The sequence below is a fragment of the Ochrobactrum sp. EDr1-4 genome (assembly GCF_049199085.1).
In the GTDB taxonomy this organism is placed as follows: Bacteria; Pseudomonadota; Alphaproteobacteria; order Rhizobiales; family Rhizobiaceae; genus Brucella.
Window position 1 is genome coordinate 115343 of the sequence record NZ_JBLZOF010000007.1, and the last position, 57671, is coordinate 173013.

A 57671-nucleotide genomic window follows, 5' to 3' on the forward strand; every position below is an offset into this window, starting at 1 on the left:
GATGCCGACGCAGATGCCGATGCTGACGCTGATGCCGATGCGGATGCCGACGCAGACTCTGATGCTGACGCGGATGCTGATGCCGACGCGGATGCCGATGCCGATGCTGATGCCGATGCTGATGCCGACGCAGATGCCGACGCAGACGCTGATGCCGATGCTGACGCTGATGCCGATGCTGATGCCGACGCAGATGCTGATGCCGACGCAGACGCGGATGCTGATGCTGATGCCGACGCGGATGCCGATGCCGACGCGGATGCTGACGCTGATGCCGACGCGGATGCAGATGCAGATGCCGACGCTGATGCTGACGCTGACGCGGATGCTGATACCGACGCTGATGCTGATGCCGACGCAGATGCCGACGCTGATGCCGACGCAGACGCGGATGCCGATGCTGATACGGATGCACCAGACGCTCCTGAAGTAACAATAGGTGAAGATGGACGCACGCTCACGATCACTGGTGAGCCGAATACAACTGCTACTATCTACAATTCTGCAGGCGTAGTGATTGGAACTGTTGGGCTTGATGGTACAGGTGAAGCGACCTATCAGCTTGAACAGACCAATGGTCAGGAAGTTACCGTAACTCTTACCGACGCTTCCAATAATGAGTCACTTGAGACCGAAGTGTCAGTTCCTGACACGCTGGCACCTGACGCGCCATTGGTTGAGGTTGCAGTTGGCGAAGACGGTGTCACGCTGACAATTACCGGTGAGCCTGGTGCAACGGCAACGATCACCGCAGCGGATGGTTCGCCACTTGGCACGGTTGTTCTGGATGGTGACGGAGCAGGTTCGATCCTTCTTGATCCGCTCAATGCACAGGATGTGACCGTCACGCAGACAGATGTTGCAGGCAATGTCTCGGATGCGGCTGTCGTTCCGGTTCCAGACTCACTCGCACCACCCGCTCCGACCGTAACTGTGGGCGAAGACGGTGTTACGCTGACAATAACGGGTGAGCCAAATGCAACGGCTACCATCTACAATGCTCAGGGCGGTGTTATTGCAACGGTTCCGCTGGGAGCAGGTGGTTCTGCAACATATGAACTTGCGCAGAGCAACGGTCAGAATGTGCTGGTTACCCAGACAGATGAAGCGGGCAATCAGTCGGAAGAAAGTTCTGCGACAGTTCCAGATACTCTGCCGCCAGCTGCACCGACAGAATTGAGTGTCAGCCCTGACGGCAATACGATCAGCGGTAAGGGTGAGCCTGAAGCCAAGGTTGTTATTCGTGATGCGGATAACAATATTGTTGGCGAGGGTAATGTCGGCAGCAACGGCAGTTTCCAGATCACCCTCAACCCACCCCAACGCGACGGTGGACAGCTCTCTGCAACACTTGAGGATGCTGCTGAAAACGTCTCTGATTCTGCCACTGCAACTGCGCCATTGATTGATCCAGCCAGCACGGCCCCAATCGTGGACAATGTGACCGCAGAAGTGAACATTGTGCCGACCGAAACCAACGTTACTCATCCGAATGCAGCGTATGTTCTGCTGGTTGGGCTGCTTGGTGCGGATATAACGGTGTTGAGTGTCCCTGCCAGCAACTTCGTGGTTGCACAAGGCCATCAACAGAATCTGGAGTTCAGCTATTCGCAGCTGTTGGGTGTGGATGTGGCTTCCAATACAACAATTGTTGTTCAGAAGCTCATGCCAGATGGAACGTGGTCATCCGTGGATGGCACAGGTGATGCGACACTGCTTAACTTGACGCTTCTGGGTAACAGTGCCCAAGCGAGTGCGCTTCTGGGCGAAGGTACGTATCGCGCCTTTGCCGCTTCACAAAGTCTGTTGAGTGTCGGGCTGATTGGCAATCTGCAGGTTTCGGGAACAGATCTGAACTATCTTCAGCCATCAGGTATTCAGGTTGGAGATATCGAGGGTAACGTCCTTGCCAATGACGGAACCGCTATCAGTTCTGGCCATCTCGTCACAAGCGTTACTGTCGAGGGAATACCTCACGCTGTTGCGCCGGGTGCTCAAGGAACAACAATCGAAGGTCAATATGGTAATCTGGTAATCCATCAGGATGGTTCATACACCTATACACCGAATGGAAGTCTGGAGAGCATTGGTAAGGTCGATCAGTTCACCTACACCAAATTTGATCCCCTGACAGGTACGAACACGTCAGCTGAACTGAACATCAGAATTGATAGTGATGGTCAGGGTCTGGTCTGGGATAACAATAACTTCGCAGAGGATGCGACATACGACTTCGTCGCGACCAACGACACTGATACGGCCGGAATAATCTGGGCCAATGTGGTGAACAACGCCTTCTTTAATCAGACCCAAGGTTTGGGCGCTGCTTTGGGCATACCACAATCGTCCAACAGCAACACGTTCACTATTGGCAGTGATATGGATGCCTTTGGTACGGTGAGCGTATCGGTAACTGTGGCGGCAGCTGCCAACGGTACAGTGGTTATCCAGCAATTCGTTGGTGGCTCCTGGCAGAATGTAGGTATACCAGAAACATTCTCGATGACCGTTGGCTTGCTGGGTGTTGTGAAGACAATCGATATCGGTAGTCTCAATCTGGGAGCCGGACAATACCGCGTTCACACGACACTGACAGGTGTGTTGGGCACGGTGAATACGATCACGGATGTCAACGTCTTGTATCCTGATCAGCATATTATCCAGAACAATCCCGGCACGACTGGCAATCTGTTCGACAATGATGGTTCTCTGCCAGTCACTGCGAAATTGCAGGTTCAGGGTTCTGCGGGCTTTGTAAATGTTCTTGCAACGGGAACGGTTGTTGATGGAACCTATGGTGACCTGACGATCTACAGCAATGGTTCCTACAAGTATCAGCCGCACTCAAATATAAGCTATGCTGATCGCGAAGCATCGGAAAGCTTTACTTATAAGATCGTTCTGCCAAATGGTCACGAATCGACTGCACAACTGACTGTCGATCTTGAAGAAATGGGTCAAATATCACTTGCGCGTTTCGCAGAAGATCCCGTGCATGACGATAGTGTCGCCGCAGCTGATCATGAAAATGCGGCCACTACGGCTGAACACAACGACGACACCAATACTCATACGGATAGTCAAACGGACGATAATCTGTTGGCTGCTCATACTGTAACCGATGAAGGAAGCAGTGACGCAGACGGAGCAGATCATAGCGACAGTGATGTCGTTCCGATTGGAGATCTTAGTGAAGTCGCAGAAGCAGGTTCCGCAAGTGAACATGCTGCTGAAAACGGTCTGACGGAAGGCGTGTTCCTTGATGAGGGTAGCGGTGATGTACCACTGCCATTCGGTGAAGACCAAACCTCGGATCAAGACAGTTTTGTTTCGGCTAACGCGATGAATAGCAGCAGTGCTGATGTGGGTGAGAATGCGGATGCATTTGATGATCCACTCAGTCATCTGGTCCCAGATCCGCTCACGCAGGAGGACGATCTTCACACGACACACGCGGTTTGATCCGCCGAGATTTCCTTTCGCCGCCGAGGCCACGGCGGCGAAGGTCAGATCATGAAATACCGGCCTGTGCCGGTCATAACGGATACTCGATGCGAAAATTCCAGGTTTTAAGACGTTTCGCGACAATATCGATGATTTCATGCATTTTGGCTGCGTGCCAAATGTCTGCAAACAATCTCGCTTTGACAAATGACAACTTGTCTCAGTCAAAGAAGACCGAAGCCCCGCGGCCCCTGTCAACTGCTGGTTACGCCCCCGTACCAGCGGTTGATAGGAGTGCTGTGACGAGTGCCACGTCTCCCAAGTCGGCGGCCAAGTTGCCGGATAGTGGTTCCCTTACGATGGAAACCGCTGTCCGGCGGGCGCTGGGTTGGCATCCTGCCGTTGACGAAGCGTCTGGCAGGATTTTGGCCTCGGATGAACGCATACGCGCAGCTCAGGCGGGTTATTATCCGAAGCTGCAAGCGGGTGTAAATTCAGGCTATCAAAGCAACAACACAAATGGATGGCGACCGCAGTTTAATGTTGGCGCGTCGCAAATGCTTTATGATTTTGGCAAAGTATCGAGTGCGGTCGATACGGAACGTGCGGGTAAGGCTATCAACCATGCGCGTTTGCTTCTCACGGTCGATAATCTCGCACGCGATACCGCCAATGCAATTGTTGAGGTGCAGCGCTATCGTGCGCTGTCGTCCTATGCACAGGCGCAGGTTGACGGCGTCAAAAAAATCGCAGGTCTTGTGAATGAACGCACGGATAAAGGCGCGAGCACCATGTCTGACAAGGTGCAGGCAGATGCGCGTGTTGAATCGGCACTCGCAACCCAACTCCAATATCAATCGGAGCTGAGCCGCTGGCAGGTTGCACTTTCCGCGCTCATTGGTGGTGGCTCGCCAAACCCCACTTCATCTGTTCCGTCATGGCTTGGAAATTCTTGTAGCATAGCTGCACCCGATTGGGAGCAGGTGCCAGCGATGCTTGAGGCGCAAGCTGCACGCGAAGAAGCCAAAGCGCAGCTCGCGGCAAGCCGCGCCGATGGCTTGCCCACAGTCTCACTTGAAGCGACAACCGGCTATGATCTGAATGCTTCACGCGACGATACACGCAGCAACGACCGGCAACCTGAATATTCAGTCGGCGTGAATGTATCTTCCAGCCTCTATAATGGTGGCCAAACAGGCGCACGTAAACGCGCCGCCGCTTACGCTTTGCAATCGGCTGAGGCAGCAATCAGCACGGCGCGCTTCGACGTTCAGCGTAATCTTATGGAGTCGCGCAGCCAGATTGGTACGTTGAACCGCCTCATGAGTTCGCTAGAAACGCGCGCCAATATGATGGTTAAAACCCGTGATCTTTATCGCGAACAATATGTCGAGCTTGGCACACGAACCCTGCTTGATTTGCTGAATGCCGAACAGGAACTGCATGAAGCACGGTTCCAAACAGCCAATACGGTTCATGACATCCGTCGTCTGGATATCAACTGTCTCTACAGTTCCGGTAAGACGCGGCAAAGCTTCGGTCTTAATGCATCCATGTTGCGGGAAGGCGGAGGTACACTATGAGGCATGACGAAAACCCTCCCGGCTTTGATGGTGTTGATCTGAATGAACCCGCTGAACGGATGAAGAAGCCTGCGGGAAATTTGAGATTCGATGCGGATGAGTGGCTTGAAGCGCTTGGACGCGTCGCGCAGCATTATCGCATTCCTATATCTCTGCAGGGCGCAAAGATTGCAGCGGCCGCAAGCATCAGCACGGACGAAAATTCAAAGATAAGCTCTATTGCGCGGCATGTTGGCCTCGGAATAAGGTTTGTTGATCCGGCGACGATCACACTCTCGACGTGGCATTTGCCTTTTGTTCTGAAGCTGAATGACGGGCAGCTCGCTGTCGTAAACACCCTGTCGAAAGATCGGGAAGTCAGCGCCTGGATGATTGGCGAGCAAGGTCTGGAGCAGCCTTTCAAACTGGATGTGCTTCTGGCCGAAACCGAAAAAATCATTCTCGCCCGCCCGTCGAAAACCGTTCCTGATGCGCGCGTCGATGCCTATATCAAGCCGTTTGAAGAGAACTGGCTGCGACGCATCCTGTTTCGCGACATGGGCTCTTACGGCCATGTCCTCGTCGCGTCACTGATCGCCAACACGCTTGGCCTTGCAGGCATTGTATTTTCCATGCAGGTTTATGACCGCGTGGTACCTGCACAATCTTTCAATACGCTTTACGTTCTGTTTAGCGGTGTTTTGCTGGCCATTCTGTTTGATTTTCTTATGCGACGTGCGCGCATGGGCATCATCGATGTGTTGGGCAAACAGTCTGATTTGCAAATGTCGGATGTGGTTTTTGGTCATGCGCTTCGGGTTAAAAACCGTGCCAGACCAACATCGACCGGCTCGTTCATCGCCCAGCTTCGCGATACGGAGCAAGTGCGTGAACTGCTGACATCGACGACTGTCGCAGCCCTTGCCGATCTGCCGTTCTTCTTCATGTTTCTCGTCATTTACTGGTTTTTGGCCGGATGGATGGTTGCCATTCCGCTGGGAGCTTTGGTTGCGCTGATTATACCCGGACTTTTGTTGCAACGTCGGTTGAGGATTTATGCCAATCAGGCCATGCGCGAAGCATCGCTGCGCAATGCCATGCTGGTGGAAACCGTGCAGGGGATCGAAGACATAAAAGGTCTTCAGGCCGAGGACCACTTTCAGCAGCAGTGGAACCATTTTAATGCCGTAACAGGCGAAGCGCAGATCAGATTGCGTGCGCTTACAAACAGTCTCAGCGTCTGGACACAAAACGTGCAGGCTGGTGTGTATGCTTTGACGGTCTTTGCAGGTGCGCCGCTGATTATTGCAGGCGACATGACCACGGGTGCGTTGGTTGGCGCATCAATTCTCGGGTCGCGCATGCTGGCACCGATGGGGCAACTTTCGCAAATTCTGGGTCGCCTGCAGCACGCACGTATTGCCAAAAAAGGTCTTGATCAGCTGATGCAGATGCCGGTTGATCATCCTGACACGGAAACGCGAATTCATTGCCCAAAAATCAACGGTTCTTTCAAGCTGAAAAGCGCGCTGTTTCGGTACGGTGATGAGAGCTCTCCGCCAGTGTTGCTCGTTAAAGACCTGAAAGTTGAGCAGGGCGAATGTATCGCTGTTCTCGGTCGCAATGGTGCGGGTAAATCCACGCTTCTGATGGCCATGTCCGGATTGCTGGACGCATCTGACGGCGAGGTTTTGCTCGATGATTTATCTCTGCCCCAAATTGATCCCGCAGATGTTAGGCGCGATGTTGGTCTGCTGACCCAGAATTCGCGACTGTTTTTCGGTTCGCTGCGCGAAAACATCACCATGGGCGCACCGGACGCATCGGATGCTGAAATCCAGCGTGTACTGATTATGGTCGGTGCCGACAGTTTTGTGCGTAAGCTGCCGAAAGGTCTTGAACATCTGGTGCAGGAAGGGGGCGGCGGTCTTTCCGGCGGCCAGAAACAAGCAATTCTTCTGGCGCGTCTTCTTATCCGTGATCCGTCGGTAATTCTGCTCGATGAACCTACATCGACAATGGATGAGGCGACAGAACGCCATTTCATCCAGCAGTTTGCCAAGTGGAGTGCGGGACGCACGGTGATTATCGCAACCCACCGAATGCGTGTACTTGAATTGGTGCAGCGCCTCATTGTGATTGAGAACGGTCAGGTTGCTCTGGACGATAGCAAAGAGCGGGGCCTGCAAACCCTGCGTGGCATGAGCAAAGTGGAACCGACAAAGACGATATAACCCGGAGAGAATATATGGCGGCCGTGGGCGGAGACTTTGGAGCCTGGGTTAATGGAAGCGACCAGGGGCAGCGGCTTAAACGGTCGAAGCGCTTTGTGCGACTGGTCTTTGTCTTTTTCGCAGTTCTTATCGGCTGGTCTTATCTGGCTTTGCTGGACGAGGTTTCAACAGGAACCGGCAAGGTCGTGCCAACCTCTCAGGAGCAGGTTATTCAGTCGCTTGAGGGTGGTGTTGTCGCCAAGCTTATGGTGCGTCAGGACGATGTTGTCGAACCGGGACAGATACTTGCCCAGCTTGATCCCACAGTGACAGAATCGAGTGTTCAGGAAAGTTCTGCAAAATATCGTGCTGCACTTGCAAGTTCTGCACGCCTTAACGCTGAAGTTAGCCAGACTGAACTGCTGTTTTCAACCGAACTGGATGCGTTTCCAGCGCTTGTCGCATCAGAGACAAGGCTGTTTGAAGCGCGCAAGCAAAGCTTGAAAGAGGCGCTGCAATGGATCGCTGAATCAAAACAGCTGGTGCAGGATGAGCTGAATATCAGTCAGTCCTTGAGTAAAATGGGTGCAGCAAGCAATGTTGAAGTGATCCGCCTGAAGCGACAGTTAGTTGAGTTGCAGCTCAAAGAAACAGAGATCAAATCTGATTATATTGTGCAAGCGCGCGAGGAGCTGGCAAAAGCAAATGCCGAAGTGGATTCGCTGTCATCTGTGATCCGTGGTCGTTCCGATTCCCTTGCACGTATGACGCTGCGCTCGCCGGTGCGCGGTATCGTCAAGAATATTGAGGTGGCAACAATAGGCGGCGTCGTGCCGCCCAATGGCAAGCTGATGGTGATCGTGCCACTTGATGAGCAGTTGCTGATCGAAACGCGGGTTTTGCCGCGTGATATTGCCTATATTCACCCCGATCAGCGCGCGACTGTGAAAATCACAGCCTATGATTATGCGATTTATGGAGCGCTTGAAGGTAAGGTCGTGAGCATTTCTGCGGATACTATTCAGGACGAAATCAAGCCTGAGGAGTATTACTATCGTGTGTTCATCAAGACGGAAACAGATGCGCTTATGAACAAGAATGATCAGCGCTTCCCAATCGTTCCGGGCATGATTGCCACGGTAGATATTCACACTGGCGCCAAAACAGTCTTCGAGTATCTGATCAAGCCGTTTAACAGAGCCAGCGAAGCGTTGCGGGAGCGATAAGGCTCAGATGTCAGGAAACTCTTATCGTTAGAAATTGGTATTGATAGATCAAATAGAGATGTAATAAAAACTCATTAATCGGAAATAGCATGTCGCAAAAAATGAAAGCATTATTTGATCAAATTGAAGAACAGGTCAGAGATGGAGTAAAGGCGTCGATAAGACGAGAGAATCTTGATTATGTTGTACTTTTTATCTCTTTTACAGATGCTAAACAACGCGCTGAAACACATACGTTTCGCGCGACCAATTTTCGTGATTGCTGGAAAGCGGCCATCGAGAAGACAGTTCAATTGGTTGGTAAAAGCGATGCAGTAAGATGGCTCCGTGTTGATTGGATGGAAAACGTGGAGACGCTTAGTTGGAAAGCGCTCCAAAAGGACCTAAACAACACGAAGCGCAATTACTATCGCTACGGCTTATCACTGGATAAGCAATTTCGACACGCATTTTTAGAAACGGAACTGAATGCGAATGCCATGCTTTACGGGGGCGGGCAAATTCAACATGCAGTGATTAACACCAATAATTTTCTTCGATACGCAAAGATCCGCCACAGCTTGTCCAATGTCAGTATGAATGCCGATGACATCGTCTACAAGTTTTCGACACAAGCGGTATTCATCGACTGCGAGGAAAACACCGTTCACTTGATCTCAGGCGCAGGAAGAACGACTGGGCGTCGAACGATCGAGCGAATGTCAAAAGATGATATTTATGGACTTATTGATAGGGGAAGCAAGTTTCTTTCAACACAGGTCGACCAATCAGGCCGTTTCATTTACGGGTGGCACCCTTGTTTTGATCGCCCCATAAAGGCCTACAATAGCCTTAGGCATGCCAGCACTTTATATGCGATGATTGAAGCATGGTCTGTTACGCGAGATCCATTGCTTGGAGATGCGATCGAAAGAGCTATCGCTTATCTCACAGAAGAATTGATTAAGGTGGTGATTCATCAAAAGCATGATCTTGCATTTTTGGTTGATGAGAACGCTGAAATAAAGCTTGGAGGAAACGCGGTCTGTTTATTGGCGCTGGTTAAGTACAGTGAAGTGTTAATGACTGATCGATACCATGATATTCTCAATAAGCTTGCATGCGGAATATTATATATGCAGGATGAGGATGCTGGAAAATTTACTCATGTTCTGAATTATCCAGAACTAACAGTAAAATCAGATTTTCGCATAATATACTATGATGGAGAAGCAGCGTTTGGCTTGATGAAGCTTTATTCTCTCACAGGAGATGAACGTTGGATAAATGCCGTTGAAAAAAGTTTTAATTATTTTATCGCAGCCGAGCATTGGAAGGCCCACGATCATTGGCTCTCTTATGCGGTTAACGAAATTACGCGTTACAGGCCAAAGAGCGAATACTTTGTTTTCGGGCTAAACAACTTTAAAGACTATTTAGATTTTGTTGAAAATAGGATCACAACATTTCCAACTCTGTTAGAATTGATGATGGCCGCACAGGAAATGATATTGCGATTACAAACGTCCACGAAACACTCACATTTATTGGAAAGTTTGGACTTAGATAGGTTTTATCGCGCGTTGGAAGCCCGCGCCCATCATCTGCTAAATGGTCACTTCTGGCCGGAACTCGCTATGTTTTACGCAAATCCCTGGAAGATTAAGGGAAGCTTTTTTATTCGCCATCATGCGTTTCGCATCCGCATAGATGATGTTGAGCATTACTTATCTGGCTTGGTAGCGTTCCTGCATTACAGAAACTCAGCAGCGCCAATCAACCCACCAAAAGGTATTCAGAATGGGCGATATGCACATGATTACGAAATCACCTGAAACGGTATGGATATCATGGGGTGGTGATGTAAACATTGGACGGCGGTTCCATTATGCTTATCAAGAAAATACAGAAAATTTTTCTCTTGGTAGCATTTCTGCCCTCCAAAGGTCAGATTTGAATATCGCTAATTTAGAGTGTGTAATCGCAACGCATGGACAAGAAGGGCTGAACAAGGGAGAAAGGGCTTCATATTACTATCGCGCACGCCCCGAAATGCTCTCTGCCTTAAGAAAGGCGAACATACAACTGGTCGCGACGGCAAATAATCATAGCGGTGATTATGGCTCTGTCGCGTTAATGGAGCAAGCACAGTGGTTGAAAGCATCTGGGATTGATCATGCTGGGTCAGGTTCCACTCTCAAAGAGGCTTTTACACCTGTTATTCGCAGGGTGAAGGGCGTCACCATCGCATTTTTTGCGATTGATTCAACTCAAAGAAGTTTTGCTGCAACAGAGTTCGCGGCAGGGCATGCTTTTCTTGACATCACTAAACCAGATGTTTGGTATTCTTGTCTTAAACCGCTGATTGCCAAGGCGCGGCAGGTTGCGGACGTTGTTTTGGTAGCAATCCACTGGGGCGCAAATAATGAGCATTCTCCATCCCATAGTGAGATCTCTGTCGGACACGCAGTAGTTGACGCTGGTGCGGATGCCATACTTGGATCTTCCGCGCATGTCTTACAGGGCATCGAGATATACAAAAATCGGCCAATCATACATGATGCTGGTGATTTATTGTTTGATGCAATTAGGAGAAGTGACAAAGATACGGGGATCTTCACACTCGAAGTTAGTCGCTTAGGCGTAAAAAAAATATACTTCACTCCCCTGGAGATAGGATTTTGCACGACAACGAATTTGGATGAAATATCATCGTGTAATGCCACTCGGCGTTATGCGAAAAAGTGCGAAGAGTTTGGCACCAGCTTGCACGTTATGGATAATGGCGCCGGTGTGCTTGATTTGCATCCACCCATTCGACCTATCTTACAACAGGGGGGAAGTAGGGATTTCGTTTCAGAGAAACCTTACCAGCAGCCACTTCATTCACCACAATCCGCTTATGTTGTCGACGCAGTTCCAGAGGATATAAAGCTTTCCACACCAATAAAACTCGGCCCTTTGGAATTGGTAGGGGTTCGGATTAGTCCGGAAATATTAGTCAGCCGTGGTTTAATCTGGGTTGAATCCTACTGGGTTTTGTCTGAGGCTACCACACACGACTGGCGATTGGATTTCATAGCCGAAAATAGTGATGGCCTGGGTGTCGGGCGATGGGGCGTGTCTTGCGATCATGACCCATGTGACTGGATGTGGCCGACAAGTCGCTGGTCCAAAGGCACGATCTATCGTGACCTCTACGCCTTACGCCCACCTGTCGTCAAAAAATGGCAGGACGATGTCTTAAGTCTTTTTGTGGGTCTTAGAACTAAAGACGGGGTCATTGATCGAATAAAGCTTCCAATTGAAGTACCGTTTGCTCTGTCACCAACTGAAGCTTTTGCCGTACTCAGGGCAAACGTTCCCACCTATAAATTGGCGACAGACAAAAAGTTATCGCAATTGCCAAAAGTATTATGGGATGCGAACCAAATTGAACAAATCACGGGTGGCAAATGGATTACGGCTCCGCCGCCTCATTGGTACGTCGGTTCAATCTCACATAAGTCGAATATGATATTCAATGAGGATATGCCTGAACCTCGAATGTTTGTGGCTACAGATACTAAGATTGTTGCCCGTCACGAATTGTATTCGGAACTTTCCGGAAAGTTTTGGGATTCGCATCAACGGCTGGTGAAAATTCAGCATCGTCTCGCAGGTTCGATCATAGCGCGCCCATTGCCGGCTCTTTCCCCGTCATTGCCTGCGCTTCAAGTCGATGATCCCCTTCATGCGTTGATGCAGTTGGGTATAGCAGGTCGTCAGCGACTGCGGGGAAAAGTCGTTGCCGTTACGGGGAGTGCAGGGAAGTCAACTTTTAGTGCCATGCTGGCGCACGCTATGTCGTTTGATCAAAGTGTGAGTTCCAACGCGGGAACAAATTATAATTCCCGGGTCGGACTGCTTCATCTTTTAGCGAATACTTATGAGCATACCGATCTCGTGGTCATGGAAGCCGCAGTAAGCGCCATTAATGCCCCTAATTTTCAGAATATCAAACTAGCAAGGCCAGATATCGCAGTAATCACAAACATCGCGCCATCTCATCTGCCACCCGGAAAAGACCTGAATTATATCGCTCGAAGAAAAGCTAATATTTTTATGGGTGTCCAGCCTAAGGGTTGGGCCGTAATCTATCGGGAAACGCATTGTTTTGAATTGTTAAAAAGTAAAGCGGTTGAGCGTTGTCTTAATATAGTGACCTATGGTGAATCACTTGACGCTGACTTTCAGATCTTAAAATTTGACCCGGAATTGAATGCCATAACTGCGCGAACAATGGACGGTCGTATTGTCGAATATGCAATGGCAGCTCGAGGCCGGCATATGGCAATCAACAGCTTAGCCTGTCTGGCTGTTCGGAGTATTCTAGGACTAGAAATTGATGATTTTATTGAGAAATTGAGGACGTTTAATTCGCTTTCGGGACGAGGCGAGAATATTAGCATCCATTTTAACGGCAAATTGATAAATATTATCGATGAATCTTACAACTCCAACCCCCTCTCAATGGAATATGCTCTTTCGATATTCAATACACTTCCAAAACATTCACGCAAGATCCTCATACTTGGAGATATGCTGGAACTTGGCGATAATTCAATTAAATATCATGAAGATTTAGCTTTGCGTGTGGCTGCTTTAAAACCAGACTGCGTTCTTGCATGTGGAGCCTTAATGAAGTTTTTTTGGAATGCACTAGAGGGTATTTTGGAAACAAGTCCCTTCGGCAAATGGTACCAAAACGTTGAAATACTCCAAGCCGAATTGGCGCAGTGGCTTTCAGATGGCGATAATGTGCTTATTAAGGGATCAAATTCAGTCGGGCTGGGGAAACTGGTAAAATCGCTACAGAATAACGATATTATTTTTTCTACGTCGACATAATCCATAATGATTTTGTCATGCTTCCCATAAAAGATAACTGCTGCCGTTAGATATTGAACCTAAATGATTAGTGGCAGCCACAAGAATGAAGATAGGCCTGACCAATTCAATGAAGGCTAGCATGCAGGTTACAGCGTAAGCGTTCGCTGCGTTGCGCATGTTTCTTAGCTTGACGTATTAAAGCTCCATGGGAGCAGATCATCAAGGCAGCTTTGGGGATGTCCGGCTGCGATTGCAGTGAGTGTTGCTTTGAGATATGCAAAGGGTTCGACATCGTTGATTTTGCAAGTTTCGATCAGCGAAGCGATGCGGCCCCAAGCGATGCCGCCTTCGTCGAGACCTGCAAAGAGCGCATTCCTGCGATTGAGAGCGATAGGCCGGATGAGGTTTTAACCGTGTTGGGTCGATCTCTACGCGACCATCCGTTAAGAAGGTTTGCAGACCTTCCCATTGGTTATGGATATAGGTGAGCTTTTCTCCCAGACGGGATATGGCGGATACCTTGCAACGCTGTGTCTGAGGCCATTTTTGATCCCTGTCATAACCAACCAAGGATAGGGCGGGTTCTCGTGGCGCGTGGCAGAGACGCCAGCGACATTCCGCTATTTTCAACCTTTGGGCCAGATCAGCTTAACAGGTTTGAAGTCTGGACCGAAGAATACAAAGGCCTCCCTTCAAATATCAGCAATCGCATCCGCCCATTGCGTTTAACAACTGCGCGCTATGGGCCAGCTGGGCGATCCCCGCATAATTTGGGCGTGAGCCAATTTAGTAAAACTCTTATTTGAAAATGTGACATTTATCCTCAACCGTATCGTTGATTAGATTTTCCAGGTTTTTTGGTGCTTATCATCATGTTCTCCCTGCGTCTCGTCTGGCAATTCATGGTAGGGCGTGATGCGAGGTTGGGTTCCGTTCTATTAATGACGCACTCCGGGTCTCAACGCTGATTTCAGAGTGCTGGACTTCGAAATTGAAAACTCCCTTGGAACCAATTTTAGCGATGATCGTTGTTAAAATGAAGTTACAAAAACATAGTTTACGGAGATAGTTAAAATGAGCAGTACCTCAGATAAGGTATCCGGAAAGGCTAACGAACTCGCTGGTAAAGCTAAGCAATCAATCGGCAAAGCCATTGATAACAAAGAGATGCAAGCCAAAGGTCTGGCTCAGGAAACCAAGGGCGATGCACAGCAGGCCAAGGGTAAGGCCAAAGATGCCGTAAAGAGCGTTATCGATAAAGCCTGATAGATTGCGCATTTTATGAAAAGCTCATTGCTTTAAGCAGTGAGCTTTCTGCGTATCGTGGTAAACACGGTATCTGGTTTGCCTTGTCGATAGGGGCTGTTATATTTATTAAAGCCTAACAATATTTTCCTTAGACAACACTCTTTTCAGATGCTTTGCCATTTTAAATGCCAGCTCTACTTATCAATTTTCACAATAGGAACACGAATGAGCAAGAGGTATGATGCAGCGCGGTCTTGGACGTGGTAACCACTCTTTAGCTGTAGCGCAGGAACAATCGCGGCTTCCTGCACTAGCAGCTGTCGCCGCAGTCGTTGCTATTCTCTATTTTGCTCAAGACGTTTTCCTGCCACTAGCCATTGCTGTGCTCTTAACCTTCATGCTGGCGCCGATTGTCGCTTATCTCAGACGTATCGGTTTGCCGCGTTTGTTTGCCATTATCACCAGCGTTACGGGCGGGTTTCTGATTATTGGATTGTTTGGCGCAATCTTGGCATTTCAAGTCAATGAAGTTGGTCAGAACATCGCGACTTATCAATACAATATCATCGAGAAAATTCGTACGCTTAAAGAAACTGGGACCGATAATGGTCTGCTTAATCGGCTGAACAGCTTTGCGGAACGTATTGGTGCGGAAATCAGTCAGGACGAGGGACAAACTGTCGATAAGGCCGTCTCAGGACAGCCCCAGCGAAAGCCGATTCTCGTAGAAATATTTTCACAGCGAAATCCGATTCAAACGCTTGAAACAATCGTGGGGCCGCTTATCGGGCCGCTTGCGACTATGGGGCTCGTTATTGTGGTGGTGGTCTTCATGCTTCTCGAGAGAGAAGAATTACGAGATCGGTTTATCCGTCTGGTGGGTCATGGGGATCTTCATCGAACCACCTCAGCTTTGCAGGAGGCGGGTACGCGTGTGGGGCGCTATCTGCTCACACAGCTGGTCGTAAATATCAGTTATGGCGTGCCGTTGGGCATTGGGCTTTGGATTTTAGGTGTACCGAACGCACTTTTATGGGGCATGCTGGCAATAGTTTTACGATTTGCGCCATATATTGGTCCGGTTATCGCAGCGATAATGCCACTCTTTCTGGCATTTGCGATAGCACCCGGATGGGATCTTGTTTTATGGACCATCGCACTTTTCGTTTTGCTTGAACTCATCAGTAACAATGTAATTGAGCCGTGGCTCTATGGATCGCGGACCGGCCTGTCACCTTTAGCAATTATCGTTTCTGCAATTTTCTGGACATGGTTATGGGGTCCGATTGGATTGATACTCTCAACCCCACTGACCGTATGTTTGGTCGTTCTGGGGCGCTATGTTCCGCAGTTTCGCTTTCTTGAAATTCTTTTTGGATCGGAGCCGGTACTCAATCCCGAAGAGAGGCTTTATCAACGACTTCTGGCTGGTGATCCTAATGAGGCCACCGACAACGCGCTTGAATTATTATCAGACCAATTTTTAGTAGAATATTACGGCAATGTAGCCATTCCAGCGCTGCTAATTGCAGAACAGGATCGCATTCGCGGCGTTCTCAGTGACACACAGCTACAACAGATTTCACAGAGTTCCAGAATGCTGGTCGCAAATCTCAAACAAATAGCCGATGAAGAAGAGGATAATGAAGAAACTGTCTCTGTTGATGCAATATCAGACACTGAAGATGGCGAAATGTTGCAAATCCCCTCAGGTGAAAACAAATCTATAATTTGTGTAGGCGGTCGTGGTCCTTTGGATGATATTACGGCTGCGATGCTGGCGCAGGTTTTGTCGGTTCAGGCAGCGCAAACCAAGGTGATTGATCAGGAGCAAACTCAACCCAGTCAATTGCGCAAGGAAGACATTGCAGGTGCCACTGCGATTGTTCTTTGCGTGCTGGACTTATCCTCCGCACATCGCGCCAAGTTTACTCTACGGCGTTTGAGACGTCTCAATCCAGCGGCCCGTATCGGACTGGCATTATGGCAGATAACCACGAACGAGACGCCATTTGATCGCAAGAAATTGCAACAAGAAAGCCAGGCTGATTTTCTGGCACTCAACCTCGTGGAAGCTGCAATCGAGTGTCTTTCCGATACCAAGCCAGAAGTATTTGAAAATCTACGACCCATAATCTTAAGAAAGCTGCCCGGTAAACGAAACGGGTAAGCTCTATTCATCAAGTTTAAAACTATCAAAATTAAAAATAACGATTATTGAGAGCACATCCCTTTCGATCAGATCTGTGCATTAATCATTGAATTCAACTTTATAATGAGCGATGAAATATCGATAGGTTTGCGGATAACTTCGATATGCCGGAAGCGTTCAGGAATGGATGACTGATCACTATATCCAGTCATGAAAATGAATGGAATTCCGCGTTCAGAAAGATACTCTGCGACAGTCTCTAACGTAATGGAGCCAAGATTGAAATCCAGGATCGCTATGTGCAATTTGAAAGTCGAAAGGGCAGCCATAGCCTCTTCGGCATCACTGACCAGTCTTATGTCCTGCGCACCCATTTCGCGCAGTGTGTCTTCCACGTCCATAGCGATAAGACTCTGATCTTCAACTACGAGAATGGAAGTGCCCTTCAGTTGAGGTTTTTCTGATATATATAATGGAGCCTCCCTGATCATCATGAGTTCTTCTGAACCAACATATGCTGCGGGAATTTGAAATGTTGCGTAGAGCCCATCGGACTTGTGTTCGATATGAACTTTTCCCGGTAAGTCATATTCAAATGAGCTTCTGATCAGCTTGGTTCCAAAGCCGGTGTTTGTCGGCTGTACAACGACAGGACCTTGGCTCTCCTGCCAGACAATCCTGCATTCTCCATTCGCTTCGAGATGCCAGCTAATATCCAACCGGCCATTGCTCGTGGAGAGTGCGCCATATTTTGCTGCATTGGTCATCATCTCATGTACAACAAGTGACAGTACACTGTAGGCGCGCTGATCCAGACTGAGAGCTTCACCTTTAAGGGAAACTTTGTCCGAACCTGCACTGTCGCGATAAAGATTAGCCTCGCTTTCAATCAGCGTCTTAATCAGCCCACTTTTCGTAATGTCGAGAGAGTGATCATGTGCGACTGCGAGTGCCCGAAGGCGTCCTTCCAGTGTGTGTGCATAGCCTTCGACATTCTGTGCCCCCATGCCTGTTTGTTTGGCGATAGATTTGACCAGAGAAAGAATGTTTTTAACCCGGTGATTTAGCTCGGCATTGAGAATACGGGGGCGCTGTTCTGTTCTCTGGCCCTTTTAAGAAGATGTAGGGTAGAGTGTTGATCCAGCGTATCGCCATGCTGAAACCACGTGTCATTCATCCATATCACAGCACCGTGACTGGAAACAAGTTTCGCAAATTCGGGCAATTGTCCAATGAGGTCTTCACGCATCGAACTATTCACGCCAAGTCGAGAAACGATGGTATCCAACTTGGCTCGCACATCGGCAGCAGCTTGCAGTGTTGCGTGGCGTTCGCAGGCGGCAATGTGAAGTGAAAAATACTGGCCGAACAATTCGGCACCAGTACGCAGCGGCAGAGGTGTCACTTTGGGTGCGTCATGATGGCATGCAATCAATCCCCAGAGTTCTCTATCCACGATTACGGATATAGAAAGCGAAGCTGCGACACCCATATTGTTCAGGTACTGACAATGAATTGGCGAAACACTTCGCAACTGCGCAAACGACATATCAACTGGTTCTTCACCCAGGCTCAGTGCAGGGGTCAACGCTACAGGGTTGGATGTCGTATCGGAAATCATCCGAATGGTATTGTTAATGTAGAGCCTGCGCGCCTGAACTGGAATATCACTTGCTGGAAAATGCTGTCCCATAAAGCTCGTTAATGATGCCGATTTCGCCTCAGCAATAACACGACCGGCGCCGTTATGAAGAAAGCGATAATCCATCACCCGATCATAACCGAGCATGGCACGCATGAGACGTGCGGCCGCTGTTGCCGCAAGATCAACGCTTTCCTCGCGTCCGAGCCTGTGAATGACTGAGCGCGTCAGATCCAGCTCTTGTCTTGCTGTCTGGCCACGATCATGGCAAGGTTCAAACTCGATAAAAGTCTTACCATTGTGTGAGTGAACGATGGCATCGAACAACGTTGGCCGTCCAGGAAATCCCAAGCCTATTAAGATTGAAGATAGACCTGGTTCTCTTGCTTTGGCGGCAGCATTGCGAAAATCATGCGCATTTTTCTCGCCGATGATCAATGAAATTTCCGTTCCAGGGATCAAATCGCCACTATAGCCCGTTAATGAAGCAACATTGGAAGAGGCATACAGCAAGCGCTGGCTTACCGGATCAACAACAAGCATAAAACCATGTGTCTGTATTGAGCCCGGAATATGAATAGGTTCGCGATCGCAATTTGTGAGGTTAACCGGCTCAGATAGGGACATTACGAACGGCACACTTTCTCACGAAGTCAAATCAAACGGGTATTTGTCGAGGGGTCTGATAATAACAATGGTGAATTATTCGTTTGCAATGCACCACAAAGCTTGTCGATTGGCTTCTTTTCATTTCCGCTATCGGCAAATCCAAATTTCCAATCAGCTATATTCGTTATGTCTAAAAGTAACATATCAAACGGCAACCATCTGTCCACTTATGGACAGTTCCAGAGTGAATAAAGGAAACGCTTTCGATGAGCATTCAATCGATGCAAGATTTCTCAGATAACCTGCTGTTGATGATGCTCAGCGAGGAGGATCGGAAAAAATTGCTCCCCCATACAATTACCGCTGATCTGGAGGCACTTACTATTTTGCATAAAGCCGGTGACGATGTTGTAAATACATGGTTTCCTTGCGGACCCGCGATGGCCAGTTTTCAGAGATGGGTTGATGAGGACAACAGTGCCGTCGAAATTGCACTAATCGGCAGAGAAGGTGCAATAGGTGGCATCGTTTCAAATGGTAGCCTTCAAGCCTACGCAACAGCAATAGTGCGTAATTCCGGGCGGTTCTACAGGATTAAAACATCTGCTCTTGAGCAGGTCAAAATGGAATCGATAACTTTACGTCACTGGTTTGCGCGATACTCAGATTGCCTGATGGCGCAAGTCTTTCAAACGGCAGCCTGCAACGCAACCCACACAATTACCCAGCGAACGGCAAAATGGCTGCTGTCTGCATCTGCCAGAACAAACTCAGATCATTTTGAACTCACCCATGACCAGTTATCCGAAATGCTTGGTGTAGGACGAACGTTTGTAACAAGGACGATAGGGCAACTCCGCGCAGAAGGGGTTATTTCAACAAAGCGTGGTGTTGTTATCATTGAGGATGAGGCCGCTTTGCGTAAAAAGTCATGCGACTGCACCACAGCCATTGAAGATCATTACGATGCAGTGATGCACGGAATTTATTAGGGCCCATTCAAAGAGGTTTAAAACACTTCTCGGAAAAAATGTTCGTTAAGATAAGAGTTTAAAACGTAATCGGGGGCAAGCTCGTGACAATCAAGGAGGGTGGCACAGTTATTCTTCATACAAACGCTTAGCTCACGGAACCGATAACGTATTCATGCGTTTATTCAGTATCCAAACAATAAGTTTGAATATTGGAGAAACATCATGAAAATCAGCACCATAGCGCTAGTCGGCGCATGTTTTCTTGCGCCTTCTGTTGCCTTTGCTCAAACTTCGGCTCCCGATACGGGTTCGACGGCGAAAGAGACGCCGGCGGTTAGTACACCAAGCGATAAGAACCCCGACGCACCAGTGAAAGGCGAGAATAGCTTCACTGAGGATCAGGCAAAATCCCGAATTGAAGAAGCCGGATATAGTGGTGTCATGGATCTTAAGCTCGGGGAAGATGGGATTTGGAATGCCTCTGCAATGAAGGGGGCAGACAAGGTTCAGGTCCAGCTTGATTATCAGGGAAATGTAACCACGAAGGCAATGTAAAGCTCGTTTCAGAGCCGCCTTCATCTTTCAAAACAATCTTTATCGGAGCGTAAAATGAAAACTGTTACCGGACTATTTGATAATTATGATGCGGCGAAAGATGCAGTTAACCGCTTGGAAGCTGCTGGCTTTCCGTCTGATGATATTTCTATCGTTTCTCATCACCGGGAAGGTGAAAGCAATGCTGGAGCAGGTGCGGGTGTGGGCGCCGGAATAGGTGCGGCAATCGGCGGTGCCGGCGGTTTGTTAACCGGCTTGGGAATTATGGCGATCCCGGGTGTTGGTCCGGTTGTCGCTGCGGGTTGGCTCGCAGCGACTCTGGCCGGTGCAGTTGGTGGTGCCGTGGTTGGTGGCGTAGCAGGTGGCCTTATTGGAGCACTGACGGAGTCGGGCGTTTCAGAAGAGGATGCGCATGTTTATGCGGAAAGCGTCCGTCGTGGTGGCTCACTGGTGACTGCGCGCGTCCCTGAAAACAGGGCAGCTGAAGCAGACGCAATTCTGGCAGGCGCATCACGCGTTGATGTTGTCGCACGTCGCGAGGTATATACCCGCGAAGGCTGGCAGAATTTTGATCCCAACGCTGAACCCTATACGTCAGAAGAGATTGAACGAGAAAGAAACCGATACCTTTAATGAATTAAAAGCGAGCCTTGCGGCTCGCTTTTTTTAAGCTGGCTCTTTCGTATGTTGACAGTGTCTATGACATATCGGAGCCAATTATAGATCTCATTTAGATGTATAAATTACGATGATGTAAATATCATAGGCATGAATATTCCTCTTGCTTTTATCTTCTGCACTAGTAACGAGATCAGATAAATATACTCTGCAATATTTTCTTATAAGTTTCCTACTAATTCTGGATGAGTGACTAAGATTATCAAAAAACGGTGGAATTACGTCCCATCATAAAAATTTAAATTTCTGCCGTTTTCGATGTGGTTAAATTATAAGATTCATTACAGTCGCCGAGCCGGGAAATAGTGCAAAACTGATTCAAATATCAGAAATCCTTGAATTCCATGCAACCATTTTGTGGTTGCAACGGTTTATATTAGCAATTTCGCATAGCGCCGGGATCAACACTCTTAACTTCTTGCCGTCTTTAATTCAGATATGGCTAGAAACCTCCAAACCTATTGGCTGAAGTGGCTCGCTTTGGCTTTGTCAGGAACTTATGGATACACTATGTTAGAAGATCTTTACCGTCTCCTTAGAAGCGGGCATGTGCAAGCACAGGGCGTTGTGGATACGATGACCCAGCCGATCGTGGTTCTTAATCAGAATTTGCACGTGATAACTGCAAACAATGCTTTCATCAAAACGTTTAAAGTGGAGCGGGATGACATCCTCGATAAGAGCTTCTTTAGTCTTGGCGATGGACAGTGGAATATCACGGAACTACGACATCTGATCGCTGCAGTCATTCCCAGAGCGGTTGCCGTCATTGGATTTGAGGTTAAGCACGATTTTCCGTCTATTGGTCCTCGCAGCTTTCTGGTCGACGCACGCCGCTTGGTTCAATCTGATGACAATAGTTCAAATATTCTTGTTCTCTTCGATGATGTGACAGAGCGTCAGCACCAAACGGCGGAAATGGAGTTTATCATTTCTGAAACACGCCATCGGATGAAGAATTTATTCTCCGTTGTGCGCGCAATCGCAATGCAAACAGAGGTGAAGGACGTAACGGCGGCCGAATTTCGCCAGGTGCTGCTGGGGCGATTGGAAACGACGTTCCGCGCACAGGAAATAGCTGCCACGAACGAGACCGCTGATTTTGACTTGCTGGTGAAACAATCCGTTAGCGAACCAGGCTTAAATCGGATTCGATGTGTTGGTCCATCCGTGGAAATAGCAGCTTCAAAAGTTCTGCCTGTTAGCATGATTTTTCACGAACTTACTACAAACGCCGTGAAGTACGGGGCTCTTTCTGTATCAGACGGCGAAGTTGATATTTCTTGGCGCTTGGAGCTTGGTCCGAAAGACCGTACATACGTCGTGTGTCACTGGCGCGAAGAGAATGGCCCGACAGTTCAGGAGCCTGTCCGTACGGGATACGGCACGAGTTTAATCAAGGCGACGGCGGCTCAAGCTGGCGGAACCGTGGAACTAAACTACGAGAAGAATGGTTTAATCGCCACGATCAGAATTGCAGTGTGAGGATATGAATAAAATCACGGTGGACGACATCAAAAACAAAGACCTCATTCTTGTTGTGGAAGATGAGATGTTTATCGCGATGGAGATTGAGCAGGCACTTGAGGACGGAGGGTTTCTGGTACTAGGTCCGGTAGGATCTGTCAGCTCCGCCTTAGATCTACTGGAACAAGACAGCCCTTACGCCGCCGTTCTTGACTTTAACCTCGGTCGGGAGAAAGTAACCCCTGTTGCGCTTAAGTTGCAATCTCGCGGTATTCCTTTCGTGCTTACGAGCGCCACGTCTGACACAGAACTTGCTCGCTATGGTGTTCTGGCTGCCGTCAATAACCTCGGAAAACCAACGGATATGAAGCGTCTTGTCGAGGCAGTTCGTGCGTTCAAAGCGTGAAAATCCACTGCTGCGTCCAGGAGAAAACTGCTGGCGCATTGAGAGTGCGGATCGGTTTGCCTTCATTGTTGACGGGGCTGACTATTTCATATTTCTGCGCAATGCGCTCCTGAACGCCAAACGTTCAATTATGCTCGTCGGCTGGGATTTTGACACTCGTATCACGTTTGGTGATAACGCTGATGGCGGACCAGAGCGGCTTGGTGATTTCATTTTATGGCTTGCGGATCGCACACCTTCACTGGAAATCCGTCTTTTGCGCTGGGACACGGGTGCGTTCAAAGCTATGCTGCGCGGTAACACGCTCTGGACGATATTGCGGTGGAAGGCACATCCTCGTATTACGTTGAGGCTGGATGCAAAGCATCCCATTGCAGGATCACACCACCAGAAGATCGTTGCCATTGATGACAGTCTTGCCTTTTGCGGCGGCATCGATCTAACGATGCAGCGCTGGGATACGCGCGAACATATAGATGGCGATCCCAGGCGAACCAGTCCTGACGGCCACATCCAAACACCGTGGCACGATGCTACCAGCGTGTTTGATGGAGATGCTGCCAAAGCGATCGGGGATTTGGCGCGTGCTCGTTGGAAGGCTGCTACAAAGGAAGCTTTACAGCCATGCGAGCAAACCCACGATTGCTGGCCTCATAAGCTAAATCCGACGTTTCAAGATCTAAAGCTCGGAATTGCTCGGACCCTTCCTAAGATGAGCAATCAGGAAGCTATTCATGAGATAGAAACGGCTTGGCTTGATATGATCGGTCATGCGAAGCGTATGATCTATGCGGAGAGCCAATATTTTGCATCGCGCAAGATAGCCCATGCAATTGCCCAGCGCCTTTTGGAGGAGAATCCTCCTGAAATCATAATTGTGACGCCGCACTCTGCCGAGGGGTGGCTCGAACCAATAGCAATGAATACTGCACGAGCAAAATTAATGGAGGCTCTACAGCGCCTGGACCGAAACCACCGCTTGCGTATGTTCCATCCTCAGACTGAGGGTGGTGAACCAATTTATGTTCATGCGAAAGTTATGGTGGTGGACGATGAAGTTCTGCGTGTTGGATCATCAAATTTCAACAATCGCTCAATGCGGTTGGATACAGAATGTGATGTTATTTTTTCTACCGATATGAATGACGAAAAGCCACTGAGCGCCCAGATAGCCAACCTTCGAAATGATTTGCTCGCTGAACATCTCGGTGTTGATGTCACAGTCGTATCCCAGACACTTAAGGAAACTGGTTCTCTGATTGCTACTATCGATGAACTTCGTGGTAACGGACGGAGTTTGGTTCCTTATGAATTACCCGAGCTATCGGGGTTAGAAGAGTGGTTGGCCGAAAATGAGATACTCGACCCAAATGGACCAGACGAGATTTTTGAAAACACGAGCAATCGTGGATTATTCAAAGGATGGGAAAAGCTTAGGTCGCGCATGCCATCCAAAATAAAATAAGGAGATCGCACTTCTATAGATAATTGAGGATCGGCCCCAACTCCTCAGTTTGTGAACATCATATTATTGCAGAAGTGCGCCCTTCATCGGCGGCATTTAGGGGCAAAGTCAGCAGCCTTCGCTGCTCAATAAATATTGGTACCTGTCTGGCCGAAAATCCCAACCCAGGCGAAGCCGAACAACCAGATAGGTCTTAACTAACAACGTCATGATAACTAGTTGGAAAACAAGAGTTTAAATGTAATGTATCGGAATTGAAACAGGCTTGGTAGTTTCCTTTGCCTTCGCAAAGATGGCGTTGCGGCCTAAAAAAAATAGTATGATCGCAAAGGCCGCAATTCCTCCATGGACCAAATAAGATAAACCATAGCCGCCGCACTTCTCCGTGGACGGTTCGGGAGCATTCCCGATCACGTTGCCCGCCTATGAGATCAAACACTATGCGACCATCGATACGACCTTCCCCTATCTTTCGTTCGAAGTCGAAACACCCTGATTTGCAGCAGCGGGCCGGACGCGCTATATTGAGTTGATAGGAGATCGACGATGCTTTTGAAGAAGTACGACGAGAACGAGGAAGCCCTCAAGGAAATCGGCCGCGAAGCAATTGCCGAGCGCCGTCGTCTGGGCTTGCCGATCTCCGCCAAGGATCTGGCGAAAAAGGTCAAGGATCGAATCGAACACGAGGACATTCGTGTTCATGCCGCCATGGGGCGGTAATCATTGGCTAAGCCATCTTGAATCATTCTGGGCGGCCCCAACGGGTACGGCAAGTCCTCTGCCTATGACAAGCTGCAGCTCGATGGCGTTTGGATCAATGCGATGAGGTCTCCAGGGAGCTCACCGGGACCGGTGGCGGGCGAGCGGCGGCCATCCACAAGCTCGCGGAGATGATCGCCCCCAAAACATCATTCATCTACGAGATCACCCTGAGCAAACAGCAAGCCGTCACCATGATGCGCGATGCCATGGCGGCCGGGTTTTTTATCGGCCTCTATTACGTCGTCCTGGCAATGGCACCCGAGGCAATAGGGTTCTAAAACCGCCAGTACGAAATGAGGGCCACGATCCGGCCGTCGCGCAGATCTTCGAAACCAAGTATTTCCAGCCGCTGGACACCAATGCTGCGGAAACCCTTGAACTGCTATACCGGCACGGTCATCTCGCGGATTGGACTTGGGAGAGCAGATCAGCCTGGAGGCGCTTTATACTGTCGCTTCCCCTGCGATGGCCTGAAGACATTCACATGTTTCGGGAGTGGTGGATTGAGGATTTCCGCCGAGTAAGTGGGAAGGCTGAAAGGAAATATCAGGAGAAGCGGTCGGGGGGAGAACCAGCCACGTTTACAGAATATCTGCTCGGCCTACTTGCCGTGGCTAAATAGTCGGCCATATTCAATACGTTGAACACCCTACCAGGGCATGATGAGGTCGAAACATCGATCAAAACGATGCACTGGCGCATCCTGCAAACCCGGCCTCCGCTCCTCTACTCCTGACATCGGATCGTCCGGTCATCAGGACAAAATGGTCTGGACAGCAATGGCAGCCATATTGCCTTGCTAATTGGCCCTCGGTTTCTGTTCATCGCCTCCCACGATGCAGACTTCCTTCGCGGCTTACTGCGGGCCAATCAGACCGCACTCGTGAAGGAATGCAATGGACAGATCGTTGAAGCGCGGTGCGCTACGTCTTTGCATCTGATGAGCGCCAGACACGGTTCGGTAAGCAGTCTCAGCCTCGGGACATGGAGAGCATAGTCAGGAATTTGAGCAAGGTGAAAGGCCCATTTTCCAGATTCCGATAAGGAAGCTTGTCGGACCTCAGGCTGTCGTAACCACCTCCGCATGTAAAGGAATTATCGGATGCTGAAAGCAGACCAATGATCGTCGCATAAAAGTGAAAATAACGGCGGGAAGCCAGGTTGCAACAGCGACGTTCATCGACAATGCCACCACGAGAGAACTAATCGCTCGCTTTCCGCTGACCGTTCCCATGAAGGACCCGTATTCGCGGGAGTTGGTCTATCGGTTTAAGGGTATGCGTCCTGAGGGTGTTTTTACCCCTCCGGGTCTTGACCGCGCGTTGCAAATGCCGGGTTCGCTCGGCGGCATGAATTGGGGGTCGGTCTCTATTGATCCGACGGCCAGCTACATGTTTGTCAATGATATGCGTCTTGGTCTTGCCAATTACATGATCCTTCGTGATCAGGGTAAAGCTGGCAACAGCATCGAAATGGGCGTAGTTCCTCAGCTTGGCACACTCTCGCCTCTTGGTGTGCCATGTCAGGCGCCACCAATTGGTACACTCACGGCGGTTGATCTGAAAACGCATCAGCTTGTTTGGCAGCTACCTGTCGGAACGGTTCAGGATACAGGCCCTATGGGTATTCGCATGGGGCTGCCATTGCCATCGGTATGCCAACGCTTGGACCAACACTTGCGACCCAATCTGGCCTTGTGTTCTTTGCAGGAACGCAACACTTCTACCTCCGCGCATATGACGGGCGGACAGGTAAGGAAGTTTGGAAGGCAAGGTTGCCCGTGGGTAGCCAGGGTGGGCCATTGACTTACCGCTCGCTGGAGACCGGCAAGCAGTATGTTGTTATTTCTGCAGGTGGTGCGCGTCAGTCACCTGACCGTGGTGACTATGTTATTGCCTAGGGTCTTGTGGACTAATCATTGAAAAAGCACTGCCGGGGGAGTTGCCCCGGCAGTGCTTCAAATTTTGACCTTATCCCTCATCAATGTTGATGAGGGGCACGTAGTAATACCTCGCTGACTGATAAATGCTCAGCTATACGTCTGATTTTAAACGCATAAATTAAAGTTACTTCTTCAAAGCTTCAACATCAATGTCGAGCTTGAAGTTAGGTCCAAGGCCAGAATCAGCTAGTTTTGGAATATTGAATTCTGTTGCATCGAACTCACCGGTTGCTGAAAAACCGGTTTTAATTTTACTGGCATCCCAAGGCAAACCTGATTCTTCATTCCAGATCACTTCAAGTGTAACAGGCTTACTATTTCCAGCAATCGACAAGTCGCCGGTTACTTTCGCAGTTTTGTCGCCGGTCTTTTCAATTTTCGTGCTCTTGTAGGTAATTTCTGGAAATTCTTCAGCGTTCAAAAAATCAGGGCTCTTGAGGTGCGTATCACGCTGCTCATGATTGGTATCGATGCTGGCAGCCTGAATTTTCAGGTCAAACGAACTGTTCTCAACGTTGTCTTTATCAAATGAAATCGTACCAGATACATCTTTGAATGTGCCATGTGCATTAGCCCAGCCATTGTGGTTGGTCTTGAAGCTAACCCATGCATGGGTAGGATCAATATCGTAAGCGTCTGCGGCAAAGGCGTTTCCGGCCATTACCAGCCCGAGAACAGTTGCGGTTGTCGCAAGAAATTTCATTTGGATTTCCTTTTCGATTGGACGTATCAGCCAGCAAACTGCATGCCAGCCACGAGAATACCTGCAAGTGCAGGGACGGCTACTATTACTCCTAAAAGGAGTGGTCGAAGCAGATAGGGCACGCGACCCGCTACAGGTGCGTAAACATATGACAATGGCACAGCTGTGAGAGTGCAGGTCGCCAGGATAAGCGCTGAGCCCGAGGCTTTGGGTGCAAGAATACCCGTGACGAGCACGCCAATAAAAGCGACCCAACTTATAGCGAGTGCGCCTTGTCCTTTAAGCGCAAAAGCCTGTGCATCACCTCTGAGATATCGCACATAAGAGACGAATAAATAGCCCCCAAACATGACGGACAGAGCGGCGTTGAACATCAACATACCCATATATCCGCCTAGTATTGCAATCAAAGCACCAGCGACTGACGTGGCAAATACGGCTTGTGGAAGAACGTTGGGCAAAGGCTTTGCCTTAGCTACTGCAAAACATCTATACAGGAAGGCGCCGGCCACGGTTAGAAAAACGAGAATTGTAACGACAGTCGCTTTTTGACTGTTATTCATCAGAATAGATTTTCCCATCCACCAAGTCGGCAGGGCTACCGTCAATGCAAAAGCCAGGCCCCAATAAATGATACTTCGACGAAAAGACAGCCTTGCGGAAATTGCAAAAAATAAACCTCCAGCAAACAGTATGTACGGAAATTTATGTGCAGCTCTCACCGGTGGAAAGCCTGGAAAACCGTCTAAAACGATTATGATGACACATGCAAACAACGGAGCGAGAAACGCGATGACCAGATTTCGCTGCTGCTCAAGTCGGTAAGTTGCAAGCGCCAGAATTGCGCCAAGAAGAAGCGGAAATGCAATGACTTTAATGATAATGGATTGTAGCATTAGGGCCCGTTGAATTTTTCAGTTCATTTGAAATATTCATACAGCTTAATTTTGATATTCGATCATAACGTTTATTTTATTCCGATAAACATACTGTCTATAAAAATTGAACAGTTCGATCAGAAACGTTTCAAGAAGTGCATCGTGCTTTTGATGACGTCGTCCCGATGGCCACTTTTCAGCTATGTCTTTCAAAAGTGTATTGAGGCTTCGTTTTACACGCTTGGATTAGAGCGAGAATTCATGACTCTTTTCAAAGCGCTCCAGACGCGTTTGGAGCTATTAATGGCGTCAAATGGGTCGACTTACGATTGGAGGCTTTTCGGGGAGTTCATACTTCGCCCGCCAAAAGATCGCGGCGGCTCTGGAAAAGGAGAGACTGCTCATCGTCGACCCAGCTTGCTTTAGCCCTCTCCAGCCCACCACTATAGCCCTTGCCCACGTCGGCTTGTCCAGGCGTTGCGCCAGATCGAGATGCGTGATGGTCGTGCCATAGCGCACTTTCATCAGATGCGACCATGCATCCTGCAGGAACGGATTACCTGTGGGAGCGATAGGCAAATTGATAACTTGAAGCGCTCCGCGAAAGTAAGCCGCGATCTGTACGGCGACATGCGCCACGCAATCGTCTTCGCGGATAAGTTGGTCAGAGGACTGCCAGTTAACATCTACCCGGGTGTCGCCCACGACATCGAGGCGAACCAGAGCACCGCCGTCATTCTCACGTGTGGGTACCCCGGGTAATGCAAGGATTATTTTTGGATCGCTCGAACGTGAGATCGATTACGGTCATTCGGAGAGCATACACCACATCGCCTCTGTGAGTATTTCGAAGATGTCGCCAAAGGCAGTTCCGAGTTTCAGTTATTTTCATTATCACTTTCAATAACAAATTCCATTCTGTCTGCGGAAAACCGCGTCAAAGAAAATTGTATGGGCTTTCCCTCGGTATCGATATTGATTGCGCGGGCTGTCAGCACGATTGCACCGGGAGATAATTTGAGGTGTTTGAGATCGTCAGGATCGGCATGGCGGGCGGATACCACAGTCGATTTTCTGAAATAATCGCTGACGCCTGCCGCTTTGAATGCTGAAGTGATCGAACCGCTGGCCGCATAATCTTCGGTGAAAGTCGGGAAAGCATTTGAATCTATCCAGTGGGTGGCGATTGAGATCGGGTGCCCGTCAGCGCTGTGCATGGTCTCTAACCGTAACGCTTCGGAGCCTATATCCATTCCGAGTGCCTGAGCGATGTCGGCAGTCGCAATTTCCAGAGAAGAGCTGAGCAGTATGCCCCGGGTTTCGCTCACTTGTGGGGCGAGTGCTTGCGAAATACGCGTGCGGCGCCCGATCTGGTAGGTGAGGCGTTTTGCATTGGCGATAAAGGTGCCGCGTCCTTGTTCCGCGCGCAGGACGCCTTCCTGCGTAAGAGCCGCAATTGCGCTGCGCACGGTGTGACGATTGACGCCAAATCGTTCTGCCAGGTCCATTTCGGCAGGTATGCGTGCGCCCGTAGCAAGTTTCCCGGCCATGATGTCGCCGCGTATCTCGTCGGCAATCTGCCGCCAGATGGCTACACCGCTGTTTCTCTCAATCCGTCCACTCTTTTTCATCTGCGCCTTTGTCGTCAATTGTCATCGTCCTGTCATTGGCAGGGTGTATTCATTCTGGTATTGTATAGTTGTCTATATGAATAGACAAATAAGGCGATCAAGTCAACCGGATTAGATAGGGCGGATAAGCTCATGAACACGACGAGGCATACTACCCGGCACAGCACAGTTGAAAGTGGAGGTGGCTCCGCCGCTAAAAGCAATTTGGCGCCGGATGCAACGCAGGCAGCACGTCAGGCCAGTATGGCGCTTCTCGCTCGCGCAAGCGGCGAAGAATTGAAGACGTTCTGGCAGAACTGGGCAGACAAGCCCGAATTTGAAGTTTTGCGTGGTCCGGAAACCGGGCTGGTTATGATGCGCGGTCGTATTGGCGGCGGCGGTGCCCCGTTCAATGTTGGCGAGGCAACCGTCACCCGCGCAACTGTTCGTCTGGCGAATGGCTCGGTTGGGCACTCCTATGCGCTGGGACGTGATCAGGAAAAGGCGAAGCTCGCTGCATTGTTTGATGCACTCTGGCTCGACGAGGCCACCCGCGATGCAATCGAAAGCAGCGTGCTCAATGCATTGCGTGGTCGTGTCGATACTGCGGATGCAAAACGGCGCAATGAGGCTGCTGCCACGAAAGTCGATTTCTTCACAATGGTTCGGGGAGACAATTGATGCTCCATTCTTCTTCTGCATTTGAAGGCGGACTGGCTGATCCAGTCAATGAAGCGCAGTCGGCGTTTCATGCGCTCATGCACGCAATGGCCAATCCTGGTCGTATCCATTCGCTGCCTGGTGCGGCTGCGCCATCAAAGCCGCTCACGCCTGAGCTTGGCCTCATTGCAGCAACGCTTCTTGATCACGACGCAAGCGTCTGGGTCGATGCTGAAATAGCAGCCAATCAGGACGCAACGGCATGGCTGACATTCCATACCGGTGCACCACTCGTCGGCGATCAGTCGAAAGCGCAGTTCGCACTTGTAACGGATGCGCAATCGTTGCCGGCACTTTCTTCCTTCGCGCAGGGAGATCCTGAATTTCCGGATCGTTCGACGACTGTTGTTCTGGCGGTTTCGTCTTTGACGAGCGGGCAGGGTTTCAGCCTCAAAGGCCCGGGCATCAAGAATGAAACTGTGCTGACCGTTGATGGTTTGCCGCAGGATTTTGCTGCGCAATGGCGTGAAAATGGCGCGTTGTTTCCGCTGGGCATAGATCTGGTGCTCGTCGCTGACGGCAAAGTTGCAGCGCTTCCCCGCACCACGCGTATAGCAAGTTTGGCGCAGGATCCCGAAAAGTGGGAACCAGTTTTCGGAAAAGATCATGCTGTCGAAAAGATTGAGGGCTAATCCATGTATGTTGCTGTAAAGGGCGGTGAAACCGCCATCCGCAATGCCCACCGTCTGCTTGATGATCGCCGTCGCGGCGACCGCTCGGTTCCGGCGTTGCGTCTTGACCAGATTGCCGAACAGCTGGGTCTCGCCGTTGATCGCGTCATGGCCGAAGGTTCGCTTTATGACCGGGAACTCGCAGCACTTGCCGTGCGCCAGTCGCGTGGCGATCTGATTGAGGCAATCTTTCTGGTTCGTGCCTACCGCACCACCTTGCCGCGTTTTGGCTATTCGCTGCCACTTGAGACCGCGAATATGCTGATCGAACGTCGCATTTCGGCCACCTATAAAGACCTGCCCGGCGGGCAGCTGTTGGGACCGACATTTGACTATACGCATCGTCTGCTTGATCCGGAACTGGCGGGTGATGTCAGTGTTCCCGAGCCGGAAGTGCGTGTGACTGAGCCTGAAGAAACGCCACGCGTGACCGATATTCTCGGTGTCAACGGCATGATCGAAGAAGATGGTGCAATGCCGGAAGGGCATGAGCCGGGCGATCTTACCCGCGAGCCGTGGACGTTCCCGATGCCGCGCGATCTGCGCTTGCAGGCTTTGGCGCGCGGTGATGAAGGCTTCCTGCTGGCGCTGGGTTATTCCACGCAGCGCGGTTATGGCAACACGCATCCATTTGTCGGTGAAATTCGCATTGGTGAGGTGGAGGTTGACTTCGATGTGCCTGAGCTCGGCTTTGCCGTTTCGCTTGGCCGTGTTCAGCTGACCGAATGCCAGATGGTGAGCCAGTTCAAAGGCTCGTCCAGGCAGGCACCACAGTTCACGCGTGGCTATGGTCTGGTATTCGGACAAAGCGAGCGCAAAGCCATGTCGATGTCGCTCTGCGACCGGGCGCTGCGTGTCCGCGAATTCGATGCGGATGTGACAGCACCCGCGCAGGACGAAGAATTCGTCATTTCCCATTCCGATAATGTGCAGTCGACGGGTTTCGTCGAGCATCTGAAATTGCCCCATTATGTGGACTTTCAGGCCGAGCTCGATCTTATCCGCCGTATGCGTGCGGAGTATGAGGAAACGCAGAACCAGAGCACTGATGCAGCAGCCAATACTGCTGAAGGCAAGGAAGCAGCAGAATGAGCGATCTGGCCAATTACAATTTCGCCTATCTGGACGAGCAGACAAAGCGGATGATCCGTCGTGCTATCCTGAAAGCCATTGCTATTCCGGGCTATCAGGTTCCGTTCGCAAGCCGTGAAATGCCGATGCCTTATGGCTGGGGCACAGGCGGTGTGCAGGTGACGGCGGCAATTCTCGGTCAGGATGATGTGCTCAAAGTTATCGATCAGGGCGCTGATGATACGACCAATGCCGTTTCCATCCGGGCATTCTTCCAGAAAACTGCTGATGTTGCCGTGACCACCCATACGGGTGAGGCGACTATCATCCAGACACGTCACCGCATTCCGGAATATCCGCTGAGCGAAGGGCAGGTGATTGTCTATCAGGTGCCCATTCCTGAACCGCTGCGTTTTCTGGAGCCGCGTGAAACCGAAACGCGTAAGATGCACGCGCTTGCCGAATATGGCCTCATGCATGTGAAGCTTTACGAAGATATCGCGCGCCATGGCCATATTGCCAAGACCTATGATTATCCGGTGATGATCGAAGGGCGCTATGTCATGGCACCGTCGCCGACGCCCAAATTCGACAATCCAAAGATGCAAATGTCACCAGCTTTGCAGCTGTTTGGTGCCGGTCGTGAAAAGCGCATCTATGCCGTACCACCTTATACGGATGTCGTGAGCCTCGATTTCGAGGATCATCCATTTGAGGTGCAGAAATTCAAACAGCCTTGCGCATTGTGTGGCGCACGCGGCGTCTATCTTGACGAAGTCGTGCTCGATGACCGTGGCGGCTCGATGTTTGTCTGCTCCGACACCGATTATTGTGAAGATCGTCAGGCGAATGGCCACTTTGGTCATCTGGCAGCGAACAACGAGGCCGCAGCCAGGGGAGCCCTGAAATGAGTATTAAAATGAGCGCCGAACCTCTGCTGAAAGTCAGCAATCTCTCGAAGTTTTATGGCAGCCGCCGCGGTTGTTCGGATATCGATTTCTCGCTGTGGCCGGGCGAAGTGCTGGCCATTGTCGGTGAATCCGGTTCCGGCAAGACGACTTTGCTCAATTGCTTAGCGACACGTCTGGAACCGACATCGGGCAGCGTGGAATATCGGATGCGTGATGGCGAGTTCCGCGATCTTTACAAGGTCGGAGAGGCTGAACGCCGCTTCCTGATGCGTACCGACTGGGGCTTCGTGCATCAGAATCCTTCGGATGGCCTGCGCATGACCGTTTCGGCGGGTGCTAATGTCGGTGAACGGCTGATGGCTGTTGGCGAGCGCCATTATGGCAATATTCGCAACACGGCAACTGAATGGCTCGGACGTGTCGAAATCGCTGCTGACCGCATCGACGACGAGCCCCGCGCTTTCTCCGGCGGTATGCGTCAGCGTCTCCAGATTGCGCGCAATCTCGTCACGGCTCCGCGTCTTGTTTTCATGGATGAACCGACCGGCGGTCTCGACGTGTCCGTGCAGGCACGTCTTCTCGACCTGCTGCGCGGTCTGGTGAGCGATCTCGGCCTTTCGGTTGTCATCGTGACCCACGATCTCGCAGTGGCGCGTCTTCTGTCCCATCGCATCATGGTCATGAAAGACGGCCATATTGTCGAACAGGGCCTGACCGACCGCGTTCTGGATGACCCGCAAGCGCCTTACACGCAGCTGCTCGTGTCATCTATTCTGCAGGTTTAGTAAATTAAAACAGATGTTTGCAGCGTGTTGTTCGTAAATTAGCGAAACTTCATGCCTGAGGTGAGAAATGACACAAGTTAGAACATCCTCCCCGCTGACCGTGTCAGGTCTGGCGAAGACGTTCACAATGCATTTGCAGGGTGGCATACAGTTGCCAGTCGTAAGTGGCGTGGACTTCAATCTGGAAGCAGGCGAATGCGCCGTGCTTGGTGGACCTTCCGGTGCCGGTAAAAGCTCCATCCTTAAGATGGTCTATGGCAATTACGCCGTGAATGCAGGTTCAATCCTCATTCGCCACGAACACCGTATGGTGGATCTGGCAACCGCTGATCCACGCGAAGTGCTGGCCGTTCGGCGTGATACGATTGGTTATGTCAGCCAGTTCCTGCGCACATTGCCGCGCGTGTCGGCAATTGATGTCGTTGCGGAGCCATTGGTGGCGCGTGGTGTTGATCGCGATGCTGCTCGCAATCGTGCCAGCGAATTGCTCGCGCAACTCAACCTGCCGGAACGGCTCTGGGCATTGCCACCTGCAACCTTCTCCGGCGGTGAGCAGCAGCGCGTAAATATTGCGCGCGGTTTCATCACGGATCATCCGGTGTTGCTGCTTGATGAGCCAACCGCTTCCCTCGATGCCAAAAACAGAGCAGTCGTTGTTGATCTCATCAAGGCCAAGAAGGCGCAAGGCGTCGCAATGCTTGGCATTTTCCATGATGAAGACGTGCGTGAACAGGTTGCTGATCGCATTATCGACGTAACCGCTTTCTCTCCCAGAGCAGCAGCATGACCAAGCTCTCGGTAGAACCACTTGTTTACGAAACGGCTGAAGTAAACGCTAGCAAGCTCGGTCGATATACCGAGATCGGCGCGCGCAGCCGTGTGTCGGAGACCGTGCTGGACGACTATTCCTATCTCGGCATCGATTGCGAAATCTGGTGTGCTGAGATCGGTAAGTTTTCCAATATCGCCAGCCATGTACGTATCAACGCCACCAATCATCCGACATGGCGTCCAACGTTGCATCATTTCACCTATCGCGCCGGTGATTACTGGCCGGAAGAAAAGGATGAGACGGAGTTCTTTGATTGGCGTCGCGGCAATGCCGTGAAAATTGGCCATGACACATGGCTCGGCCATGGCTCCACCATCTTGCCGGGTGTAAGCGTTGGCAATGGTGCGGTTGTCGGTGCCGGAGCTGTCGTGAGCAGGGACGTGGCGCCCTACACGATTGTTGGTGGTGTCCCGGCGCGTCTCATCCGCGAACGCTTCGATGCTGCGACCGGCAATCGTCTGGATCAACTGGCCTGGTGGGACTGGAGCCATGATCGTCTGCGCCAAACGCTCGATGATTTCCGCGCGCTCGATATCGAAGCTTTCCTCTCGAAATATGAAACGGCCGCCAATGCGAATGCGGTCATGAAAGAGCTGTCCAATGGCGAGTGAAACCGTTCTGAAAAATGCGCAGATCGTGCTTGCTGATGAGATTGTTACCGGTTCTATCCTGATCCGTGATGGCAAAATTGCCGCCATCGATCAGGGCAATACCAACGGAGGCGATGACATCGATGGCGATTATATCATTCCGGGCCTCATTGAGCTGCATACCGATCAGCTCGAAAGCCATTACGCGCCGCGTCCAAAGGTGCGCTGGAATGTCGATGCAGCGGTTCAGGCGCATGATGCGCAGGTTGCAGCATCGGGCATCACAACAGTTTTCGATGCGATGCGCGTTGGTTCCGATTATGACCGTGACTTCGTCGGCAAGGATATGCGGATGCTTGCGGACGCCATCGAAAGCGGTGTTCGCGAAAATCGCCTGCGTGCAGACCACTTTCTGCACCTGCGCTGCGAAGTATCCTCAGCAGATTGCCTTGAAACATTCGAGCTTTTTTCAGGCGATGACCGCGTTAAACTCGCTTCATTGATGGATCATGCACCGGGACAGCGTCAATTCGTGGATCTTAATACGTATCGCACTTATTACATGCGCAAAATGAAGCTCACGGATGAGGAGTTCCGGGTGCATTGTGAGAAACGTATGGCGGATTCGGACGCCTATTCGGCCAAACATCGTCGCGCCATTGCCGAATTGGCAGCAGCGCGCAGCATCGTCCTGGCCAGCCATGACGATGCGACCAGCGCGCATGTCGATGAATCACTCGACCACGGTGTGCGGATCGCCGAGTTTCCGACCACGATGGAAGCAGCGAGTGCCTCAAAAGGTGCAGGCCTTTCCATTCTGATGGGCGCGCCCAATATTGTGCGCGGTGGCTCGCATTCCGGTAACATTGCTGCACGCGATCTTGTTGATAATGGCAGCCTCGACATTCTGTCCTCAGATTACATTCCGTTCAGCCTCATTCAGTCGGCTTTCGGCCTTGCTTCGGGCGAGCGTCCGATCTCGTTGCCGCAGGCCATGCGCCTCGTCACCAGGAACCCGGCTAATGCCATGGCGATGGATGATCGCGGCGAAATTGCTATCGGAAAGCGTGCCGATCTGGTTCGCGTGCGGCCGAAAGGTGCAATTCCGGTGGTGCGCACTGTCTGGCGCGAAGGCGAACGGGTGCTTTGATGCAGTTGCAATCCGATACGCCGAAAGGCTGTTTCGTTGCCGTTGTCGGCCCCAGCGGGGCCGGCAAAGACACGATTATGGATGCAGCGCGTGTGGCTCTTGCAGGCGACATGCGGTTTCATTTTGTGCGCCGGATCATTACGCGTCCGCAAATGCCCGGCACGGAAGATCACGACAGTCTGGATGATGCAGCGTTTATAGAAGCCGCGGGCGAGGGCGCTTTCGCGCTACACTGGCAGGCGCATGGCCTGAGCTACGGTTTGCCGAAGTCACTTATTGATGAAATCGCCGACGGTATCGTGGTGATTGCAAATGTTTCGCGGCGCGTGCTTGGCGATATACGAACGCTCTTTGGACAGCGTTCGGTTGTTGTCATCTCGGCAAAGCCGGAAGTGCTTGCAGAGCGGCTTGCATCGCGCGGACGTGAAAGTCGAGAAGAAATCGCCTTGCGACTTAAGCGCGAAGTGAACTTCGATGACGGTGCAGACGATGTCGTTATAATAGACAATTCGGGTGAAGTCGCTATTTCCACAGATGCCTTTATTAATCATTTGAAGGAAATAAGCTTAAAAACATATACTTAGATGAAATAATCTGGGTGGTTTTTAAGTTTACACAAACGTCATTGTCCGTTCATTGCTGTGTCATTGAATGGATCGATAGTGAGCATGAATGGAGATTAATTCATGCTTCGACTGGAAGGCGTAACGCGCCGCTATAATGATAAGGTGGCGGTTTCGGGCGTTGACCTTGAGATTGAACCGGGCACGTTTGTTGGAATTATTGGGCGCTCGGGTGCTGGTAAGTCGACGCTGTTGCGGATGATTAATCGTCTTGTTGAGCCTTCTGAGGGAACAATTCACTGGGATGGTCGCGACGTTACCGGACTGAAAGGTTCGGGGCTGCGCGATTGGCGCGCACAATGCGCGATGATTTTTCAGCATTTCAATCTGGTTGATCGTCTTGATGTTTTGACTAACGTCCTTATGGGTCGCCTGAACTATGTTTCGACGCCAAAATCGCTTCTTCGCATCTGGAGTGACGAGGAGCGCCTGATCGCGCTTTCTGCTCTGCAACAGTTCGATATTGCGCATCTTGCAGCGCATCGCGCAGACGAGCTTTCAGGTGGTCAGCAGCAGCGCGTGGCGATTGCCCGTGCGCTTGTTCAACAACCGCGCATCATTCTCGCAGATGAGCCGATTGCATCACTCGATCCGCGTAACACTCGCAGCGTTATGGATGCGCTGCGTCGCATCAACCGCGAATATGGCATCACGGTGCTCTGCAATCTGCACTCACTCGATATTGCGCGCAGCTATTGCGACCGCCTTGTTGGCATGTCTGCTGGAAAGATCGTCTTCCGCGGCACGCCGTCGATGTTGACCGATATGGCGTCACGCGACCTTTACGGCATGGAAGCCGATGATGTCATCGATAGCGATGAGCAGGCTGAAACAATGCCAATGCCAGTTCCGCAGTCGGCTGAAGCCATGCTGCGCCAAATTTCCGCCTGAGCGAATAAAGCTTCGGAAAAACACCTTACTAAAATCGGGGATTAACAGGAGATACCTATGCTTAACCGTAGAAACTTTCTCGCGGCTGCTGCACTCACTGCGACGCTGACCTTGCCAATGCTCGCTTCCACAGCTCAGGCTGCTGACTGGAGCAAGGACTACCCAGAAATCGTTCTGGGTGTGATCCCAGCCGAAAACGCTTCCACCACTTCGGACCGTTACGCGCCGCTCGCTGCTTATCTCGGCAAGGAACTCGGCACGAAGGTTACGCTGCGCGTTGCAAATGACTATGCAGCCGTGATCGAAGGCCAGCGCGCTGGCAACATTCAGGTCGCATTCTATGGCCCTGCTTCTTATGCCCGCGCTGTGATGACTGGCGTTGAAACCACTCCTATGGTCAATCAGCGCCACAACACCGGCGTTAACGGCTATTATTCGGTTGTCTATGTTCTCAACGACAGCCCATACAAGACCATGGACGACCTTAAGGGCAAGTCAATCGCTCTGGTTGATCCAAACTCGACTTCAGGCAACAACGCACCGCGCTTCTTCCTGAACCGCGATGGCTATAGCGTTGATACGTTCTTTGGTAAGAACTTCTTTGCTGGCAGCCATGAAAACGCAGTGCTTGCACTTGCACAGGGCACAGCAGACGCTGCAGCAAACTCATGGAACTCGGAAGACGATTCCAACCTGACCCGCATGGTCAGCCGCGGCGTTCTGAAGGATGCCAATGGCAAGGTCATGACCAAGGATGACTTCCGCGTTATCTTCAAGTCCGACTTCCTGCCCGAAGGCCCATTTGCGGTCCTCGATAGCTTGCCAGAACAGCTGCAGGCCGACATCAAGCAGGCTTTCCTTGATATGCCTAAGAAAGACAAAGCAGGCTTTGATGCCCTTTCTGACGGTAAAGATATTGAGTTCGTCGGAACTGAAGCCAAGGAATACGAGCCAATCATCGAGATGCTCAAGTTCAACGACAAGGCTCGCAAGTCTTAATCTATAGAGCAATTGAAATGCCCGGAACGTATCTCGTTCCGGGCATTTTTTTAGAGCGCGTGCCAAACAGTGAGAACCCGTTTTCGGGATGGATGCGCGTTAAACAGACAGTTAGAGCGCCGATCTGATTTCATCTGATCGAAATGCGCTCTGAAGGAATCTCGCATGACGGTATCCTCACTCGACGGCAACGGCGCAAAAAACCTGCTTGCCGATTATCGCAGGGAAGTCGGTAAACGACGTCTCTACGGTATGTGGTTGCTCTTCGCTCTTGTCGTTATCGCCATTGCTGCTTCAGTTGTTGCCGATGTTCGGCCCGGCACATTGGCCGAAAATCTGTTCCGCTTTACGAATTATCTTGGGCGTATCCTGCCTGAACTCACCATTGCCAATTTCGGGGCCGATATGGCCAATTGGTATTGGAACCTCGGCGGCTGGCTCAAGATGCTGTTCGAGACGTTGCTGATTGCTTATCTCGCCACGCTTATTGGTGGTGTGATCGCTTTTGCGGCATGTTTTGCCGCGTCATCGAATATGGCACCCAATTCGAAGGTTCGGTTTGTTGTTCGTCGTGGTTTGGAATTGCTGCGGACGGTTCCTGAAATCGTTTTCGCTTTGCTGTTCGTTATTGCCTTTGGTCTTGGGCCGATGGCGGGTGTGCTGGCGCTGATGCTTCATACAACGGGTGCGCTGGGCAAGCTGTTCTCCGAAGTTGTTGAGAACATTGATATGCGTCCGGTGGAAGGCATTCGCGCTTCGGGCGGCTCTGGTTTTCAGGTGATCCGCTTTGCTGTGCTGCCGCAAGTGGCCGCAAATTTTGCTTCCTATGGCTTGCTGCGCTTTGAAATCAATGTGCGCGGCGCTTCGGTGATGGGCTTTGTGGGCGCTGGTGGTATCGGTCAGGAACTCATCACCTCGATCCGCCAATTCTATTACAGCGATGTCAGCGCCATTCTGCTGCTGATTATCGTGACCATCGTTATCATCGACCTGATTACCCAGCGCATCCGCCATACACTTTTGGGCCGTGTTGGTTGAGGAGAGAATTATGACCGATATTGCACAAAGTCTCTCCCGCGAAGCACACGCGCATGAAAAAGAGCTCCGTGCCGAACATGCCGATTTGTTTGGAAATGCGCGTGCGTGGTGCAATCTGACGATCTTTACCGTAGTGGTAATTGCTTCCGTTTGGTTCGCCTTCTATTGGCTCGATTTTTCGCTGCTGCGTATTCTCAATGGCCTTGGTCGTCTTGGCGATTTTGCATTGATGATGATGCCGCCATCGTCCGGTGGACGCTTCAGCCTTTATCTCTGGTCAATGCTCGAAACTTTAGCGATTGCCTATCTTGGCACATTACTGGCGGCGATCCTTGCTTTCCCATTCGGATTTCTGGCTGCCAAGAATATTATCCCGAATGTGTTCCTGCATTTCGGCATCCGTCGCTTTCTTGATGCTATTCGCGGCGTCGATACGCTGATCTGGGCATTGATCTGGGTGTCGGTTGTGGGACTGGGGCCGTTTGCGGGTATTCTCGCGATTGCCTGTTCGGATTTCGGGGCGTTCGGCAAGTTGTTTTCGGAAGCTATTGAAGGTGCTGACAAAAAGCCGGTTGAGGGCGTTGTTTCTTCGGGCGGAAGTAAGCTGCACGGCTATCGCTTTGGCGTGCTGCCGCAGGTTCTGCCGCTGATCGGTAGCCAAGTGCTTTATTTCTTCGAGTCAAACACTCGTTCAGCGACAATTATCGGTATTGTCGGGGCAGGTGGCATCGGCGCGCATCTGGCAGAGCAGATCAAGGTTCTCAACCTTCAGGATGTTTCCTTCCTGATCCTGATGATCCTGATTGCCGTCGCTGTGATTGACTGGTTCTCATCGAAACTTCGCCATGCGATGATTGGCAAGAAGGCGATGAAATCGGCATAACAGGCCAATAGGCTGGAGCATTCCCACTTTTCGGGATGTGCTTCAGCCTGGATTCTGGACTGTATTATTTTTTGAGTTCATCGAAAAAAGATTGCCAATCATCACTTTGTCGGTTCGAAAGCTGAATTGTGCTGAACTGGTCGAAGAATTGATCAAAAGACCAAAACCAGACTAATAGAGCACCTTCACGCCCCCCTTTTCTAAAGCAGCATAAACAGAGCTGGGCGGCGGCTGGTCTGTGATCACCAGATCGATGCCTGATGTCGGCAGGATTGAGAACTTATCTGATTTTTGTAAAGCCGTATGGCTCGCCAGCACGATGAATTGCCTTGTTTGGCGACGTACCACTTGTGCCAATTGCAGATGCCGATCCGACGGCCCGAGCAACCCACGCTGCACGTCAAAACCACTGGCTCCCATGAAAGCGATATCAAATACGCGGCGCGAAATTATCTCCATCGCCTCAAAGCCGAATGAAGCGCGTGAATGTTTGTCAAACTGCCCTCCGCAAAGGGTCAGGTCGGTCTGTCCTCCCATCGACAAGACGATCATGATATCGACCATCAACGATGTGGCGATGATCGGTGGTTCGTGACGCGCCTCCCACGCGGTGGCCAGGGCGGTTGAACCACCACTAAAAAACACAGACATGCCGGGCTTAAGCAGTCCATGTGCAAGTCTCGCAATGCGCTCCTTGGCCTCGCGATCCGTTCCTATGCGTAAGTCGATATGCGGCAGACCGATCGCTGTAACGGCTCGGGCACCACCATGTACGCGCATCGCTTGGCCTCTGTCTTCCAGTGAAGCCAAGTCACGCCTTATTGTTTCTTCCGAAACTGCAAAAATGCCAGCCAGCTCTGCGCATGTTGTATCGCCTTGTCTAATCAGGTGATCACGAATCCGATCTTGCCTGTCCGAGGGGCGGAGTGGTCTTTGTGCCATTTCAAGATTATTCCATTGTTATGTCGTGGCAGACCTACAGATCACACAACACAATAATACGACAAAATTTCACCAAAACGGTCATCAAACGGGCAAATAACGCAAGAGCCGGTCGAAACTCACAATTCGCATGTCATTCACGCCCGATAGTTTGTGCCCAAATAGGACACAGGAGTGACGGACATGGTCGAACTTTCAAGGCGGAGTTTTCTGACAGCCTCCGCTGCATTGGCAGCCACAAGCACCTTTGGTATTTCTTCGGCGTTTTCCGCCGATGCCAAAATTGAAATCTCCAGCATCTGGGGACCAGACAAGCCATTTCAGAAAGTCGTAGACGCTTTCAACGCATTGAAGACCGGCGTCACCGTCACCAACCGCTTCGACGGCGATTATGAAACAGCAACTGCCAAGGCACTGGCCAGTATCGCTGCAGGCAAGCCACCAGCACTCATGGTAACGGGCTGGAAGTTCGGCTATTTCGCACGTCGTACTCTTGGTGCCCGTGATCTCAACGAGATCAATTCAACCAAAGCAAAGGCCATAATTGCGAACTTCGTTCCTTCGCTGATGCCGCTGGTCACCATCGACGATGCCGTGATTGGCCTGCCATGGGCAATGTCCACGCCGATCACCTTCATCAACAGCGCTCTTTGGGCGGAAGCCGGTCTCGATCCAAACCTTCCGGAATATCCGGATACGGACTGGCTCTATAGGGCTGCCCGCACGCTTGATGAAAAGTTCAAGGGCAAACATGCCACCTACCGGTCGGCACTGGCTCTTTCCAACAATGAATGGACCAGCCAGTCCTTCATTCAGAATGCCGGTGGCTACATCATCGATCCCGAAGGCAAGCTTGCGCTTAACAGCGATGAGGCTGCAAAGGGCATGGAACTTTTCTGCCAGCCAGCCCATCAGGGGCTCTGGACTCCCGTCAGCGGCAAAGAGCAGGATGCCGCTTTTGAAGCTGGTGCGCTTGCGATCTGCACCACAAGCTCGACACGCGCTGCCAGTTTCCCGTTTGGGAATGCCAAGGCGATCACCGCGCGTTTCCCTGGCATTCCGGGCCATGGCCGCAACATGAACAGCGGCGGAAACTTCCTCGCTGTTTATGCAAAGAATGACGAGCAGGCCAATGCTTCCCTTGCGTTTCTTGAATTCTGCGCTTCACCTGAAGGTCAGAAAATTTGGTCGGAAGTTGGTTATCTCAACACATCCGTTCACGACATTCCGCTGATTAACGACTTCATGAAACCTGCCGCGGGTCAGCTTGCCGATGGACTAACTGCCGAAACCATCTGGCCCGGTAAACGTGGGCTTGAAGGCCAGAACATCTGGCGCAAATGGGTATCACGCATGTTGCTGAAAGAAACGGATATCAAATCCGGCCTTAAATCGGCTCATGACGAACTTGCAACCGTGCTGGTGGATGCCTGACGCGAAATGTCGAAATCTCTGTTTGCAAAGCTGGCTCCGTGGATTTTTGCGGGGCCAGCCGTCCTTTCCGTCATTGTTTTCCTTTATGGCCCGATCATTGCCTCCGCGGTTTTGTCGGTTGTCGACTGGAACCTGCTTTCAACCGATGTCAGCTTTGTTGGGCTCGACAATTACAAAAGCCTGTTTGCTGATGCCGATTTCCGGCTCGCAGCCTGGAACACGCTGCTTTATTGCATCATTCTCGTTCCGGCACAGATTATTCTGCCGCTCATCATCGCTGTGATGATTCACGCGGTACAGGGATCAAAGCTGGAGCGCGTCTATCGTGGGGCTTTCTTCCTGCCCACCATATTGGCCTATTCGGTCGCAGGCGTGACATGGTCATGGTTGCTCAACCCGGTCAATGGCCTTTTCAATGAAGTGCTGGTCTGGTTTGGGCTGCCGACTTCGATGTGGCATATGGACCCCAGTCTCGCACTTCTGTCTGTGTCGGTTGTCACCTTCTGGAAGAGTTTTGGGCTCAACATGCTGTTGTGGATCGCCGCACTTGCCAATGTTCCGCTATCCTTGCGCGAGGCATCACGGCTGGATGGTGCTGGTGCATGGCGGCGTTTCTTCACCATTGAGCTGCCACTGATTACCCCGACCGCGTTTTTCATTTCGGTCACAACGGTGTTTTCGGTGCTCGACGATATTGTCGGCGTTGTTGACGTTCTGACGGGCGGCGGACCTGCGGGCAGAAGCTCTAATCTGCTTTATTTCCTCTGGCAGCAAGGCCTGCAGTTCTTCCAGTTTGGCAGAGCAAGTGCAGTCGCCATGATCATTATCGTGGCAGTCCTTCTCGTCACCTGGGCGCAGTTCCGCTTCGGCGAAAAGCGGGTGCATTATCAATGACTGCAAATTCTGTCAGCGCTACGCTTCAGCGTGGCACACTCCATATTCTTCTCATTGTGCTGTCGCTCATCACGCTGTTTCCACTGCTGTGGATGGTGACGTCTGCTTTCACACCCAATGAACTGATTGCGCAAAAGGCGCTGCGGTTCTGGCCCGAGCAGATCACCGTGTCGAACTTCCAGCTTGCAGCGGATCGCTATCCGATCTGGTGGTGGCTGTTTAATTCCGTGGTGACATCGGCGGCCATCACACTGGGCAAGCTCGTCATCAGCCTGCCTGCAGGCTATGCTTTTGCGCGAATGGAGTTTCGTGGCAAAAATTTCATGTTCTGGCTCGTAATCGCTACCATGTCCTTTCCGACCGTTCTCGCAATCATTCCAACTTATATTGCGGTGGTAAAGATACAGGCCTTCGATACCTATTCGGCCATGATCATCCCGTCGATCCCTTATATCGGCTTTTATGTCTTCTATTTCAGACAGTCGTTCCGCTCGCTTCCTGACGAAATGTTCGAAGCGGCGCGCATCGATGGATGCGGTATATGGAAACAGTTCAAGGACGTTGCCATACCCAACGTGCTGCCAGCCATTGCGGCTCTTTCCGTGATTTCTTTCATGGGCGCTTGGAACATCTATCTTTGGGGGCAACTCGTCCTCGAAGACACTGGCCGAAAGACACTCACCACGGGCATTGCTATGTTTGCTGATGTGGATGGTGCTGAAACCCCATGGGGACCCCTGATGGCGACCAGCCTGCTTTCCATATTGCCGGTACTTGGCATGTTTCTTCTGGCGCAACGTTACATCGTTGAAGCATTCTCTGCCGGCACAGGAGAGAAATAATGGTGCGTATTCTGGTTATCGCACATCTCAACCATGATCGGATCTGGGAGCTGGAGGGACCACTCAAATCCGGCTCCCGCGTTTCATGGGGAAAGCGTGAGACAAGACTTGGTGGCGGCGGGTATTTCACCGGCTCACCATTTCTGGCGCTGGGACATGAGGTGGCGCTGGTTAGCTCGCTTGGCAATGATGCGCTTGGTGAAACAGCCCGCTCTGAGCTCTCAGAACTCGGCTTCGACATGCAGAATGTGCTGACACGCGATAGCGGCACTCACATCACCGATATTCTGCTTGAGCCTTCGGGCGAACGCACGATTTTAACGCCGAGCCATGGACCGATGCGATTGTTCAGGCTTGATGGCGATGTCAAAGCAGATGCTGCCTATATCAATTGCTTCAACCCGGATGCGACGATCCTGAGAGCGCTTCATACAATAGGTTTGGTGGCGTCTCAGTTTCCCTTATCTGAGACCTCCGTGCCGCGACCAGCGGATCTCATGATCGGCTCAAAAGGCGATTTTCCTGAATTGGATGACAATGCGCTCTGGCGCAAAGCACAGCATTTCTGCGGTTCCCGCCTGAAGCATCTCGTCATGACCGACGGCACGCGTTCTATCACCATTTATGATGGCCAACAGGAACGCATTGTAATGCCCACAAAACGTACCGTCGTCAAAAGCACGATCGGCGCGGGCGATCATTTCAGCGCAAATCTTGTATCCGCGTTGCTTGCGGGAACAGCGATTGACGATGCCGCGCGCAATGCCAGCAAAGCAACCGCTGATTGGCTGGAGCAGCGGGATCTGACGGAGCAGCAGGCGCTTTAATCCCACGTTGGACACTCAAATTTGAAGATGCAAAGCGCATGACATTTCGCTTTGCGGAAATGGAGAAAAATGGCCGGTATCATCATGAAGGACCTCAAGAAGGTCTATGCTGGTGGAGTGGAAGCCGTTAAAGGCGTATCCATCGATATCCGTGCAGGTGAATTTATCGTTCTGGTGGGTCCGTCAGGCTGTGGAAAATCAACGTTGCTGCGTATGGTTGCTGGTCTTGAGGACATTTCAGGGGGCGAAGTCAGCATTGGCGGTCGCATCGTAAACGAGGTTGAACCTAGTGATCGTGACATCGCAATGGTTTTCCAGAACTATGCGCTCTATCCGCATATGAGCGTCTATAACAATATGGCTTATGGCCTGCGCAACCGCAAAACACCAAAGGCCGAAATTGAAACTCGCGTGGCGGAAGCCGCCCGTATGCTGGAGATCGAACCATTTCTCGATCGCAAACCGAAAGCATTGTCGGGCGGTCAGCGCCAGCGCGTTGCCATGGGGCGCGCAATCGTGCGTAAGCCTTCCGTCTTCCTTTTTGACGAACCACTATCCAACCTCGATGCCAAATTGCGCGTTACCATGCGCGGCGAAATCAAGCGATTGCAAAGGCGGCTGGGCACAACCTCGCTCTATGTAACGCATGACCAGCTCGAAGCCATGACTCTCGCGCACCGTCTTGTCGTGTTGAACAAGGGCAGTATCGAGCAGATCGGAACCCCGCTTGAGGTGTATCACAATCCGGCCTCGACCTTTGTTGCGAGCTTCATCGGCTCACCAGCCATGAACCTCCTCAATGCCCGGCTCGACGGCAACCGTCTGATGATCGATGACGCTACCTTACAGCTTTCAGGCAGTCTTCCCTCATCCGGTCCGCTCACAGTGGGAATCAGACCGGAGGATCTCGTTCTTGCGCAGACCGGTGTGAATGCACTTAGTTTCACACTCGATCATGTTGAAGAACTCGGAGCCCAGCGCCTCGTTCATGGTATGGTTGGAGAGCAGCGGATAACCGCGACCTTTCCGCCTAACGTCTTAATCAGCGATCATATGCAATTGACGGTATCGATTGATAAAATTCACTTTTTCGCTTCGAATACCGGCAGAAGACTGCCTAAGAATTCAGACAATATCGATCTTTCCGGTGGGGCGATAGAGTCGCCGAGGACGGTGCTCTTTCAACCTCACGATGTTAGCACTGAGACGTGTGCGATTGCTGGGAGGTGATTTACAGCAAGGCTGTCATAGGGTGTTTTGATCCGTTGTGAATGTTTGGAAAACTACTCCAGGTGCACCATGCTTTTCGTGAGGTCATTCCTTCGGGCCACATGTGCAGTCATTTGTTTTCGACGCATGTGTGGTTCGATGGACTTTAGTTGGAGTCTGGATTCTTGATTGGCTATTAAATTAGAAAAATGTCCTCAGTTCCGCTGTGGATACGAAACGGATGACTGTGGTCGAAGTCCTTAGTGGACAAGTGACCTCCTTATTCATTTAAAATGCCCACATTATGTCAATTCTTGCGTTTCACTGTGGCTTAGTGATTCACTGGTCTATCGAACACTGATGAAACAGGGCCGGGCACCACAGCGTAAATCGTGCCTCCTGTCGATCTTTTTCAGCATGCCCAAACTAACTATTGCGGTGAGCTTTGGTTTGCTTGGGGATCAGATTCTGAAGGCGTGATTGAATCGTCACTAGCATAGCTATATATATCACCCTACATCTTTATCAATGCAACACGTCAGCGCTTCAGATTCACCAGTACATCCATAAGTTCTGAGCCCGTCTGGAACACTTTGGAATTGGCTGTGTAACTTCGTTGCGCTTCAATCATATCGGTGAGTTCCTGCGCAATGTCGGCATTCGAATTTTCTAATGCGCCAGTTCTGATCGTGCCGTTGCCGTTGGCGGCAGCAATACCGAGAATGACGTCGCCGGATTCAGCGGATGCTGAGAAAATATTGCCGCTGATAACCGTCATTTTGTCGGGGCTTGCGACAGTGGCAATTGCCAGCTGATAACGTGCCAGCATGTCACCGCGTGCTGATCGATCGTAGACCACCCCGTCCTCTCCGATAACCGTTTCCACTGTTGCACTTGGCGGGTTCCCATTGAGTTCCGCTGTAGCAATCTGATAATCGCCAGCGCGCTGTGTGGAAGCTGTCAGATCAAGCAGCATGGTTTGGCCGCCGGGGATGGCTATCTCAACATCACCGCCCTCAAGCAACGTGCCATTCTGGGGATCAAAACGCATGAGCGATGTGGCAAGTGGCGCACTGCCTGAAGTGCCATAGGGGAATTCACCATTGGGTGATGCGTCTGCACGATTGAAGACCGCCACTTCCCAGTTAAAGTCTGCGCCCTTAGTGAAATAGACATCGAGCGTGACAGGAGATCCTACGTCGTCATATGCAATGAGTGATGTCTTATGAGAAAAGGCACTGCCCGCCACATTATCCGCTGCGGTATTGCCAAGCACGGACGGCTTGATAACAGGGGCCGTCGCGGGCAAATTGAGAGCCGCGAACACACCTTCATTGTTCATTAAGCTGGAATCAGCAAGAGACATGCTGCCGCTAAAATCAATCGGCCAGACATCTCCATTTGGTAGCGTAACATTCAGATCGCCACCGCTCATCAGAATGCCCGTTGCCAGATCAAATTGAAGGCTTGTTTGGCCAAGCGCAGCAGTGCTGTAAGGAAATGGTTGGCTGGGCCCGGACGTCATCGCATCTGCACTGTTGTATACGGCAACATCCCACGTATCCGGTCCTGTGCGGGTGTAATAAACATCAACACCGACAATGCTCGGAAAGCCCGCATAGCCACGAACTGTCATGCGGTCAGTGTAAACACTGTTAGTACTGTTCGCCGAAGCCGGCAGTTCGCCCGCATCAGTATCCATAATATCGGTAAGTGTTGACAAATTGATGTTGATTTTTACAGCGGGCGTTACGCCACCAGTTGCGGTCTGCGTGAATGCTGACAAATCGACCGCGAATGAATCAATATTGGAAACAGGGTTTGTCTCGATCAAACTTCCGGTGGCGGGATCAAAATCGAGCTGAATGGCATGCACCGTGACATTGCCGCTATTTAAATCATAGGGAAAGCCACTTGATGCAGGGCCATCAGTCTCAAAGATTGTGACTTCCCATCTGTCGTCAGCAATCTTGGTGAAATAGGTATCAGTCGTCACAAAATCGCCAGCGCTGTTTTGGCTTGATGTGGTGAGCTTGCGGCTCCAAGCGCTATAAGGACTGTTTTCCGAAGGTGGCACGTTAAGGATTGCCTGTCCCACATCCTGACCATTTGCAGGGAGGTTTACAGTAAATGTACCATTCGTTGTTGGTTCAGCAGGAAAGCTGCTCTGACCAAGGGTGATAGGTTGCAAACCTTCAAAACCGTTGCCTGCCCCTGAAAAAGGGTAGGGGTAGCCCATTAGCGTAAAACCAGCCACATTCACCAATGCGCCATTTTTGTCGGGCACAAATGAACCGGCGCGGGTGAGATAAGGCATTCCGCTGGCATCCTGCACCACAAAAAAGCCTTTGCCATCAAGCGCCAGATCTGTGGTCGAACTGGTGGATGTCAGGCCACCCTGCGCGCCAATCGCATGACGCACGTTGGTAAGAACGCTGCCAGAATTATAACTTCCAGCCGTTGATGGCAAAACCAACGAAGAAAACTCTGTGGAAGCGCGTTTGTATCCATTAGTGCTTGCATTCGCAATATTATCTGCGACAGCGCTAAGCCTGTTTGCCTGAGCGTTCATACCTGAAACGCCCGTTCGCATCATTCCATAAAGTCCCATAGTCGTCCCCAATTTGCCCGGGGACGTTGTGCACGACGTATCTTGCGCGAAGCTTAAATTCTTTTTGCCAGACGTTTCATTAATCATTTGACCGGAGTTAGTTTTACCCGTCAAATTATTTGTTTGATTGTTCGCCATGTATTGATCTATTTTTTTGCTGCCCGGACAAAATCAAAAAATTATATCTATTTATAATAATATATAATACAGTATAAGAAATCTAAAATAGAAAAATAAATGACATACAAAACAAATAATAATTGTTGTCGAAGAAATCAATAGATTAAACTTCAATCCTATAAAGTTATTTAACGCTTATAGGTAAGGTCTATGGAGTATGTCACTAATATTATGATCTTCGCTCAGAATAGGAGGTGGTTGCCTGTCAGCAGCCTCCTAAGCGGTTTAATGACCTCGTCTTCTATAGTATTACTTCCTATGGCAGCGTAACCTAAACTTTGGCGTAATCTAACGGAGCGACTATGCGCTATGAAAAAGCCCGCTCAGCGCTTTATCGACGCCATCGCTTACCAGCCGAGGTCATCGCGGAAGCGGTGTGGCTGTATTTCCTCTTTCCGTTCAGCTTTCGCCTGGTTGAAGACATGCTGGTTTATTGAGGGGTCGTCGTCACTCATAAGACAGTCCGCGAATGGGCGGAGAAATTCGGGTGGGCGCCTGCCAACACAATCCGTCGCCGGACACCGCGCCCTGGTGACAAGTGGCATCGGGATAAATGCGTCATATCGATCAAAGGTAAACATCACATCCTGTGGCGCGCTTTTGATCAGGATGGATTTGTGCTGGAGACTTTGGTTCAGAAACGACCCGATACCAAAGCAGCCAAGCATTTCATGCGTAAATTGCTAACCGCTCAGGGTTGCTCACCACGGGTGATGGTCCCAGATAAACCTGGGTCTTATGGAGCAGTCAGGCGGGAATGAGGCCGGTTAGCATTTGTGATCCTCGCCAGCTTAAAGGCCTGAACAATCGTCACGAGAATTTGCATCATCCAATGCGACGACGAGAACGCATAATGAAGGGTTTCAAGTCAGCGCGCCATGTAAAAGAATTCACATCGATACATGACCCTAATTACAACCTTCAATTTTCCACGTAACCGATTCAGTTCTTCCAATCACCGTGAGTTACGTCAAGACGCAACAGACATGTGGCGTCAAATCGCGTGCCTGAACGCCGCATAAAAACAACCACCAATATCCAAATTCCTCTGCACTCATGTTAACGTTACTATGCCTCAACCAGTGCGCTCATGAGCCAATATTCCGGCTAAAAGCATTTCCAAGGAAAGTGACCCTTTGAGCCATTGGGTTTATTGACAACGCAATATCGTTGAGCGCGTCTTCGGAAAATTAAAACAGTTCATAGGCATGGCTATTCGTTGCGAGTAAGGCTCGACAAATTTTCTCGCCGCCGTTAAATGTGTGGCAGTGAGAGTTTGTATCAGATCGTTATGCGCCTACGGTCCAATTTTAACTTATCGCGAAGCAGAAGAGCAGGTAAACTGCTCCTCTGTCTGTTCCGCCAAAAAATTTAGTCCGATGCCAGTATAATTTTTCTGGTATCCGAGACGAAAGTGGCGTCGGGAAAGATCATACGGCTTATAAGTAGCATTTCTCTAACATTGAGCTGCCACCACGAATTGTTTCAAAGCCCGTGCGTGCCGTCATATCCGTTGATTTTCGGTGCGACCCAGCCGTCTGGCTTACGAGCAGGTTTATAGACTTCAACGACAAGTGGATAGCAAGCGGCTGTGTCGGAGGAGTGCTCAGAGGAGCAGTCACCGCCTGGGCAGGCCGACATGCAGCCCAGCAGGTCGATTTCGGCGAAGAACTCAAGATAGTCGCCGGGGCGAACCGGGCTTGCTTTCATGAAGTACTGGCCGGTATCGCGCGTAAAGCCTGTGCACATGAAGACGTTGAGGACGTCATGAACAAAATTGCCTGCTTCCTCCAGCGATTTCCCGGTCTGTTTTGCAAAAGCACGGGTCAGGTTGGAGTGGCAGCAATGATGGTACTGGCCGCCATTGCTGAGAAGATTGTGCGTGTAGGGGTCGCAGCGGGTTCCAATCACGTCATGTACCGAACCGCCGAATTCATCGAAGCCGTACCAGTCGAGTGTGTCGTGCGTGATCGTTGCGATCGGGCGCAGGTAAGGCATATTCGAGAAAAGTTGATCGCCAAGGCCAACATGCGATCCATTGAGCGCGCGCGTCTTGCCGGTATAAAGCCGCTCACTAAGGTTCTTTGCATTAAACAGGTTCAGATCGCCGACCTGCGAACCTTCGCTGCAAAGAATACGGCAGAAATGTCCGGCCGGAACCTGCCAGCAAGCCGCATCGCGTGCTGGAACGACGATGCGTTCAACGAATTCCAACTCATTGCGTAGCGCGCGATAGGCCGCAAGATCAGGGCGCGGCAAAGTGTCGACCGGATAGCAGATCACAGGTTTGATCGCCTTGCGGGCAGACGCATCTTCCGGCGCAAGGGTAATGGGCTCAGGTTTCATCCCTGTATTCTCCTTAGTATTGGTATGTCACGCTATTCTGCGTGTGAAGATATCTTTTTGCTGGGGCGGGGCAGGTTTTGTGCGCGGGCTGCTTCTAGGACCACGCGTTCAGATTCCTGCAAATAGAGTTCAAGGGCGCGGCTTGCGGCAGCGCGATCACCGTCGCAGAGCAGGCCGCAGATCTCGACATCGCGCGCCACCCAGGGCTCCTGAAAGCGGCGTGCATCCGGCGCCATGGAGAAGGCCAGACGCGCTTGCGCTGCGACCGTTGCGAAAACCTCATTCAAACGCGGACTGCCGATAAAATCAACGATCTGCTGATGAAACTCGAGCGAAGCAGTGCCGCATTGCTGCCAGTCCCTTTTAAGTGCTGCGCGCTGCACAGCTTCGACGCGCTCAACAAGTTCTGACATGGCTTCCTGCGAGGCATAGGCACTGCAAGTGACGCCGCGCAGTTCAAGCGTCATGCGGATTGCGTAGATCTCACTGATTTCAGCAGCGTTGAGCGCACGAACGGTGGCGCCGTGATGCGCACGGTGCTCAATCAGGCCTTCGGCGACAAGATCGCGCAATGCTTCGCGCAATGTATTGCGCGACACATTAAGCGCCTCGGCCCAGACAACCTCGCGTAGTGGCGTGCCAGGCGCCAGTTCACCGCGCAAAATTTTGTCGCGCAACAAGCCAGCTGCAGTCTGCGTCAGCACTAAAGGGCGATCTGTAGGGCGGTCCTGATTGGTCACTCTGGTCTCCTTGGCATTATAATTTGTTGAACAATATTTCGATGTCAAGGGAAAATGCGCCACCCGCTTACTCCCATAAGCAAAATTTGTAACAGATTCTCGAAAGTCGCGACGTTTTGTTTGCCGAGCATCAAGTGCCGGTACAGTTGGATTCTGGCCTTAGATACCCAATTTACGGCCAAAGGCCAGCTACTATGGGGTAAACGTCTGGGTTTGCGATACCGACTGAAAATTTAGATTTTTTCCCTCTAATGTTGAACAAAAAAGAAATGCCCGAAAATTGAATAACTTATCCTCATTTAAGCAGGTTTACTAAGGTTGGTTTGGTTACTTTTACCGACCTTGAACAGCCCATGATGAAAATTTATGCAGATAAAGGGATTGCATTCTTATAATTGTTCAACAAAGATAAGAAAACGAATGAGAGGAACACCCCATGAAAAAACTTCTGGCCACGACCTTCATCCTGATGGCTTCACTCACAGGTGCTCATGCAGAGGCACTTAAGATCGGTGTCGATCTGACTTATCCGCCTTACAATTATTTCGACGAAGCCAATCAACCAGCGGGCTTTGACGTAGAACTGGTGAAACTGATCGGCAATAAGACGGGCAGTGAAGTGTCCTTTCAGGATACCCGTTTTGAAAACCTGATCCTCGGTGTTTCCAGTGATCAGTTCAATGTCATTGCCTCTACGCTTTACGTAACGCCTGCGCGTGCTAAGCAAATTGACTACATCCCTTACATGAAAACTGGTGTTTCCATCGCGGTTGCTACGAGCAGCGGTGAAAACTTCATCAAGCCGGAAGAGCTGTGCGGTAAGCGCGTTGGCTCGATCAAGGGTGCTGCATGGATTCCTGAGCTTGAAAGGCTGAACAAGTCGGTTTGCTCGGCAAATCCGATTGACTCTCGTGAGTTCCCGACTTCGCCAGAAGCGACACAGGCTCTCCTTTCCGGCGGCGTTGACGCGCAGCTTGAAAACTCTGCCGTGCTGGCCGATGCAGCCGAAAAGCTCCGTGGTCGTCTGAAGCTGACTTCGACAGAGCAGCTTTATCCTGTGATCGTCGGCTTCGGTGTCAAAAAGGGCAATGAAGAGCAGGCTATGTTCCTGCGCAACGCGCTGACCAGGCTTGATGGCGATGCCGATTACGAAGCTCTGTTCAGCAAGTATGGCGTTGCGAAATCCACGGAAGCCGAGTTCAGGGCAGCTATTGCCGAATAAGCGTGCCTGGCAGATGGACACCACACATCTGCCAGACCAATCACGACTGAAATTTGCGGCGTTTCAAAGCGCATCCTGAAAACTGTAAAACGGCTTTCGGATAAAGATGCGCCTTAAAACACTGATTTTAAGCGCCTTGCGGCCAACTTGGCGTACCACATTTGGGAAATCCGGCCCATGAGTTTTGACTGGAACTATCTCTTCAGCCTGGTGCTTTATCCAGATTTCTGGCGTGCCACGGCTCTTGTCGCATGGCTGGGTGTGCTGACCTGGGTTGTCGGTACGGTGCTCGGCTTTTTGCTGGCTTTGGCTAGGCAATCAAGCCTGCGCGCCGTGCGCTGGTCTGCAAAGACTTATATCTGGCTGTTTCGCAGCTTGCCTTTGCTGGTATTGCTGATCTTCGTTTACAACATGCCGCAGTTCATACCGGCGCTCGGTCCAGTGTTGTCTGTGCCCTTCTGGGCTGGCCTGATCGCGCTGGTTATTTCGGAAACGGCCTATCTCGCAGAAATTCATCGCGCCGGCCTCATCTCGGTTGATCAGGGTCAGCATGAGGCAGCACATGCACTTGGCGTTCGCCCTGTGGGCAAATATCGCCATATCATTCTGCCACAAGCCGTTCGCGTGGCACTGCCGTCGCTGGGTAATGAATTCATTACGATCGTCAAGCTCACCTCGCTTGTATCGGTGATTTCACTTGCAGAGATACTGCTGGTTGGCCAGCGGCTTTACACGCGCAATTTCATGGTGATTGAGACGCTGGTCGCGGTATCGTTCTACTACGTGCTTGTGGTCTCCATTTTCAGCTTCTTTCTGTCCCGGCTTGAAGGTCGTCTCGATATCACGCGTATGACCGGGGCTGAAATCGCAGTGCCTGGCGCAATGCAAGTGCAAGCTCACACCACCAATCAGCGCCGCATCGGCGACGAAGTCGTCGTGGCTCTCGATCACGTCTGCAAAGATTTCGGCGACAAGCATGCGCTTGCAGATGTTTCGCTGAAGGTCAACAAGGGTGAGGTTGTCAGCATCATCGGACCGTCCGGCTCTGGCAAAACGACGCTGATCCGCACGATCAATGCACTTCAGGACATCGATAAAGGCCGTATCCTGCTGGATGGGGGCGAGTGGATTACAGCCGATGAGAAAGGCTATCGGGTCGTTTCCGACTTTCATGATTGCGTTACACGGCTTGGTATGGTGTTCCAGTCGTTCAACCTGTTTCCGCATATGACCGTTTTGCAAAACGTGACTTTTGGTCCGCGGTATCACGGCAATCGCAACAAGGAAGCGTTACGTCAAGCTGCCATGAACCATTTGGCGCGTGTCGGCATGGCTGCGCACGCCGACAAATATCCGCATCAGCTTTCAGGTGGGCAAAAGCAGCGCGTGGCAATTGCGCGTGCGCTGGCGATGGACCCTGAAATCATGCTCTTCGATGAGCCGACCTCCGCGCTGGATCCGGAGCTGGTGGGTGAAGTGCTGCAGGTTATTGAAAGCCTCGCACGCGATGGAATGACAATGATTATCGTGACCCATGAAATGCGCTTTGTCAGCCGTGTCAGTGATCGTGTGGTGATGATGGAAAATGGCCATGTCGCAGTCAACATGACGGCAGGCGAACTCAAAGAAGCCCCGGCCGACAGCCGCATCCAGAAGTTTATGCTGCAAACCTAAGCGCATCCCGAAAAGTGCGTAGCGGTTTTCGGCCCATGATGCGCGGTCACAAGAGATGCATCCCGAAAAGTGCGCAGCGGTTTTCGGGATTGGACGATACAAAAAAGACCGGCGGATTTCACAATCCACCGGTCTCTTTTGATTTAGAAAAGGGGCATTGCTGCCCCTAGTATTATTCGATGGTTGCGAGTTCCGCGCCAAGCCCAACGCTTTGACCGGGCTGTGCACTCAGACTGATTCTCCCAGCCTTAGGCGCGCTAATGCGCGTTTCCATCTTCATGGCTTCCATAACGGCAACAACTTCGCCTTCTGCAACCGTCGCGCCATCTTCAACCAGCCATTGCTGGAATGTGCCGGGAATGGGGGCCGTGACAGCGCCTTCTGTAACCTGCTGCGTGGCAGAGGCTGTTTGCTGTGGCGCACTGAGGCCGGAGAAGAGGACAGCGGGCAAGCCAAGCTCATGGCGCTTGCCGTCGATCTCGATAAAGCTGCGGATGACGCCAGTATCAACCGGATCAATCCTTGCCGATGGTTCAACACCGCGAAACTCGGTTTCAATCCAGTTGGTGAACACCTTAAATCCGTCTTCGCCGGTAAAGGCCTCGTCTTCGACGACCGCCCGGTGAAATGGCAGCACGGAGGCCACGCCTTCGATCTTAAACTCGGCCAGCGCACGGCGCGCACGGATAAGCGCTTCGTTGCGGTTAGCACCCGTCACGATGAGCTTTGCCATCAAAGAGTCGTAGAGGCCGGGAATTTCCGATCCACTTTCCACACCTGTATCAAGACGCACACCCGGACCCGACGGCGCGCGGAAACGCGTGATCAGGCCCGGCGTCGGCAGGAAGCCGCGACCCGGATCTTCGGCATTGATGCGGAACTCAAAGGCATGACCGCGTGGTGCAGGCGTTTCGCTGACGGATAGTTTCTTGCCGTCCGCAATGCGCAGCTGTTCGATGACAATATCGATGCCGGTGGTTTCTTCGGTGATCGGGTGTTCGACCTGAAGGCGTGTGTTAACTTCGAGAAACGAGATCGTGCCGTTCTGTGAAAGCAGAAACTCAACCGTGCCTGCCCCTGTATAGCCCGCTGCAGCACAGATTGCGCGCGCGGAGCCATGAATACGTTCACGCTGCTCTTCTGTGATAAAGGGTGCAGGCGCTTCTTCAACGAGTTTCTGATTGCGGCGCTGTAATGAG

Annotated in this window: 48 protein-coding genes and 6 pseudogenes (2 of these 54 running past the window's edge); 40 read left to right on the forward strand and 14 right to left on the reverse strand. The window is 51.0% G+C overall.

What is annotated here, in order from left to right; genetic code table 11:
- The 6 genes from ACOZHT_RS18945 to ACOZHT_RS18970 all read left to right on the forward strand — a co-directional run.
- Positions 1–3462, forward strand: partial view of a BapA/Bap/LapF family large adhesin gene (locus tag ACOZHT_RS18945; RefSeq protein WP_421566245.1) — the 3' portion only. Its footprint begins 843 nt before the window's first position; the window shows 3462 of its 4305 coding nt (coding positions 844–4305); the start codon falls outside the window, past its left edge; the stop codon is at positions 3460–3462.
- A 281-nt stretch (positions 3463–3743) separates the two neighbouring features.
- Positions 3744–5027, forward strand: a complete 1284-nt coding sequence (locus ACOZHT_RS18950) for a TolC family outer membrane protein (protein WP_421566246.1) — start codon at positions 3744–3746, stop codon at positions 5025–5027.
- Positions 5024–7240 carry a type I secretion system permease/ATPase gene (locus tag ACOZHT_RS18955; protein WP_421566247.1) on the forward strand — a complete coding sequence of 739 codons (2217 nt, stop codon included), beginning with the start codon at positions 5024–5026 and terminating at the stop codon, positions 7238–7240. The genes ACOZHT_RS18950 and ACOZHT_RS18955 overlap by 4 nt, the downstream gene beginning before the upstream one ends.
- Positions 7241–7254: 14 nt before the next feature.
- Positions 7255–8445, forward strand: a complete 1191-nt coding sequence (locus ACOZHT_RS18960) for an HlyD family efflux transporter periplasmic adaptor subunit (protein WP_339511806.1) — start codon at positions 7255–7257, stop codon at positions 8443–8445.
- Between the two features lie 89 nt (positions 8446–8534).
- Positions 8535–10259 (forward strand): hypothetical protein, encoded by a 1725-nt coding sequence (locus ACOZHT_RS18965; RefSeq protein ID WP_421566248.1) that lies wholly within the window; start codon positions 8535–8537, stop codon positions 10257–10259.
- Positions 10225–13314: a CapA family protein gene (locus tag ACOZHT_RS18970; protein WP_421566249.1), complete on the forward strand. Its 3090-nt coding sequence runs from the start codon at positions 10225–10227 to the stop codon at positions 13312–13314. The genes ACOZHT_RS18965 and ACOZHT_RS18970 overlap by 35 nt, the downstream gene beginning before the upstream one ends.
- Before the next feature lie 164 nt (positions 13315–13478).
- Here ACOZHT_RS18970 and ACOZHT_RS18975 read toward each other — a convergent pair whose 3' ends face one another.
- Entirely contained in the window at positions 13479–13697 is a 219-nt protein-coding gene (locus ACOZHT_RS18975; protein WP_421566294.1) for a transposase domain-containing protein, read from the reverse strand.
- Positions 13698–13776: 79 nt separating this feature from the next.
- Positions 13777–13866: pseudogene (locus ACOZHT_RS18980) on the reverse strand (hypothetical protein); the annotation flags it as partial.
- Here ACOZHT_RS18980 and ACOZHT_RS18985 point away from each other — a divergent pair.
- The 3 genes and pseudogenes from ACOZHT_RS18985 to ACOZHT_RS18995 all read left to right on the forward strand — a co-directional run.
- Positions 13839–14102: pseudogene (locus tag ACOZHT_RS18985) on the forward strand (transglutaminase family protein); the annotation flags it as partial. The pseudogenes ACOZHT_RS18980 and ACOZHT_RS18985 sit on opposite strands and share 28 nt — an antisense overlap.
- A gap of 268 nt (positions 14103–14370) precedes the next feature.
- Positions 14371–14562 carry a CsbD family protein gene (locus ACOZHT_RS18990; protein ID WP_421566250.1) on the forward strand — a complete coding sequence of 64 codons (192 nt, stop codon included), beginning with the start codon at positions 14371–14373 and terminating at the stop codon, positions 14560–14562.
- Positions 14563–14785: 223 nt separating this feature from the next.
- Complete coding sequence (locus ACOZHT_RS18995) at positions 14786–16714, forward strand: AI-2E family transporter (RefSeq protein ID WP_339512074.1); 1929 nt, start codon at positions 14786–14788, stop codon at positions 16712–16714.
- A gap of 68 nt (positions 16715–16782) precedes the next feature.
- Here ACOZHT_RS18995 and ACOZHT_RS19000 read toward each other — a convergent pair whose 3' ends face one another.
- Together ACOZHT_RS19000 and ACOZHT_RS19005 are read right to left on the reverse strand one after the other, a co-directional pair.
- Positions 16783–17778 (reverse strand): HWE histidine kinase domain-containing protein, encoded by a 996-nt coding sequence (locus ACOZHT_RS19000; protein ID WP_339512076.1) that lies wholly within the window; start codon positions 17776–17778, stop codon positions 16783–16785.
- Positions 17760–18881 carry a GAF domain-containing protein gene (locus ACOZHT_RS19005; RefSeq protein WP_421566251.1) on the reverse strand — a complete coding sequence of 374 codons (1122 nt, stop codon included), beginning with the start codon at positions 18879–18881 and terminating at the stop codon, positions 17760–17762. The genes ACOZHT_RS19000 and ACOZHT_RS19005 overlap by 19 nt, the downstream gene beginning before the upstream one ends.
- Positions 18882–19213: 332 nt before the next feature.
- On the opposite strand from ACOZHT_RS19005, the gene ACOZHT_RS19010 reads away from it, so the two are divergent.
- The 10 genes and pseudogenes from ACOZHT_RS19010 to ACOZHT_RS19055 form a co-directional block, all read left to right on the forward strand.
- Positions 19214–19939 (forward strand): Crp/Fnr family transcriptional regulator, encoded by a 726-nt coding sequence (locus ACOZHT_RS19010; protein WP_339511815.1) that lies wholly within the window; start codon positions 19214–19216, stop codon positions 19937–19939.
- 204 nt (positions 19940–20143) lie between these two features.
- The gene (locus ACOZHT_RS19015) at positions 20144–20476 is read left to right on the forward strand and encodes a PepSY domain-containing protein (RefSeq protein ID WP_339511817.1); all 333 of its coding nucleotides are present in this window, start codon (positions 20144–20146) and stop codon (positions 20474–20476) included.
- Positions 20477–20530: 54 nt separating this feature from the next.
- Entirely contained in the window at positions 20531–21109 is a 579-nt protein-coding gene (locus ACOZHT_RS19020) for a general stress protein (protein ID WP_339511819.1), read from the forward strand.
- 555 nt (positions 21110–21664) lie between these two features.
- Positions 21665–22639, forward strand: coding sequence for an HWE histidine kinase domain-containing protein (locus ACOZHT_RS19025; RefSeq protein ID WP_421566252.1), 975 nt, complete (start codon positions 21665–21667; stop codon positions 22637–22639).
- A 4-nt stretch (positions 22640–22643) separates the two neighbouring features.
- Positions 22644–23027, forward strand: coding sequence for a response regulator (locus tag ACOZHT_RS19030; RefSeq protein ID WP_421566253.1), 384 nt, complete (start codon positions 22644–22646; stop codon positions 23025–23027).
- Complete coding sequence (locus tag ACOZHT_RS19035; RefSeq protein ID WP_421566254.1) at positions 23011–24492, forward strand: phospholipase D-like domain-containing protein; 1482 nt, start codon at positions 23011–23013, stop codon at positions 24490–24492. Before ACOZHT_RS19030 ends, ACOZHT_RS19035 begins: the two co-directional genes overlap by 17 nt.
- 546 nt (positions 24493–25038) lie before the next feature.
- A complete protein-coding gene (locus ACOZHT_RS19040; protein ID WP_421566255.1) occupies positions 25039–25212 on the forward strand; it encodes a hypothetical protein in 174 nt (57 codons plus the stop codon).
- An 89-nt stretch (positions 25213–25301) separates the two neighbouring features.
- A complete protein-coding gene (locus ACOZHT_RS19045; protein WP_421566256.1) occupies positions 25302–25532 on the forward strand; it encodes a hypothetical protein in 231 nt (76 codons plus the stop codon).
- 858 nt (positions 25533–26390) lie between these two features.
- Positions 26391–26468 (forward strand): annotated as a pseudogene (locus tag ACOZHT_RS19050) (hypothetical protein); the annotation flags it as partial.
- A gap of 54 nt (positions 26469–26522) precedes the next feature.
- Positions 26523–27154: pseudogene (locus ACOZHT_RS19055) on the forward strand (membrane-bound PQQ-dependent dehydrogenase, glucose/quinate/shikimate family); the annotation flags it as partial.
- A gap of 166 nt (positions 27155–27320) precedes the next feature.
- Here ACOZHT_RS19055 and ACOZHT_RS19060 read toward each other — a convergent pair.
- From ACOZHT_RS19060 to phnF, 4 genes are all read right to left on the reverse strand, one after another.
- Complete coding sequence (locus ACOZHT_RS19060) at positions 27321–27857, reverse strand: YceI family protein (RefSeq protein ID WP_421566257.1); 537 nt, start codon at positions 27855–27857, stop codon at positions 27321–27323.
- A gap of 68 nt (positions 27858–27925) precedes the next feature.
- Positions 27926–28462, reverse strand: coding sequence for a hypothetical protein (locus ACOZHT_RS19065; protein ID WP_421566258.1), 537 nt, complete (start codon positions 28460–28462; stop codon positions 27926–27928).
- A gap of 664 nt (positions 28463–29126) precedes the next feature.
- A complete protein-coding gene (locus ACOZHT_RS19070) occupies positions 29127–29315 on the reverse strand; it encodes a hypothetical protein (protein WP_339511833.1) in 189 nt (62 codons plus the stop codon).
- A gap of 340 nt (positions 29316–29655) precedes the next feature.
- Positions 29656–30408 (reverse strand): phosphonate metabolism transcriptional regulator PhnF, encoded by a 753-nt coding sequence (gene phnF, locus ACOZHT_RS19075; RefSeq protein WP_339512078.1) that lies wholly within the window; start codon positions 30406–30408, stop codon positions 29656–29658.
- A 132-nt stretch (positions 30409–30540) separates the two neighbouring features.
- On the opposite strand from phnF, the gene phnG reads away from it, so the two are divergent.
- The 13 genes from phnG to phnE (ACOZHT_RS19140) all read left to right on the forward strand — a co-directional run bounded on the left by phnG (position 30541) and on the right by phnE (ACOZHT_RS19140) (position 41551).
- Entirely contained in the window at positions 30541–31068 is a 528-nt protein-coding gene (phnG, locus tag ACOZHT_RS19080; RefSeq protein ID WP_339511835.1) for a phosphonate C-P lyase system protein PhnG, read from the forward strand.
- Positions 31068–31739: a phosphonate C-P lyase system protein PhnH gene (gene phnH / locus ACOZHT_RS19085; protein ID WP_339511837.1), complete on the forward strand. Its 672-nt coding sequence runs from the start codon at positions 31068–31070 to the stop codon at positions 31737–31739. The genes phnG and phnH overlap by 1 nt, the downstream gene beginning before the upstream one ends.
- Positions 31740–31742: 3 nt before the next feature.
- Positions 31743–32870, forward strand: coding sequence for a carbon-phosphorus lyase complex subunit PhnI (locus ACOZHT_RS19090; RefSeq protein ID WP_339511839.1), 1128 nt, complete (start codon positions 31743–31745; stop codon positions 32868–32870).
- Positions 32867–33760 (forward strand): alpha-D-ribose 1-methylphosphonate 5-phosphate C-P-lyase PhnJ, encoded by an 894-nt coding sequence (locus tag ACOZHT_RS19095; RefSeq protein WP_421566259.1) that lies wholly within the window; start codon positions 32867–32869, stop codon positions 33758–33760. The genes ACOZHT_RS19090 and ACOZHT_RS19095 overlap by 4 nt, the downstream gene beginning before the upstream one ends.
- An 8-nt stretch (positions 33761–33768) precedes the next feature.
- A complete protein-coding gene (gene phnK / locus ACOZHT_RS19100; protein WP_339511843.1) occupies positions 33769–34545 on the forward strand; it encodes a phosphonate C-P lyase system protein PhnK in 777 nt (258 codons plus the stop codon).
- Between the two features lie 67 nt (positions 34546–34612).
- A complete protein-coding gene (gene phnL, locus ACOZHT_RS19105; protein ID WP_339511845.1) occupies positions 34613–35332 on the forward strand; it encodes a phosphonate C-P lyase system protein PhnL in 720 nt (239 codons plus the stop codon).
- Complete coding sequence (locus ACOZHT_RS19110; protein WP_421566260.1) at positions 35329–35988, forward strand: DapH/DapD/GlmU-related protein; 660 nt, start codon at positions 35329–35331, stop codon at positions 35986–35988. Before phnL ends, ACOZHT_RS19110 begins: the two co-directional genes overlap by 4 nt.
- Positions 35978–37117, forward strand: coding sequence for an alpha-D-ribose 1-methylphosphonate 5-triphosphate diphosphatase (locus tag ACOZHT_RS19115; RefSeq protein WP_339511849.1), 1140 nt, complete (start codon positions 35978–35980; stop codon positions 37115–37117). Before ACOZHT_RS19110 ends, ACOZHT_RS19115 begins: the two co-directional genes overlap by 11 nt.
- A gap of 5 nt (positions 37118–37122) precedes the next feature.
- The gene (gene phnN / locus ACOZHT_RS19120; protein ID WP_339512080.1) at positions 37123–37701 is read left to right on the forward strand and encodes a phosphonate metabolism protein/1,5-bisphosphokinase (PRPP-forming) PhnN; all 579 of its coding nucleotides are present in this window, start codon (positions 37123–37125) and stop codon (positions 37699–37701) included.
- 102 nt (positions 37702–37803) lie between these two features.
- The gene (gene phnC, locus ACOZHT_RS19125) at positions 37804–38631 is read left to right on the forward strand and encodes a phosphonate ABC transporter ATP-binding protein (RefSeq protein WP_339511851.1); all 828 of its coding nucleotides are present in this window, start codon (positions 37804–37806) and stop codon (positions 38629–38631) included.
- Between the two features lie 57 nt (positions 38632–38688).
- Entirely contained in the window at positions 38689–39630 is a 942-nt protein-coding gene (gene phnD / locus ACOZHT_RS19130) for a phosphonate ABC transporter substrate-binding protein (RefSeq protein ID WP_421566261.1), read from the forward strand.
- 165 nt (positions 39631–39795) lie between these two features.
- Positions 39796–40668, forward strand: coding sequence for a phosphonate ABC transporter, permease protein PhnE (gene phnE / locus ACOZHT_RS19135; protein WP_421566262.1), 873 nt, complete (start codon positions 39796–39798; stop codon positions 40666–40668).
- A 10-nt stretch (positions 40669–40678) separates the two neighbouring features.
- The gene (gene phnE / locus ACOZHT_RS19140; RefSeq protein ID WP_421566263.1) at positions 40679–41551 is read left to right on the forward strand and encodes a phosphonate ABC transporter, permease protein PhnE; all 873 of its coding nucleotides are present in this window, start codon (positions 40679–40681) and stop codon (positions 41549–41551) included.
- Positions 41552–41722: 171 nt separating this feature from the next.
- Here the strand turns inward: phnE (ACOZHT_RS19140) and ACOZHT_RS19145 are convergent, their stop codons facing one another.
- Positions 41723–42493, reverse strand: coding sequence for a DeoR/GlpR family DNA-binding transcription regulator (locus tag ACOZHT_RS19145; RefSeq protein ID WP_421566264.1), 771 nt, complete (start codon positions 42491–42493; stop codon positions 41723–41725).
- 183 nt (positions 42494–42676) lie between these two features.
- Between ACOZHT_RS19145 and ACOZHT_RS19150 the strand changes: the two genes are divergently transcribed.
- From ACOZHT_RS19150 to ACOZHT_RS19170, 5 genes are all read left to right on the forward strand, one after another.
- Positions 42677–43927 carry an extracellular solute-binding protein gene (locus tag ACOZHT_RS19150; protein ID WP_421566265.1) on the forward strand — a complete coding sequence of 417 codons (1251 nt, stop codon included), beginning with the start codon at positions 42677–42679 and terminating at the stop codon, positions 43925–43927.
- A gap of 6 nt (positions 43928–43933) precedes the next feature.
- Complete coding sequence (locus ACOZHT_RS19155; RefSeq protein ID WP_421566266.1) at positions 43934–44821, forward strand: carbohydrate ABC transporter permease; 888 nt, start codon at positions 43934–43936, stop codon at positions 44819–44821.
- The gene (locus ACOZHT_RS19160) at positions 44818–45663 is read left to right on the forward strand and encodes a carbohydrate ABC transporter permease (RefSeq protein ID WP_421566267.1); all 846 of its coding nucleotides are present in this window, start codon (positions 44818–44820) and stop codon (positions 45661–45663) included. Before ACOZHT_RS19155 ends, ACOZHT_RS19160 begins: the two co-directional genes overlap by 4 nt.
- Positions 45663–46490 (forward strand): PfkB family carbohydrate kinase, encoded by an 828-nt coding sequence (locus tag ACOZHT_RS19165; RefSeq protein ID WP_421566268.1) that lies wholly within the window; start codon positions 45663–45665, stop codon positions 46488–46490. The genes ACOZHT_RS19160 and ACOZHT_RS19165 overlap by 1 nt, the downstream gene beginning before the upstream one ends.
- Before the next feature lie 69 nt (positions 46491–46559).
- A complete protein-coding gene (locus ACOZHT_RS19170) occupies positions 46560–47720 on the forward strand; it encodes a sn-glycerol-3-phosphate import ATP-binding protein UgpC (RefSeq protein WP_421566269.1) in 1161 nt (386 codons plus the stop codon).
- 517 nt (positions 47721–48237) lie between these two features.
- On the opposite strand, the gene ACOZHT_RS19175 is transcribed toward ACOZHT_RS19170, so the two are convergent.
- A complete protein-coding gene (locus ACOZHT_RS19175) occupies positions 48238–49401 on the reverse strand; it encodes a flagellar hook-basal body complex protein (RefSeq protein ID WP_421566295.1) in 1164 nt (387 codons plus the stop codon).
- Between the two features lie 120 nt (positions 49402–49521).
- Positions 49522–50310, reverse strand: a pseudogene (locus tag ACOZHT_RS19180) (flagellar hook-basal body complex protein); the annotation flags it as partial.
- A gap of 482 nt (positions 50311–50792) precedes the next feature.
- Between ACOZHT_RS19180 and ACOZHT_RS19185 the strand changes: the two are divergent.
- Positions 50793–51512: pseudogene (locus ACOZHT_RS19185) on the forward strand (IS6 family transposase).
- Between the two features lie 463 nt (positions 51513–51975).
- On the opposite strand, the gene ACOZHT_RS19190 reads toward ACOZHT_RS19185, so the two are convergent.
- Together ACOZHT_RS19190 and ACOZHT_RS19195 are read right to left on the reverse strand one after the other, a co-directional pair.
- Positions 51976–52836 (reverse strand): urea carboxylase-associated family protein, encoded by an 861-nt coding sequence (locus ACOZHT_RS19190; protein WP_421566270.1) that lies wholly within the window; start codon positions 52834–52836, stop codon positions 51976–51978.
- Between the two features lie 32 nt (positions 52837–52868).
- Positions 52869–53576: a GntR family transcriptional regulator gene (locus ACOZHT_RS19195; protein WP_421566271.1), complete on the reverse strand. Its 708-nt coding sequence runs from the start codon at positions 53574–53576 to the stop codon at positions 52869–52871.
- Between the two features lie 436 nt (positions 53577–54012).
- Here ACOZHT_RS19195 and ACOZHT_RS19200 point away from each other — a divergent pair, with 436 nt between their 5' ends.
- Both ACOZHT_RS19200 and ACOZHT_RS19205 read left to right on the forward strand, forming a co-directional pair.
- Entirely contained in the window at positions 54013–54798 is a 786-nt protein-coding gene (locus ACOZHT_RS19200) for a transporter substrate-binding domain-containing protein (protein ID WP_421566272.1), read from the forward strand.
- A gap of 177 nt (positions 54799–54975) precedes the next feature.
- The gene (locus ACOZHT_RS19205) at positions 54976–56472 is read left to right on the forward strand and encodes an amino acid ABC transporter permease/ATP-binding protein (protein WP_421566273.1); all 1497 of its coding nucleotides are present in this window, start codon (positions 54976–54978) and stop codon (positions 56470–56472) included.
- Between the two features lie 172 nt (positions 56473–56644).
- Here the strand turns inward: ACOZHT_RS19205 and ACOZHT_RS19210 are convergent, their stop codons facing one another.
- A protein-coding gene (locus ACOZHT_RS19210; RefSeq protein ID WP_421566274.1) for an acetyl/propionyl/methylcrotonyl-CoA carboxylase subunit alpha crosses the window boundary here: on the reverse strand, positions 56645–57671 show its 3' portion. Its footprint extends 683 nt past the window's final position; 1027 of the gene's 1710 nt are visible here — the last part of the coding sequence; the start codon falls outside the window, past its right edge; its stop codon occupies positions 56645–56647.

Coding starts and splice junctions, on each gene's coding strand:
- ACOZHT_RS19150 (WP_421566265.1), top strand. CDS start 42,677: ATGGTCGAACTTTCAAGGCGGAGTTTTCTGACAGCCTCCGCTGCATTG.
- ACOZHT_RS19165 (WP_421566268.1), top strand. CDS start 45,663: ATGGTGCGTATTCTGGTTATCGCACATCTCAACCATGATCGGATCTGG.
- ACOZHT_RS19155 (WP_421566266.1), top strand. CDS start 43,934: ATGTCGAAATCTCTGTTTGCAAAGCTGGCTCCGTGGATTTTTGCGGGG.
- ACOZHT_RS18965 (WP_421566248.1), top strand. CDS start 8,535: ATGTCGCAAAAAATGAAAGCATTATTTGATCAAATTGAAGAACAGGTC.
- ACOZHT_RS19070 (WP_339511833.1), bottom strand. CDS start 29,315: ATGGTCGCATCTGATGAAAGTGCGCTATGGCACGACCATCACGCATCT.
- phnE (WP_421566262.1), top strand. CDS start 39,796: ATGACGGTATCCTCACTCGACGGCAACGGCGCAAAAAACCTGCTTGCC.
- ACOZHT_RS18995 (WP_339512074.1), top strand. CDS start 14,786: ATGCAGCGCGGTCTTGGACGTGGTAACCACTCTTTAGCTGTAGCGCAG.
- ACOZHT_RS19200 (WP_421566272.1), top strand. CDS start 54,013: ATGAAAAAACTTCTGGCCACGACCTTCATCCTGATGGCTTCACTCACA.
- ACOZHT_RS19115 (WP_339511849.1), top strand. CDS start 35,978: ATGGCGAGTGAAACCGTTCTGAAAAATGCGCAGATCGTGCTTGCTGAT.
- phnC (WP_339511851.1), top strand. CDS start 37,804: ATGCTTCGACTGGAAGGCGTAACGCGCCGCTATAATGATAAGGTGGCG.
- ACOZHT_RS18970 (WP_421566249.1), top strand. CDS start 10,225: ATGGGCGATATGCACATGATTACGAAATCACCTGAAACGGTATGGATA.
- ACOZHT_RS19205 (WP_421566273.1), top strand. CDS start 54,976: ATGAGTTTTGACTGGAACTATCTCTTCAGCCTGGTGCTTTATCCAGAT.
- ACOZHT_RS18955 (WP_421566247.1), top strand. CDS start 5,024: ATGAGGCATGACGAAAACCCTCCCGGCTTTGATGGTGTTGATCTGAAT.
- ACOZHT_RS18990 (WP_421566250.1), top strand. CDS start 14,371: ATGAGCAGTACCTCAGATAAGGTATCCGGAAAGGCTAACGAACTCGCT.
- ACOZHT_RS19005 (WP_421566251.1), bottom strand. CDS start 18,881: ATGCTTGTTGTTGATCCGGTAAGCCAGCGCTTGCTGTATGCCTCTTCC.
- ACOZHT_RS19030 (WP_421566253.1), top strand. CDS start 22,644: ATGAATAAAATCACGGTGGACGACATCAAAAACAAAGACCTCATTCTT.
- ACOZHT_RS19020 (WP_339511819.1), top strand. CDS start 20,531: ATGAAAACTGTTACCGGACTATTTGATAATTATGATGCGGCGAAAGAT.
- ACOZHT_RS19015 (WP_339511817.1), top strand. CDS start 20,144: ATGAAAATCAGCACCATAGCGCTAGTCGGCGCATGTTTTCTTGCGCCT.
- ACOZHT_RS19170 (WP_421566269.1), top strand. CDS start 46,560: ATGGCCGGTATCATCATGAAGGACCTCAAGAAGGTCTATGCTGGTGGA.
- ACOZHT_RS19090 (WP_339511839.1), top strand. CDS start 31,743: ATGTATGTTGCTGTAAAGGGCGGTGAAACCGCCATCCGCAATGCCCAC.
- ACOZHT_RS19095 (WP_421566259.1), top strand. CDS start 32,867: ATGAGCGATCTGGCCAATTACAATTTCGCCTATCTGGACGAGCAGACA.
- ACOZHT_RS19110 (WP_421566260.1), top strand. CDS start 35,329: ATGACCAAGCTCTCGGTAGAACCACTTGTTTACGAAACGGCTGAAGTA.
- phnK (WP_339511843.1), top strand. CDS start 33,769: ATGAGCGCCGAACCTCTGCTGAAAGTCAGCAATCTCTCGAAGTTTTAT.
- phnL (WP_339511845.1), top strand. CDS start 34,613: ATGACACAAGTTAGAACATCCTCCCCGCTGACCGTGTCAGGTCTGGCG.
- ACOZHT_RS19010 (WP_339511815.1), top strand. CDS start 19,214: ATGAGCATTCAATCGATGCAAGATTTCTCAGATAACCTGCTGTTGATG.
- ACOZHT_RS19060 (WP_421566257.1), bottom strand. CDS start 27,857: ATGGCCGGAAACGCCTTTGCCGCAGACGCTTACGATATTGATCCTACC.
- phnE (WP_421566263.1), top strand. CDS start 40,679: ATGACCGATATTGCACAAAGTCTCTCCCGCGAAGCACACGCGCATGAA.
- phnD (WP_421566261.1), top strand. CDS start 38,689: ATGCTTAACCGTAGAAACTTTCTCGCGGCTGCTGCACTCACTGCGACG.
- ACOZHT_RS19145 (WP_421566264.1), bottom strand. CDS start 42,493: ATGGCACAAAGACCACTCCGCCCCTCGGACAGGCAAGATCGGATTCGT.
- ACOZHT_RS18960 (WP_339511806.1), top strand. CDS start 7,255: ATGGCGGCCGTGGGCGGAGACTTTGGAGCCTGGGTTAATGGAAGCGAC.
- phnH (WP_339511837.1), top strand. CDS start 31,068: ATGCTCCATTCTTCTTCTGCATTTGAAGGCGGACTGGCTGATCCAGTC.
- phnF (WP_339512078.1), bottom strand. CDS start 30,408: ATGAAAAAGAGTGGACGGATTGAGAGAAACAGCGGTGTAGCCATCTGG.
- ACOZHT_RS19025 (WP_421566252.1), top strand. CDS start 21,665: ATGTTAGAAGATCTTTACCGTCTCCTTAGAAGCGGGCATGTGCAAGCA.
- ACOZHT_RS19190 (WP_421566270.1), bottom strand. CDS start 52,836: ATGAAACCTGAGCCCATTACCCTTGCGCCGGAAGATGCGTCTGCCCGC.
- ACOZHT_RS19160 (WP_421566267.1), top strand. CDS start 44,818: ATGACTGCAAATTCTGTCAGCGCTACGCTTCAGCGTGGCACACTCCAT.
- ACOZHT_RS19040 (WP_421566255.1), top strand. CDS start 25,039: ATGCTTTTGAAGAAGTACGACGAGAACGAGGAAGCCCTCAAGGAAATC.
- ACOZHT_RS19065 (WP_421566258.1), bottom strand. CDS start 28,462: ATGAATAACAGTCAAAAAGCGACTGTCGTTACAATTCTCGTTTTTCTA.
- phnG (WP_339511835.1), top strand. CDS start 30,541: ATGAACACGACGAGGCATACTACCCGGCACAGCACAGTTGAAAGTGGA.
- ACOZHT_RS19175 (WP_421566295.1), bottom strand. CDS start 49,401: ATGGATACTGATGCGGGCGAACTGCCGGCTTCGGCGAACAGTACTAAC.